Source organism: Streptomyces sp. NPDC007157 (assembly GCF_040634235.1).
Lineage (GTDB): Bacteria > Actinomycetota > Actinomycetes > Streptomycetales > Streptomycetaceae > Streptomyces.
This window is the reverse complement of record NZ_JBEYFE010000007.1, coordinates 331,832-388,234: the sequence shown is the minus strand read 5'-3', so window position 1 is coordinate 388,234 and position 56,403 is coordinate 331,832. Positions and strand designations below refer to the sequence as shown.

Sequence of the window (56,403 nt, the reverse complement as noted above, 5' to 3'; positions counted from 1 at the left end):
GCCTGGTGGACGGCGTACTCGAGCAGGCACCTCAACGCCCGCACGGACGGATCCGAGCCGAGCCACAGCACCGGCTCCCCTTGGCCGCCGTCTGCCGGGCCGGGACCGTCGGCGGGGGCCTCCTGGGCGGTGGCGGGGCGGGCCAGAGGAGCGGCCAGGGTGTGCAGGTGGGCCAGGACGGCCGTCTCCTGGTCGGCAGGGAGGGCGGTGTCGGTGCGCCACACGAGGGTGAGCAGGTCGAACAGTGCCTCGTCGGCGAAGTACACCGCGTCAGACCGCTCGCCGGCATCGTCGGTGCCGGGTGCCGGGCCGGTCTGGTCGAGGCGGCGGCGCAGGCCGAGCGCCGCGGTGACGGCGTCCGTGAGCGCACCGGCGGGGAGGGCGCCGGGGCGGTCGGCGAGGACGGCGGCCGCAGCGAGGTAGAACGCCCCGAGCTCCGGCAGCTGCAGGGCGGCCAGGATCGCGGGCACGTCGGCGGTCCAGACGGCCGGGTCGGCGGCGACGAGACGGTGCAGGACCATCGCGTACCCGCCGTCGCCGGCATCTTCCACTGCGGCCAGTGCGGCGGCGGCCGCCGCCGGACCCTGCTCGGCGGCCACCTCGGCCAGGTCCTCGGCATCCAGCACCGTGGTCGTCCTGACCGGCTCCAGGACGGGAGCGGTCCGCGGGTCCGGCGGGCCGTCAGGGCGAAGGCGATTCACCGCGTCCAGTAGCGGCTCCCAGCCGGCCAGCAGTTGTGCGGGCAGGACCGGCGACCAGTCCCACACCCGCAGCCAGGAGACGAGCGGCTCGACGGTCCAGTCGACCCGCTCAGCGCCGGCGGGCAGGACCTCGGCAAGCAGAGCGGCCGACGGCGGAGTGCCCAGCGCCGCACGGACGTCCGCCTCCAGCTGCGCGACGCGCTCGCGCGGGCAGGCATCGAACACCAGGGCGACGAGACGGGCCGGCTCCGGGGCGGGCTCGGCGGCCACCAGCCCAGGGACGAGACCGGCGGCCTGCTCCCACCACTCCCGCCCGGCCAAGTCGCCGTCGTGCGCCGGAGATCCGGCGGCCGGGCGGGCGGCGAGGTGAGCGGCGAGCAGCCGGTCATGGAGCCGGCCGTCGGCGGCCGCCACCCGGGAGAAACTGCGGGTACGCACCGGCAGCCTCACGCCAGCGTCCGCGTCCGCCGCAGCGAGGCCGAGCACGGTGCGCGCCAGCCTCGGCCCGCCGTACGCGGACGCATCCCCCGCGTGCACCTCATCGAGGTCGGCGCCGAAGACTAGCGGGCCGGAGGCCTCGGGCAACAGGGCAACGTCGCGGGCGAGCAGGCCGGCCAGCACGGCCCGGATCATGGTGATGTTCGGGTGCGCGTCGGCGTCGCGGCCGTCCGGGTAGGCGGTGCGGGCGAGTTCGCGCAGCAGCACCGCGACCTCGTGACCGGGCAGCCGGCCGGCCGTCTGATCGGCGATCACCTCCCGCGCCCTCTCCTCCTCGGCGACCGCGGCCGCGACCACCGCCTCGGCCGCCGACGCATGGCCGCCGCCGGCCAGGACTTCGGCGGCCTGGTTCTCGGCGGCCGCCACGCGCTCGGCGACCGCCCGCAGCGACCGGTGGCCGGCGTGCTCGTCGTCGACCGCCCCGGCCAGCAGCCTCTCCACCGCGAGGATCCACTCCCGGGTGCGCCCGGTGCGCGGAACGCTCCGGGCCCACCGCGCTGCCAGGCGCAGCGTCGCCCCCACCGCCGGACCCCCGCCGTCCCGTACCCCGGGATGGGTGAGGGCGGCGCGCAGCTGGCCGGCATCGACGACGCCGGGGTGGCGGACGGCCAGGTCCAGCAGCGCATCCAGGGCCAGCCGGCCGGCCGCGGCGACCTGCTGCGCGCGGGCCACCGCGGTGGCGTCGTCGCCGGCGGGTGCGGCCAGCCAGGCCCGGGCGGCGCCGGGGTCGGCATCGGCGACGTGGTCGAGGAACGGGGCGGCCGGCCACCGTCCGTCAGCCGCGGTGTCCGGCATCAGCAGGTGCGGCGCGTGCTCCTGCAGAACCGCGAGCCACGCCGGTGCCGGGCCGGAGCGGAAGAAGTAATCGGCGGCGCGCGGGTCCGCCCAGCGGGCGAGCTCGGCGGCCTCGGAAGAGCCCGGCTGGGCCAGGGCGGCGAGTTCGAGGACGCGGGCGGCGCGGTCCGGGAGCGGCACCAGCAGTTCCCGGGCCGCGGCAAGGACGTCGGTGTAGAGGGTGACGGCCTCCTCGGGGCAGGCCGCCCGGCCGTGCAGGATGCCCGACGCCGCGCCGTAGACCGTGCCCCACACATCCAGCGCCGTCTCCTGCGCCACACCGAGCGGGACGCCCAGCAGCCGCTCGACGATCCCGCGGGCCCGCGCCCGGTGGTAGCCACCCGGGCGCCCCAGCTCGCCGCGCAGCACCTCCGCCGCCGCCCACACCCGCTCCCACCCCACACCCGGCGAACCGGCCGCCGCCGTCCCGGAGCCGGCGGTGTCGCAGGCACCGACCGCGGCCGGCTGTCCGGTACGGGCCGGCGCGGCAGCCGGCTCACCGGGCGGGGCGTCCCCGGCGGCCCGCGGCCCGAGGGCGTCCACCGCGGCCAGCAGGTCCTTCGCCGCGGGCTTGAGGCCCGCCGTGACCGGGGCGCCGGGCAGGCCCAGCAGCGCGTCCGCCGCGGACCGCACACACGCCGCAGCCACCTCCGACGGCCGTACAAACCCCACCCCCGTCAGCGCCCGGTGCGCATCCTGCAGCAACCCCAACGCCCGCACGCCCGCCTCACCCTGGGCCACCAGAGCCCCGGCCAGCACCCTCGTCAACCACCGGCAGCACGCTCGCGCCCGCCGGCGCCCCCGCCTCATCGTTCACCGCAGCACCGTAGCCCGCCAGCCGCCGCCCTCGGCCGGCTATGGCCAATCCGCCAAAACCACCTGTCTGCCTGCCGTGTCTCTGGGCGGGACTTTCGCATGTCCGTCTGAATCCGTCAGGACAGCGACGCTCTCCGTACAGCCGATCACCAGCGCCTGAATTCGTGCGTGGAAGTGTGTGAATTTGTGAACTCCATAGGGCGGTGCTTCGCGTCCAAGCGCAGCGGACGTCGCCGGTGGCGGCCAACTCCGCCCAAGGGGTGGCCGGTTCGCGCGCGGCAGCGTGCCGGCCCGCGGTCCGGTTCCGTCAGGTGCGGGCGGCCTGGATTTCGCCGCCGTCGATCAGCGCCAGGCGCAGCTGCTCCGTCTCGGCCGGGCGCTCGGCCGCGGGCAGGGCCACGGCGCCCTCCAACAGGGCTTGCGCGTGCTGGCGGACCTCGGTGTCGTACCCGGGGCCGGGCGCGGTGGGGGTGAGCAGGTGCGCGGCCAGGAGCAGGGCGTCGGGACAGTGCGGGTGGCCGGCGGCGCGCTCGGCGACGTAGCTGGCGTCGATCAGGGCCGCGGTGTGCGCGGCGCTGCGCCACGCCAGGGGCAGCCACACCTCGTCCGCGACGGCGAGCTGGCGAGGTGGCCCGCGACGGCGAGCGCGCCGGACGGCAGTCCGACGTCGAGCGCCGCCGCCCACCACACACGGGCGACGTCCTCGGCAGCACGGCCGGCCGGGGCAGGGGCGGCATCGCCGGTCCGCGGGCGCCGCGGGCGTCGGCGCCGGACCTCCGGCGGGCCTAGAAGCGGCCCTCCTTGTCCAGGTTGATCAGCATGACGATCCACACGGCGGCGGCCCGCACCACGCCCAGCGCCTCGATCCGGGTCAGCTGCACGTCCTTCTGGCCGCCACCGTGGCGCACTCACGGCATCGCGGAGCCGTAGTTGTGCAGCTGATTGATCGCCTGGCACAGGGGGGGTGCGCTCGCCTTCGGGGAACAGCCGGCGAAGTCCGGAGTTGATGTCCTTCTGCCCGTAGGCGATCTTGACAACGCCCTCTAGGGTGTTGACGGCCAGCGCGACGGCCTGGCGGTCGTCCCCGGCCTTCTGGGCGGTCAGGGCCTTGGACCAGTTGCTCCGGGCGGCGTCGTACTTCCCGGTGAGCGGGGTCAGCGGGCGGACGGTGGCGTCCTGGACGTCCAGTTCCTCGGCCCCCTCGTCGTCCTCAAGGAAGGAGCCGTCAACCATCACGAGCGCGATTCCGGCCTCGTTGAGGATCTTGTTGACCCGCTCGTCGTAGGCCGACGATCCCCACACGCCGTTCGAGGTCAGGGCCTGCTCCAGCAGGTCGAACACCTTGGGGTCCGGCAGCCGCTGCAGCTGCTCGTTGATCCATTCGGGCAGGTCCCTCCCCCACAGGCCGGAGGGCACCGGGATGTCGAGCCAGGCGGCGAGGGTCGTAACTGCCTCCTCCTCCAGGGCGTGCACGACGTCCTGGAGCACCCGGCGCAGCCCGGGCTGGGCTACCTCACGTTCATGACTCATCGTCAGTCCTTCTGCTCGGCGTGGTGCTTCGGCCTTCATAGTTGCCGGGCCGACTGCCGGGTTCAGCCCGTTTTCGTACGAGTGAACCGCTCCGGACAACGCCGGGGCTGCGGGTGGCGTGCGTCCCCGGGCCCGGCGGGGCGGCCCGGGAGCGGCTGCCGTGCGGTCCTGGGGATCAGGCCGCCGGGTCAGGTGTCATGCGCTGCCCGTGCGCGTGGCTGAGCAGGTACAGCGCTGCCTGCAAGATGAGCGCGACGTGGTGCTTGGGCGGGGTGCCGGCCAGGCCGTGGAGGATGTCGTTGCGCAGGTTCATCCCGCGGTCGGGGTCGACCAGGAGAAGTTCCAGCGCTCTGCTCCAGTCCGCCGGATACCCGGCCTCCGGCATGCTCTGCAGGAGCTTGCCCAGCAAGTCGACTCCACCGGGGCTCGGCCCCCAGGCCACGGAGACGACAGGGACCCGGGAGCGCAGGAGTTCCCGGAGGATCTGCTCGACCTGTGGCAGCGCGACGCACGCCGCGGCGTCGAGTTCCTCCAGCCAGTAGTAGAGGAAGGCCCGGGCGAGGGTTCGCGCGCGGGGCTCGGGCAGCACTGTCTCGTGCACCAGAGCGGCGATCATCTCGAACTCGTCGGGACGGAAGCGCTCGTGGATGCGGTCGAGCTGAAACGCGGTCAGCATCCCGAACCACCCCAGGCCGCGGACCTGCATCGCCACGGCGAGGTCGTCGTCGGCCTCGACGGGCGGACGGACGAAGACCGGTCCGGCCACGTTGACGCGCGAACGCGGGATCTGCAACAGACCCTTGAACGGGCTGTCGGTCTCGGCCTCGATCTCGGCTTGCGCGCGCATCACGGGGTGGACGTCCGCCACGGTTGCCCACAGCGCGGTCAGCAGATCCGGGGCGGCATCGACCCGGGCCCGCTGCCCGGCGATCACCGCGCACGGGATCGTGCCCTCGGTGCGGATGGAAGTCCACTCCAGCTTGGTCTGCTGCAGGGCCATCTCGACACGTGCCCGCAGTTCGGGCAGGCCCCGCCTCCGCGCCTCGGTCGCCGCCCCCGTCAGGAAGTACAGGCGGCGGTGCCCGGCGTCGGCGGCCTCCGCGGCGTCCAGGAGGGTGTGGACCACGGCGGTGTCGATCTCCGTGTGGCGGCTCTGCGGCGCGTCTTTCCGCAGCACATCGAGGAGGCCGATCCGGGCGTCCACGTCGTCGGTGCAGAGGCTGGCCGCCTGCTCGGCAAGGTCCCCGACGTCGTACTCAAGGGCCTGCAGCGTCTGCAGGACGACCAGCAGGGGCCGCCCGTCGTCCTCGGCTCCGGCCAGGAGGAGCCCGGCGAGGGCGAGGGCGTCCGTGGTCGCGCGGTCGCGAAGGTCAGGTTGCTTGAACTTGAGGGCCAGCTCCCCAGCCATCTCCAGGCACCGGGCGGCCCGTGCCCACCCGTAGCTGTCCTGGGAAGCGGCCAGCAAAAGCTGCGCCCCGTCGAGGTAGCCAGAGGCCGCGCCACGGACGCGGACGGGCTTGCGGCCGCGGCCGGCGTCGAGCAGCAGATGATGAAGGTGGCCGCGAAGGAGCGGATCACCCACGCAGTCCGCGTACAGGCTCCAGATCTCCAACTGGGCCGGCGTGGTGGGCGGAATCGGCAGGACCTCCCCCGCCTCCTTCCGAGCCTTCAGCACCTTAGACGGCCGGCAGCGCAAGGCCGCGACCAGCGCATCCCGCTGCTCGACGGCCGTACTCGAACCGACGTCCATAGCCGCGAGGGAGATCGCGGCGGCTGCGTTGGAGACGGTGTTCTTCGCCGCCGCCATGAGCGCTGTCAGCACACTCGGCTCGATCTGCGGCACGGGACCCCACTTTCGTCACCAGCAGTATGGGAGCAGCCGGGGTCCGCGCGCACCGATTTTCGTGCGTCCCGGCGTCTTGGGCGTCACAGCACTGTCTGCTGGCGAGAGACAGCAGTGGTCCGCCTTCTCAAGCGGGCGAACCCACCGCCCGCTTCCCCCGCGAGGGCGCCGATAGTTGCAGGGCACGGTTAGTGGGCTCGCGTCAGTCAGTGGCTCCGCAACCGCTTCAAGAAGGCCTGGACGAGCGTGTCCAGCTCCGCATCCTTGGCTGTTTCCTCGACGAGGATGCGCTCGATATGCACGAAGCCGCTGTTCCGCCAGTGCCGATCTCTTGTGGTGTCGGCACCGAAGCGGCCACGGTGATGTGGTCCGTCCACCTCCATCAGGCCAGCCCGTCCCTCCCGCACAACGACAAAGTCGGGAGTCCAGGAGTTGCCTACCCCTACACGCCCAAGCGGCAGAGGGAAGATCGTGATCGTGTCATGGCCTTCGGCAGCGAGGCGGGACTGGGCACGTTTGAGGGCTTCAAAGACCCGCAGCTCTTCCCGTGAGTCAAATGTGAATCCCTCGCGCCGTAGTTCCGGCCTTGGGTCGCGCACCCGAGCGGCATGGTTCGTGACCGTGTCGGTTGACAGGCGTTCCTGCAAAACACTGCGCCAGTCCGGACCAAGCTCTGGGAGTGCGGGGGCTACACCCACCTTGCTCGCTTCGACGCCATGACGCTCGGCGGCTTCGAGCAGCACAGGACTAATCCGCTCCAGGACATCGTCGCTGAACCGCTCTATGAGCCAACCAGGAACGAGAAGCTCGGCCACTGTCCAGTCGTGAGCCCAGTTGCCCGGCGTCCACTGGATGCCCTCGACGTCCAGCAGCAGAGCGGCTGCTTGAACGTCACCCTTTTCTTGAAGGAAGAACGCAGTCTGACCAAGCACAGTGTCCTCAACGCTTGGCTTCCGGCGGTCCTCCGCCTCCTTCTTGCTGTCGATTTCTGGAGTCACCGTCTAAGGCTAAGGCGGGGGTCTGACAATGTTGATGGCCAGGCGGAAGGCAACACGGACAGACCGGCTAGTGCCGCATCAGGCAACGCTTGCCCCGTCGTGGGAGACTGCTCCGTCGACTGGGGGAGAGTGTGGCCGTGGAGACTGCCAACCGCGCGCTGACGGCGGACGTGATCGCGGCACTGAGGTACTGGCCCGGTGTCATATGGGGAGGTCAGAAGAATCCCCCGGACCCGGTGGACATGACCGTCCTGCCGCCCTTCTTCAACCAGACGCTGCAGGACCTTCCGTGGTGGAACCGCGACTGGAGAGTCGACCGCGTTCAGCCGGGACATCCCGTAGAGACCGGGGATCACCGCTGCGATCCCGCCGTGAGGTTCACCGAGGTGTCGATCCCGGGAACGGTCGCCTCCGACAACGGCGAGAGCCTGCCGTTCGTCGCGAAAGTCGGGTTCACGGGCGACCAACTCATGCGCTTCCAGGCCAAGATCGGTGACGTTGTTATCGGCCCGGCCGTTGCCCCTGCCGGGCGGTCGGAGCCCCATCCGTTCGGACGGATGCTCACCGGGTTCATGGACCAGCGCGGGATTCCGGTCAGGGACATGGCTAGGGCCGCCGGACTGTCGATGTCCACCATCCACATGCTCCGCCGCGGACACAATCCGAACTTGCTGCAGGCCCGCCTCATCGCCGGGATCCTGGACATGTCCGAAGCGGACGTCAGAGTCATCGCCGGACTCGACGACGGCAGTACGCAGTAGCTGACAGGTGGCGGCGCACAATGCGGAGTTGGCGCTGCGTCAGGCGACGTTCGCCCTGGTGACGACTTCGCGTAGGCGCTCGTCGGCGGCGTGCTTGTTCCGCCAGATGATGTAGCGGCGGATCATGCTGCCCTGGGCCTTGTGGCTGGGATGATCGGTGCCGTCGAGGGCGAAGTAGCGCAGGGCGGTGAACTGGGCCTCGATCCGGTTGAGCCAGGAGCTGTTGGTCGGGGTGCAGGCGATCTCCACGTTGTTCGCCGCGGCCCAGGTTGCGACTCGCTGGCACCGCTTCGTCGTCAGGTGCGGCGAGTAGTTGTCGCAGACGATCGCAATGCGCACATCAGCCGGGTGCAGCGAGCGCAGGTAGCGGCAGAACTCCAGGAACTTGGAGCGGTTCTTGGTCTTCTTGATGTGGCCGTAGAGCTGATCCTTGGCGAGGTCGTAGGCGGCGAACAGGTGCCGGACCCCGTGCGGTCGGGTGTAGGTCGCGCGCCGCCGGGGCCGGGGCTCACGGTCAGGGTCCTTGCCCTTGCCACCACGTTCGGCCCACTGCCGGCCGGGGGGCTGGAGGTTGAGCGGTCCGAACTCGTCCATGCAGAAAACGACTTCGGGCTCGCCCTCCTCGGGTATGACTTCGCCATCGGCGATCGCGTAGAGGTGTTCGACGCGGGCCTTCTTGGCCGCGTAGTCAGGGTCGCGGGAGGTCTTCCAGGTCTTCACGCGTTGAAACGAGACGCCCTCCTCGCGGAGCAGGACCCGAAGGCCCTCATGGCTGATGTCGTCGACCACCCCCTCGGCGACCAGGAAGTCGGCCAGCTTGGCCAGGCTCCAGGTCGAGAACGGCAGGCCGTGCTCGACCGGCTTGGACTTGGCGATCTTCTTGATCTCCCGGCGCTCGGGCAGCGTGAACGTCCTAGGCCGCCCGCCCTTGTACTTCGGGTAGAGCGAGTCGAAGCCGTCGGCGTTGAAGTTGTGGATCACGTCGCGGACCCGGTCTGCGCTGGTGAACGTGACCTCAGCGATCTTCGCCACGGGCATGCGCTGGGCGGACAGCAGCACCATCTGGGCTCGCCGCCAGGTCACCACCGACCCGGTGCCCCGTCGGACGATCCGTAGCAGCCGCCTGCCCTCGTCGTCATCGATCTCACGGACCTGCACGCGTTCAGCCACGTGATCATTCTGACGATCCAGCGCCGCCCGGCACAGCATCCGGGCGACACATCACGACGGGGCGAACGTTGCCTGATGCGGCACTAGAGAACGTCGCCGGTCACGGCGTGGGTTCCCGGCGGGCGCACCACAACGGCCCTCGTTCGTACAAGAGTTGGAACATACCCGAATTCCGGATCGGGACGCGTCGGTAGCACGAAGGCGGCCGCCGGGGGTGCCGTACGCCGCGGTCCTCTACGGCTACAGCGTGGGGAGCACGGTGGACCGGTCGGAGGACCACTTGGTCTTGCCGGTGCGCACCGCGACAACCAGGCTGGCGGGTGCTGGGGAAGGCCGAGCCCGCAAGGCTCTCAGCGGGTATAGCCGCGAGAGACGTACCGGGCTGTTCAGCAGCAATGAAAAACGGGACCGCTAAGCACCTTGGTGGCGGAAGAATCATCCTGTGACTCAGGAAGCAGGTCTTGACGCCGGTACCCGGGAACTTCTTCAGGCGGTCTACGCCCTGATGAAGCAGCGGGGTGACTGGCCCACCTTCACTGCGGTGGATCTGTGGGCCGACAGGGAGTTGGGCATTGAGGACGCCCAGGCCGCGCTCCTCTCCGTTCCTGAGGCCTATCTCTTCCGCCCCTGGCAGTCGCACGGCTTCTCCAGCAACGACGCGGTCCGGCTGACTCTTCGAGGGGTCGCCGCATGCGACGACGGCGCAGAAGACCTGCGGCTGCTGGCGCGGTTCGCGGCCTGGACGGTGGACCTCGAACGCAACGACACGAGCCCGGCCGAGACGCCGGTCGTCGCCGAAAGTCAGGCCTTCGCCACAGATGAGGGCCTGCATATCGACGAGCCGGACGGCCCGAACGAGCTAAGCATTACTGGCACACCCACAGCTTCGGACAGCTCCGTGCATGCCCCCTCTGCGGCATCCTCGGACGCCAGCGACAGGGACGTTCCAGCGGATGTAGAGGTGGCACGCGGGAAAGTGGCGCGTATCAGGGTCCTCGCGGATCTGCTCCCAGGGTTCTGGACAAGCAGCGGCTGGGTGACAGAGAAGCCCTGGCTGTGGCGGCTCACCCTGGATCGGCCGCGCTTGCGCCCCTACCGGCACGTACACGGGGTGGACGGACTCCTGCGGTACGCCGAGACCGTGGAGCGCGAGCGCGCCGCAGCGGCATCTGCGCTGATACACGGACTCACCGACACCCCCAGTGTCACGGCCTCAGCTGAGGCGCCCAGGGGAACCGAGGTGCGGCTGGCGCCATCCCAGGACCACAGCCTTGATGTGCTGCTCACCCTGTTGCGCGAGGAGATCGTGGACTCGTGCCAGGCGCCACTGCGCGCTGACCTGTACGACGAGGCGATCTTCGCCGCCTTCCGGCGGCTGGAAGACGAAGTCCAGCAAAGGTCGGGCAGCTCCGCGATCGGAGACGTACTGATCAAGGCCGCCTTCAAGGAGAAGACGAACCCGATCCGCATCTCCGACCGCGACGGCGACATGGACCGCATGCTCCAGCTGTTCGCCGGCGCCATCGGGCTCTTCAAGGGAGACCGCTCCCACAAAGACCGGCCCAGTCTGCCGTGCGTGTCGCGCCGGGAGTGCCTCCGTATTCTTGTCCACGCCAGTTCCCTGCTGGACCTCCTTGACCGTGACATCGAACGTGCTCCAACAGTCCGCGGATACCAGTACGGCCAAGGAGACCTCACGCTGTGGGTCGACCGAGCCGGATCCCAGGTCCGGGCCTGGCTGGACGAGACCGTGCCGCTGACCACACGCAGTTTCCGGCCCGGGACCCTGGTGGCCGACGTCTCCGCTGTCTCTCCCGGCGAGCACCGCGTCCATCTGGTCGATGGAACCCGCCACGGGCCGGCTCACACGGTGTGGCTGGTGCGCGACCCGCGGCGCTCGACATGGCGCCGTATCGTGGACGTGGACGTCCCCCTCTACGGGGACGCCCTCGGGCAACAGCTGCTCGAGGTCTCCGGGGTCCGGCTGGAAGTTCTGGAAGCCGGAGTTGCCAGTCAACGCGTCGTCCCGACCCGAGAGACCTACCAGGTGGGCCACTACGTCGAATGGCGCTCTTCACGCTCACGGGAGCAGGTCGGGCCTGCCTGGGCGCGCAACCACGTCAACGGCCCGCTCCGGCCTGTTTGGGATGGCTCATCTGTGTTCGATGGCCAGCCGAGCGCTCCTGTCCACGACGAACGTCTGATGCGGATCAGCATCGAGCCAGGAATTCTGCGCCTTCGCCGTGGGGACACCGTTCCGCTGCGCGTCCTGGGCCACTACACCGACGGCACCGCAACATGGACCGCGCTGATCAATGGCCCTCAGGTGGAGACCGCGGACGAGAAGATCGCGTTCTTCCAAAACAACGTGGTCCGCGCGAAGGATCCGGGCGTCACCGTACTGCGCTGCCAGCACAACGGGTGTTACGCGGAAGCCCGCGTCGACGTGGCCGCGCATCCCCGCTGGACTGCCACCGAACTGCTCACCGGTCTCCCGCCGGTCAGCGGTATTGCCTGGACCCCCCGGGGACTCGTCGTCAGCACGCGCGGCCGCAACATCTGGCGGCTCGACGCCAAGGACGGCGCGTTCCGGATGATCAGCGCGGTACCTCCGGTCTCCCCCAACGACCAGGGCACGGACACGGTCACCGCCCGGGCCGACGGAGAACTCGCAATCCGCGTCGTCGGTGACCGCCGCATCCTGGTGCTACGCCACGCCGACGGCTACCAAAGCAGTGAAGTCGTAGCCCCGGACGCTGAAGGCGTGCCCATGGCCGTCGCGTGGAATCATGACACCCTCCTCACGGCCATGGACGACGGAGCGGTGTACCGAGTGGAGATGGACGGAACCGCGCACGAGTTCACCCGCGTCCAGGGAACCCCCATCGCCATGGCCAGCAACGCCGATTCCCTCTGGATCCTCTGCGCCCCCTCCCCAGGCCCCGCGACCGGACAGGACTACAACAAACTGTGGAGCATCCCGCTCTCCGACCCGAACCCGGCCTCTGATCTCCTCCACGATCACACTCTCGCCGGCCTCAACGGCATCACCCTGGCCGGATCATCCATCCTGCTCGGCGACTTCAACGGAGGACGAATCCTCAGCCTGCACAACAACAAGATCCGCGAGGTGACCGCCGGCCTCACCAACCCTGGACAACTCGCCACCAGCGCCACCAACGACATCTACATCGCCGAGTTCGGAGCCGGAGCAATCCGCCGACTTCTGCCATAACCCCAGCCGCGGTACCCAGCAGAGAGTAATCGTCAATACCTGTGGATCTGTTGTGTTCGTCGTGTCTTGATCAGGTGTCTCGGAGAAGTCGTGCGGCGGTCTGGGCGGGGGTCTCGTCCAGCGTGTAGATCGTCCGTTTCGCGACCAGTTGGATGCCGTGGTCGTCGAGCCAGTAGGCGAGGAAGTCGTGCCCGTCGATGATCCAGGATCGGCCCTTGCTCACCGTGCAGCGTTGCCGTAGGACGTTCAGTGAGGTCCCACGGTTAGGAGAGGGCAGGAGCCTGATGACGTCGGGGCAGCAGCTCAGTGCAGTGCGGACCGTGGCCAGCTGTTGGTCATCGGTGTAGCTGGTATGGCCTGCGCCCAGCGCGATGACGGCTCCGGGGTTGTCGGCGACAGCACGGGCCACGGCGTGTGCTCGGGCTGGTTCCCACTCGGATTCGGCCGCAAGGCGTCCGACGGCGGCTATGCGCTCGCGGAGTGTGGCGATGCTCCATCCCACCTCCGCGTAGTACCCGTCTGCAACGGCGTCCAGATCGACGAACGGTCTCTGCGTCCTTGCCGCGATCTCTTGGCCGAGAGTGGATTTCCCGGTGCCGGCCGGGCCGATCAGAACCATCCACGGCGTCTCAGTGGGCGTCGGTCGGCTCACGCGGCATTCACCTCATCGTGTTCGACAAGGTGGCCGCGTTCGAAGCGGGCTCCGGCGCGGACGAGTGCGACGAGGTGGGGTGCGTTCACAGCCCGCCAGCGGGCCTCGGCGGACTCCACGAGCTTGAAGACCATCGCCAGGGCGGCGGTGCGGGAGCCGGCACCGCGGGTGACCTTGGTCCGCAGCCGGACGGTGGCGAACGTGGACTCGATCGGGTTGGTGGTGCGCAGGTGGATCCAGTGCTCGGCGGGGAAGTCGAAGAACGCCAGCAACTCGGCCTCGTCGTCGGTGATCTTCTTGACGGCCTTGGGGAACTTCGCGCCGTAGAGCTGGGCGAACGTCTTGATCGCTGCCTGCGCGTGCTGCTTGTCCTCGGCGTTGTAGATGTCCTGGATGGCCCTCTTCGCGCCCGGCTGCGCGGACTGCGGCATGGCATCGAGCACATTTGCGGTTTTGTGGACCCAGCATCTCTGCTCGCGGGTGGCGGGGAACACCTCGGCCAGCGCCTTCCAGAAGCCCAGGGCTCCGTCGCCGACCGCCAGGACGGGGGCGCGCATGCCGCGGCGGGCGCAGTCGCGCAACAGGTCGGCCCAGGACTCGCCCGATTCGCGGTAGCCGTCCTTGAGCGCGACGAGTTCCTTGGAACCGTCGGCACGCACGCCGATCAGGACGAGCACGCAGGCTTTGGCCTCCTCCAGGCGGACGTTGAGGTGGATGCCGTCGGCCCACACATACACGTAGTCGACCTCCGTGAGGTCGCGGTCCATGAACGAGGTGTGGTCGGCCTGCCACTGCTGGGTCAGCCGGGTGACCGTCGCCGGGGAGAGCCCGGCCGCGCTGCCGAGGAACTGCTCCAGCGCGGGCACGAAGTCGCCGGAGGACAGGCCGTGCAGGTAGAGCAGCGGCAGCACCTCGCTGATCTTCGGGGACTTGCGGCACCACGGCGGCAGGATCGCCGAGGAGAACCGCTTGCGCTCGCCCGTGGCCATGTCGACGCGCTTGTCGTTCACCCGCGGCGCCTTCACCTCGACGGCCCCGGCCGCCGTGGTCACCTTGCGCGGCTGGTGGTAGCCATTGCGCACGACCAGGCGGTGGCCCTTGTCGTCTCGCTGTTCGGTCAACTCAGCTATGTATGCGTTGACTTCGGCTTCCAGCGCGGCGGCCAGCATCCGCCGTGCGCCCTCGCGGACGATCTCGTCGATCAGAGAGGAGCCGTTGGCGGTGGTGCCGTCGGCGTTCACTACGCTGAGCACGGGCGGGCCTTCCCGACCCGCGCGGCAACGCGGGCCTACTCGATACCAGTCAATCGATCACTCGGGAAGGTACGCCCTTCGCGTGTGTCCTCCCGAGCCGATCCACAGGTGATGAGCATTGCTCGGAGTGGGCGGCGTCGCGACCGAGTAATTGTCAAGATGTTTGGATGAGCAGGCTTGGGCAGGGTGAGGTCCCGAGCTTGTCTCGTTAGTCGGCCGTGAAGTTGCTCGATTCCTCCCCGCGATACGGTATCCATCGGTATCCGGGCCGGAACACTTCGTAGTCGGCGCTCAGGTCAAGTTCCGCATGGAGCTTTTCGCTGAGTACGAGCCCGTGGATGCTGCCTTCGTTCAGTTCATCTGACCACTCGCACCTGAGCTCAGCAGGGTCCAGGAGTGATTCCGGATCCGAGCCGACTTTGGCGGCGACATATCCGTGGAACTGCGCGAGCAGTTCGTAGAGTTGGTGTCCCAGTTCGGTCAGGTCTGCTGCGGTGAGCTCGAATCTGGGGAGGCTGCCGTCCAGGCCACAATGCCAACTGACGGCCACGGGCAGGATCGAGAGCTCGATGTATGAGCCCACCTTCGCCAGCAGCGGCCGGTGGAGAGGGACGCGGTGGGCGCCCGCGCGAAGCACCCACGGCTTGGGGTCGATGCGGGCGGCAGCCTGTGCCGCCTCGGCGTCGTCGCCGAAGTTCACCACGAGCTCGAAACAGACCGCCACGGTTCTCCTGCCTCCCCAGCCCCACGGCCTCACGCGGCCCGTGTTTCGGTACGTTCGACGAGGATGCCATTCTCGAACCTGGCGCCCGCGCGAACCAGGGGCACCAGGTGGGATCCGGTGATCGCCCGCCAGCGGACCTGGGCGGACTCGACGAGCTTGAACACCATCGCGAGGGCCGCGGCCGGGCTTCCGGCGCCGCGGGTGACCTTGGTGCGGAGCTTGACCGTGGAGAAGGTCGACTCAATCGGGTTCGTGGTCCGCAGGTGGATCCAGTGCTCCAGGGCACCGTGCAACTGCTGGGCGGTTCCGCCTTCAACCCCTCCGACTGGGACCTCCAGGCCACCACTCCCCCGGCCACCCACCCGGTCACCGGCTGTTGAACTGTTCCCCACCTCCTACAACCACTTGTCGGCGAGTGCAGGAGAACTGAGCACTGCGCACCCAATCAAGATCATTCACGCAATCGCGGCCAGGATCCAGATTCAAATATCCCCATCACCTCTGCCCGGTATGGGGCCTCAGCGGAACTCAGGGCGGCTCTGGGACCGCTCTATGGGCGGGTGGTGACATGGCCTCGGATGAACGGAGCACGTCCAGGTCAACCCCTAGGCTGAGGGTGGATCTCCCTCCGGGGCGGTTTCGGTGACCGGTGCCCTTGCCACCCGCGTTCGCGCGGACTGGGCGCCGGCCTCTTTGCGTGACCGGATCGCGGGGGCCGCGCGCCCTGGCCCTGGCGATCGTGCCGACGTGCAGCATGTGCTGAGGCTTGGCTGCGGAGCGACTGCGGCCAGGGCTCGTTGTATCGGCATGTACTGGGAATGAGGACATCACCGTTGGTACGGGCCTTCCGGCTGCGCGAGCAGCGGGCTGGCACGCCCGATCTGGAGCGGCGGCGGTTGCTTGCCAAGCAAGTGGCCCACGTCCGGTACGGGGCATGTGGGCTGCCCTGGTTGGTGTGGAAGGGGCCGTAGGTGATCGACGGCGAGTGCATCGACCGGGGGGCTGGCGAAGGGGTCCGCTGCTCTCGTCACTGGTCTGCGTACCGCCGTGGTGGCGCTGACCGCGGCAAGTGGCGCCGAGATGGATCATGGTCCCCATGACCAGGGCGAGGCGACTCGGAGCACCCGAGGCAGGGCGCGGGGGGCATGTGGGCTGGTGGTGGTCCTCGCAGCCGTAGGAGTGAACGGCCGTTACCGGCCTTTCGCGTACGGCGTTCTCACATCATGAAGAAGATCATTTCTGTGGCTGCGCTCGCCGTTGCGGGCCTCGCCCTCGCCACCCCCGCCCACGCCCATGCCGATGGTCCGGACGGCTTCGTACCTCCCTTGCCCCTTCCGGGCGCTCAGCAGCTCGCTGTCGTTCCGGCGCTCGCCAACTACACCGGCAACTTCCTCACCAACTTGTCCGGCCTCGGCGGGAGCCAGACGGGTTTCTGAGCACCCCGCTGGCTGTTCGAGTGCCCGCCCCGGGCTCGAACCGGGGGAGCTCCGCGCATTGCGTACCCCGGTGACGGGCCAGGCGAAGGACGACGGTACGCGGCGGCCGGCGCTACGCCGAGGACAGGCGTACCGCCGGCCGCCAGAGGTGCCGGTCCGGGGCAGCCGGCACCTGCTCTGCGGTCGGTGGCGGTGGCCGCCGCCGCGGTGGTAGCCACACGAGACCTCGTCGACGAAGCGGCTGTGGTCGTTGCGCAGGGTCGCGGTGTCCCGGTCGTTGTTCCAGACGTAGGTGCGGCGGTCCTGGTAGACGTCGGCCCCGTGGTCGCGACCCTCACCGGTGTGGACCCGGACCGTGGCACGGCCGTCCAGACGGACGTGGCGGAAGGTGTAGGTGTGGCCGGCCTCGTCGGACAGCGTCCAGCCGTCCAGGTTCACCGCCCGGCGGGAGGTGAACCTGGTTCACCGCCCGGCGGGAGGTGTTGGTGACGTCCACCCATTCCTTGTTGAGTGACCAGTTGGCGCGGTCGTCGCGGCCCGGGGAGTCGTACTGCACGTCGCTGATCACCACCGCCCGGTCGTGCGGGCGGGCGGGCGGCGGGCTGACCGGCGGCCGCGGCAGGCAGCGCCAGCGCACCCACGGCAGCAGCGGCAACAGCGGCGGCGGTCAGACGACAAGCGGTCATAGAAACGGACACGGGGTCCCCCTTCTCGGAGCCACACCCCGGAACAGCGACGTGAAGCCCCAGGCTGGCGGGGTTTGTTGTGCGGGTCGGCGGCCCGGTCGGCCGCACACCCACACCCCGCCCGCCCCCGAACACGATGTGCGCGGAAAATGAAGCATGTGACGAATAGGGGATATTTCAGTGACTCTCACCTTCAATACCCATGTATGCGATGAACATGACGAATTAATGGATTGTCACCCGCCGGTTCCGCACCAGCGGCGGCGCGGCGCCCCCGCCCCCGCCCCGCCAGGCAGCGCCACCGGGAGCCGAAGGCCCGGCCCGCAAAAGTGCGTAACAGCCGCCGTAGTCCGAGCGGGTGAAGCCGTTGCCGGGCGTGGAGACGACCAGACGTGACTGTGACCCACGCCGTGAGAACCGGCACGGGCCCCAGTCGGGTGAAGCGGCGCGGGAAACGCCAGGCACATCACGGTCCGGACGCCCTCCGCACGCGGAGCGTATGCCGCTCCCGGTGGCCGGCTGGGTCAGGTGTGGACCGGCCCGCCGGTGTCCTGAGCCCGACATCGGCCTTCACGCTCCGGGCAGACCGCGCAGCAACCGGCAGACCGTGGTGCGGCGGCGGACCCGGGTGCGGCGGGCGGGGCCGGGCGCGGCGCAGACAGTGGTCGTCAGGACGAACCGTGGGCCTGAGGCGTCCCCGCCCGGAGGTCGGGGAACGGACGCAAGGGTCAGCCCGCCGGTCGACCGCCGCGGGTTCGCCAACGGTGCCCGGGCCCGGCGGCTTACAGGCCGCCGGACTTGACCGGGAACTTCTGGATCGTCGCGACGACAGTGTCGGGCTTGCCCGGGGCGACGAAATCGACCGGCTTCTGCAACTGGAACAGGTCACCCCGCAGGGAGGGTACTGGGTCAGCTGCGAGATGAGCGTGAACGTGTCCTTGGTGGACAGGACCTGCGTCTCACCGCCCGGCTGCTCGATGGCCATGGTGAAGGGGCTCAGGACCAGGGAGCACTCGTACTTGGGCGGGAACTGCTGCGTCAGCCTCAGCAGGCTGGCCGGATTGTCGTCGCTGTCACTCTGCTCGAGGGTGATGGTGCCGCCCTCGAGTACCGGGACCCCACAACCGAGGAGTGGTCGGAGTTCCAGGAGCACTTCGACAAGCGGAAGGTCGAGCTGGGCTCCTGCGGGCGCCCTTACGGAACGCCTTGCGCGCATGAGCACGCCTGCATCAGATGTCCCATGCTCTCGGTCAACCCGACGATGCTGCCCCGGCTGGACGAGTTGGAGGACGACCTGGTCGCCCGCCGCCAGCACGCACTCGCCCAGGGCCCTCAGGGCGAGGTCGAAGGCACCGAGCTGACCCTGACGTTCCTGCGCTCTAAGACCGTGTCCTACGTGGTGAGGCGTCGTTGAACTCGGCATGGGGCGGGGTACGTGGAGCTGGATTGTTCCGGACGGGCTGTGGGAGATCGCGAAGCCGCTGATCCCGGCGTCGAAGGTGCGGCCGCAGGGCGGCGGAACGCAGGACACGCCTGATGAGACGCTCTTCGCCGCCATCATCTACGTCCTGGTATCCGGGTGTGCCTGGCGTGCGTTGCCGCCGTGCTTCGGCATCTCGAAGTCGACCACCCACCGCCGGTTCTTGATCTGGTCCAGAGCCGGTGTCTGGGGCCGCCTCCACGAGGCCGTGCTGCACCGGCTCGACGACGCCGGCCTGGTCGACGTCACCCGGATCGTCCTCGACACCGCCCACGTGCGCGCTAAAAAAGGGGCGAACACACAGGTCCGAGCCCCGTGGACCGGGGCAAGCCGGGCTCCAAGATGCACGTCCTGTCGGACGCGAACGGCCTGCCCCTCCTCGTCTGCGTCTCCGCCGGCAACACCCACGACAGCGAAGGACTGAAGCCGCTGGTCGAGGGTCACCAAACGAGACACGACCCTCACCGCGGCAGGTACTTCAAGCCCCAGCGCCTACACGCGGACAAAGCCTATGACCGCGCTGATCTGCGTAAATGGCTGCGCGGTAAGCGCATCGGAGTGCGTATCGCCCGCAAGGGCATCGAGTCCAGCGAGCGATTAGGGCGACGCCGCTGGGTCATCGAGCGCACCATGTCGTGGCTGTCCGGCTATCGGCGGCTCAGCCCCCGCTACGAACGCAATCCCCACAACTACCTGGCCTTTCTCGGCCTCGCCGCCACCCTGTGCTGCTACAAGCGACTGATCCGCCTCACCACGTAGGACACGGTCTAAGAACCCCTATCGGAAAGCGGTTCGACCGAGGGCCCTGCTGCCAGCGATGGGTGGGGAGTTGCCATGACAGGATCCGGCTGTGACGTGTGACGTGTGTGGACACGAGATGCGGCAGGTGCCGGTAGCGGAACCGCGAATGGCGTGGGACCTGCCGGTGAAGGAGCGATGGTTCTGCTCCTGGTGCTACGCGTGGACCGAGCTGGGACACGATCCCCGTGAGGTTTCACGGCCGCAGTACCAGCCCATGTACGGGCGCTGGGAGCGGGCAGAATCACCAATTCTCCCTGAGGACGTGGCCCATGCCTACGACACGGCCTATGCCTACACAGATTCCGGCGCGACCCTGTGCGGCATAGAGCACGAGGGCCTCTCGGTCTCTCCGTACTGGTGGGTGCCGGATCGAAGCAACGCGTGTGGCGCCTGCAAGGAGACCGCGGCCGTCATTGACCAGCGCTGGCCGTTGGAAATGCGTCGAGGGAATCGTGTCAACCCCACGCCTCCCCCCGGTTCCTGCTGGCCCCCTTTCTAGGGTTGTCCACGCGATGACCTCAGCCGCCTCCAGCAGATCAATGCGCACGCGAGTCTGAGGAATGCTTCGTGGATGTCGTCGCGGACCTCCCAGCGAATGCGCAGGCGGCGGAACCAGTGCAGGTGGGCAAAGGCACGCTCCACAACCCACCGCTGGGCCCAAGCCAGAGCCGTGCTCGGTACCACGGCGGGCGATCAGCGGTTTCACACCGAGGTCCCAGACCAGGCGGCGATACTTGTCGTGGTCATAGCCACGGTCACCCAGAACGACGTTGGGTGCGGTTCCTCTGAAGGGAAGGGGTGAGCTGGTCGAGCGCTGAGCGGGGCTGCGTTCGGGGCCGTTCGTCTCTGCCGTGGTCGTGGAGGAGGGGAGGGGATGGGCTCGTTGTTCGAGGAGTTGGAAGCGCGCGAGGTAGCCGCCCGGGTTCGGGTGGAGGAGTTGGAAGCCGAACTCGCCGAGCTGTCCGGGAAGCTGGAGCTGGCCAGGGAGGGGCTTGAGCGGTTGCGGATCGCGCGGGAGACGGTTGCGGAAGTGCTTGCGGAGATGAGTCCGGAGAAGTCGGTGGCGGGGGTCGATGCCGGACTGGCGTCTGTGGATGAGCTGATGACGTCGGCGTATGCAGGGGCCGAGCGGCAGGTCATCGGGGTCCTGACGGTGCCGAACTGGCAGCCCGGGATAGGGCCGGAGATGTTGCCACGGGTGTATCGGGACATCGTGGAGGTTGTGTCGGACGCGCCGGGGCCGGTCCGCGCCAAGCAGGTCGTGCCGAGGATCGGGCTGCCGGCCGAGACCGGGAAGATCGAGGGCACCAGGGCGAAGCTGAAGCGGCTGGTGGAGCGGGGCTGGCTGGACGAGGACACCCCGGGCATGTTCACCCCGGCCCGCCGCCACAGGACCATTTCGCCCAACGCCCGTTAACAGCAGGGCTCTTCCGCGCCTACATTCGAAGGTGCGACCCAATCGATGCTGGACGGGAAGAGCCCTGGAGATGACACCGTACGACATGCATGCCACCGCTGACCCTTTTGCTGACTCCCTCAGCGCCTTCGAGACGCTGACTACCACCCTGTCGGGCAGCGATGCGGGCACGTGGACCCACACTGCACTGGAGAAATACCTCGACCTGGCGGGGCGGGAACTGCTTCGCCTGCTGCTGCAGGACCACCTCGATCTGCGCGCGATGCGGGAGGAGGAGCAGATCCGTTCCGGTGCCCGGCAGGTCGTGGTGGGGCCGGAAGGCCAGGTGCGGCCCTGGCGCGAAACCGGGCACCCGCGCTGGCTGGCCAACATGTTCGGAATGGTCCGGGTCACCCGGGTCGCCCACCGGGGCCAGGGTCTGAGCAACGTCCACCCCGCCGACGCTGTGCTGTCACTGCCGGCGGGCCGGCACTCGACGGGATTACGACAGCTCGCCGTGACCGAAGCCGTCCGTGGCTCGTTCGACCAGGCCCACGATGCAGTCGAGCGCCGCTGCGGGAACGTGCTCGGCAAGCGCAGACTCGAAGAGCTCGTGGTCGCCGCCGCAGTCGATGTCGAGGGCTTCTACCGGACCCGGATCCCGATCCCGTGCAGCCGCACGATGCCGCTGGTGATCCAGGCGGACGGCAAGGGCGTGGTCATGCGGCCTGAGTCCCTGCGGGAGGCCACCCGCCGGGCCGCCGCGAAAGCGGCGGGCGCTCATCGCGGCCGGCTTGCGCCAGGTGAGAAGCCGAACCGCAAGCGGATGGCGACGGTGGCCTGTGTCTTCGACACACGTCCCGCCCCCAGACGTCCGCACGACGTCATCCACCCGCCCGGCGGCCGAAGCGGCGAACGCCCAGCCCGCCCGGGACCGCGGGCCGAGAACAAATGGTGCACCGCCTCGCTGGTCCGCACGCCCGAACAGGTGATCTCCGACCCTTTCGACCAAGCCGAGGCCCGTGACCCGAAGCATCTTCGGCCGTGGGTCGTGCTGGTCGACGGCGCCCGCCACCAGCTCGACCTGATCAGTGCCGAGACCGGCCGACGCGGCGTCACGCTCCACGTCCTGCTGGACTTCGTGCACGTCGCCGAGTACGTCTGGGCCGCCGCCCACGCCTTCCACAAACCCGGCACCACCGAAGCCGAAGCATGGGCCGCCGACCGTCTTACCGCGATCCTCGCAGGTCAGGCTGCCCACACCGCCGCCGAAATGACCAGCCAAGCTGAGCGGGAACACTTGCCGGCTGCCCGGCGCGAGGCTGTCGACGCCTGTGACCGCTACCTGACCGGCCATCTCGATCAGCTCCGCTACGACACGGCGCTGGAAAAGGGCTGGCCGATCGCCACCAGCGCGGTCGAGGGCGCCTGCCGCCACCTGATCGCCGACCGCCTCGACATCACCGGCGCCCGCTGGGGCCTTCACGGAGCGGAAGCCGTACTGCGACTGCGTGCCGTCCTGTCCAACGGAGACTTCGACTCCTACTGGCGCTACCACGCCGCCCGCGAACACGAACGCCTCTACCCCGTACCCGGCCGGCGGAACTACGCACGCACCGCCTGATCTTGACGGTCGTTCGAAACGAGCTGCACCCCACCGTCGGCCCTACTTGGGGCGACGGTGGCCGAGAGCGCGCGCGAGTTCACCGACCGGCGCCAGTGTGTGTCCGCCATCGCCCGCGCACCACCACACGGCCGCACCGTCCCGCTCCGAGCCGTGGACGCCGAGGTCATGCCGGGGGCACACCGGCCAGACCTGCCAGGTCCATTCGAGCAAGCTCTCCTGGATCAGGATCGCCAGGCTGGTCAGTGCCACGGCCGGGTCGTCGCACATGTTCGGCAGGATGGGGCCGCCACAGTTGAGCCGTTCGCCGTCGGCAAGGCGGACACCGGCTCCCACCGGGAACCAGTCCTCCAGGATCTCGATCTCCGGTTCGCCCTCGATCCCACCCGTGGGCAGATCGCGGGCCACGATTCGCAGCGCGGCGCGCAACGTCTCCAAACGCTCGGGGACGAGGTCGAAGCCCGGCTCGAAACCCACGTCGTCCAGGACGCGCCGGGCCAGAGCGGTCATCTCCGCCGGCGACACCTCGGCCGGGTTCCGCTCGACGACCTCCACGATGGCGTCGGTGTAATGGAACCAATCGAGCAGTTCGCAGGCGAGAGCGACGACGTCCCGTGGGGCGAGGTTGCCCTCGCGCAGGCCGAGGTAGACCCTTCGCTTCAACTGTTCAGTAGCCGCTTCGTACTCAGCCATGGCGTTGCTCACCGGCCCAGTATCCCGACGCGGCGCGGTTCCCCACCGCATGGTTTTTCGGCATGACGCCTGACGCACTCACCAGCGGAACTATGACCTCACCACTTGATCGCGGCCGTCACTCGAAAGGGACCGCACCCAACGACGTTTGGGCGGCGCCGGGGCCGGCCGCGCTTGCCGCGCACAGGCGGGACGGCCTGGAGTAGCGGGATCAGCTGGGTGACGTCGTTGCGGTTGCCGCCGGTCAGGGTGGCCGCGAGCGGGATGCCAGTGGCGTCGGTGATCAGATGATGCTTGCTGCCCATCCTGCCCCGGTCGACAGGGCTTCGTCCCGTCTTGGATCCCCCTTTAACGCTCGGATGTGGGAGCCATCGACCGCCGCGCGGGCGAAATCCAGGACGTTCGCGCTGCGGAGTTCGGCCAGGAGGTCCTCGTGCAGCCGGGACCAAACACCCGCCTCGGTCCATTCGGCCAGGCGGCGCCAGCAGGTCATGCCGGAGCCGAAACCGAGTTCCTGCGGAAGGTGTATCTGCTGGTCGCCGGGCTGGCGGACAGCCATGCACGCTCAACTCACTGCTCGCGCGGTGGAGCGGTCTTGTGACAGAGCTGGAAGAGGGCTATGCGTGGTGCGCGCCAGAACTCGACAACGACATCTGGTGTCGGACTGCGCTGGCGCGTGTCTGGCCCCTGTTGCCGTCACGCGTCCAGTTCATCCAGCAATCAGTGCTGCATGAACTCGACGAGCGATTCCACGCGGCCACGATCCAGTGGCCCGGCCGGAGCGATGAGGAGGGCCATTGGTGGAAGTGGCGCATCCCTCGACTGCTTGAGACTGAAGCTGGAGATCGCCGCGAGCGGGGTTGGCCCTCAGGTTGGGACATGATGCCGTTCCCCAAACCGGATTGCGTGCAAGTGATCGTCTGAGGATCGAACCGAGCCCTCATCTCCTCCCCGCTGAGTAGGTGCAGAGAAGTTCACGAGCTCGGGAGACGGCGCCGCGGCTCAGCGAATCGAACGGATGTGATGAGTGACCGCGCGTGGCCGCCTCGGCTGCTCTGAGGAGTGACGTGCGGCAAAGCCGCCGCTGGAGCATACCCGTCAGCACTTAGAGTGATCACACAAGTTCAATGGGTGATCTAGCTGCCTGGAGTGTCCATGCTTCACCGCCCGCTCGTCCGTCACCTGCTCGCCGCGTTGGCCCTCGCCGGAGCCTGTCTCGCCGCGCCCGTCCAGTCCGCCGCAGCCTCAGTTCCCTGTGCCGTGCCGCAGACGGTCTCCGCCAGGAGCACCGCGGCCGACGTCAATGTCGTCAGCCCGCGTGAGGCAGCAAGGGCCGAGGCGTCCTTCCAGTCGACTGCCGGGCGACAGGCCGGCACTCCCACAGTCCCCCGGACGGCAGCAGCTCCGGCAGCCGTGAGGGTGTGGGCGCACATTGTTGCCGCCGACTCGACCCCCGGCGGAGGTAACGTCCCGGACAGCGTGCTCGCCCATCAGGTCCAGGTACTCAACGACGGGTTCGCCAGAACTGGGTTCTCCTTCACGCTGGCTGGCGTGGACCGAACCGTGAACCCCGACTGGCACAGGCCAACCTCGGTCGGCAGCCCGCAGGAACGCGCGATGAAGCGGGCCCTGCACCTTGGCGGCGCGAGCGACCTCAACATCTACATCCTCGACACCTCGGCCGAAGGCACGACCGGTTGGGCCACCTTCCCATGGGGCTACGCCACCAACCCGGGCAACGACGGCATCGTCGTGTCCTACAAGGTTCTCCCCGGGGGACAGGCCCCCCACGACCTCGGCCGCGAGGCCACCCGCGAAGTCGGGCACTGGCTGGGCCTCTACAACGTCTTCCAGGGCGGGTGCACAAGCCCTGGCGACTACGTCGACGACACGCCGGCCGCCGCATTTGCCGCCTTGGGTTGCCCCGAGGGCCGCGACACCTGCTCCGCGCCCGGCATCGACCCGATCCACAACTTCATGAACTACACCGACGACGCCTGCCGCAACAACTTCACGTCCGGTCAGGCGAACCGGATGATGGAGGTGTCTGCCCACTACCGCGGCATGTGATCTCATCCATCGAATCCGGCGTCGGGGCGCTTGGTCTGGCGGCGGAGCGTCTTCGACTCGTGCCGGGAACCTCCCTGCGGTACCTCAACTTCTCCCGGCCGGGCAGTTGCAGGAGGCCCGAATCTACCGACCGAAGGGCCGCCCGTTTCGGGCGGCCCTTCCTCGTTCCCGGATGTCCTGTGCGGACCCTGCCGTGCGTCACGCGCCGGGCAGGCTGCGCAGCAACTCGCGGACCGCGCGGCGGATCGCGAGACGGCGGGCGAGACCGGGCGCGACGTACGCGGCGACGATCAGGACCGCCACCACGGTGAACGCGGTCAGCGGGCCGACCCAGCAGGACGCGAGCAGGGCGGTGCCGGTCAGCAGCAGGGCGGCGAGGGCGAGCGCCACGCCCTGGTCCCGGTCCTGGTGCGGCTGGCGTGTCTTCGTGGTCATGCGCGGCGCAGGCATCCGGCCGGAACCTGCCCTCCGGCCACGATCCGCCGAGTCATCGACGAGGAAACAGGCAAGATGGTCCGCCTGGACCGAGCCGAGGAGATGGCGTGCTGGGACTGGGCTGTCATCGAGGTCCTCCGGCACAGCGGCATCCGGATCGAAGAGCTGACTGAGCTCAGCCACCTGCGCATCCGCCAGTATCAACGGCCCAATGGGGAGACCATCGCGCTCCTGGTGGTCGCCCCCTCCAAGACCGAGCGCGAGCGCGTCGTCCCCATGTCGCCCGAGCTCTTCCACGCCATCGCACAAGTCGTCCGCCGGCAGACGAAACACGGCCGACCGATTTCCCTGCTGAGCCGCTACGACCCCCAGGAAAGAACCTGGTCAGAACCCATGCCCTTCCTGTTCCAACGCCAAATCGGCACGGTCCGCAGCGTTTTGGCCCCCAACACGGTCGTCAGGATGCTCGGGCGGCGCTGCGAAGAGATCGCGCAGACGAACAAGGCATTCGAGGACGCCACGTTCACCCCGCATGACTTCCGCAGACTGTGCGCCACAGAAGTCGTCAACGGCGGTCTCCCGGTCCACATCGGTGCCGCCCTGCTCGGGCATCTGAATCTTCAAACCACACAGGGCTACATCGCCGTCTTCGCGGAGGACATCGTCGGCCACTACCAGAGTTTCCTCGATCACCGGAGGTCGCAGCGTCCCGAAGACGAGTACACAGACATCTCCCCCAAGGAGTGGGAGGAGTTCGAAGAGCACTTCGACAAGAGGAAGGTCGAGCTCGGCAACTGCGCTCGCCCCTACGGCACACCGTGTCAGCACGAGCACGCGTGCATCCCTGCCCAATGCTCCAGGTCAACCCGAAGATGCTTCCCCGTCTCGACGAACTGGAGAAAGACCTATTCATGCGGCCGAAGCGCGCGGAGGAGGAACGGTGGCTGGGGGAGATTGAGGGCATCGACCTGACCTTGACGTTCCTGCGGACCAAGCAAGCCGACGCCATCCGCTCACGAGGACGAACCACTGTTGACCTTGAGTTTCCGCGCCCTCGCGGCTGAGAGGCTGTCCTCATGATGGACAAAAGAGGTGGGCTTGAAGGCCAGGCGGTTCGCCCAGGCAAGTACGCACTTGTCGAACGGGAGAGGCGGTTCCTGCTGGCCGAGCCACCAGCACCGTCGGCGGTGACCGTCAGCCGCGTGATCAGCGACCGGTATGTGACAGGAACGCGGTTGCGGCTGCGTCGGGCCGACTTCTCGGATGGCCGCTGTGAGCTCAAGCTCACCCAGAAAGTCCCGATCTCTCAGCCCGGCGCCATCCAGGGCCTGATCACGAATACGTACTTGTCGCCAGCCGAGTACGACGTGATCGCCTCGTTGCCGGCCGCCGTGCTGTCGAAGACCCGTTTCAGCGTCCCGCCCTTGGGCGTCGACGTCTTCGACGGCCACTTGCAGGGCCTGGTACTCGCAGAAGCCGAGTTCACTGCAGATGACGAGGCACAGTCCTTTGTTCCCCCGGCCGAGTGCGTCGCAGAGGTCACCGACGACACCCGTTTCACGGGAGGCCGCCTCGTCAAGGCATCCCGCCACGTGCTGCTCGGGTGGCTAGCCGAATACGGACTCCACCCGGAAGCCTCCTAGGCCGTGTATCGAAAGTAGATCTTGGGCTGTGGATGATCACGGTTCATGGGTCGGGGAGATCTCACAGACGAGCAGTGGGCGGTGCTGGAGCCGTTGTTGCCGACGGGTGCCACGGTGGGGCGACCGCCGGTCTGGGCTCGGCGGCAGTTGATCAACGGCATACGGTTCCGTGTCCGGACCGGCGTTCCGTGGCGGGACGTTCCCGCCGAGTACGGACCGTGGAGCCGGGTCTACGACCTCTTCCGCCGGTGGCAGCGAAACGGCACCTGGCAGCGGATCATCACCCGGCTCCAGTCCCTGGCCGACGCGAAGGGGGCGATCACATGGAACCTGAGCGTCGACTCCACGGTCTGCCGCGCGCATCAGCATGCGGCTGGAGCTCGCAAGCATGGCGACCTGCAGAAGGAACCGCCGGGCGGCATTTTCGCCGAGCCCGGTGACCATGGGCTGGGGAGGTCGCGCGGCGGGTTCACCACCAAGCTCCACCTTGCAGTGGAGCAGGGTCAGAAGCCCATGTCGATCGTGGTGACCGCTGGGCAGCGCGGGGACTCGCCGCAGTTCGAAGCTGTTCTGGAGAGGGTCCGCGTGCCGCGTGTCGGACCGGGTCGGCCGCGGGTCCGCCCCGATCGCGTGCGGGCGGACCGCGCCTACGCCTCCAGGAAGAACCGCTCCTACCTGCGTCGCCGCGGGATCCGCTGCACCATCCCCGACAAGGCCGACCAGGCGCGCAACCGGTGGAAGCTCGGCTCCCGCGGCGGTCGACCGCCGAAGTTCGACAAGGCTGACTACCGTGAGCGTCATGCGGTCGAGTGCGGAATCAACCGCCTCAAGAGGCACCGTGCTGTCGCCACGCGGTACGACAAGCTCGCTGTTCGCTACGAGGCGACCGTGCTGATCGCAGCTCTCAACGAGTGGCTCTGAGCGGGGTGGCGTTCCCCCCTCGGTCACCAGTCCCGGCCGGCGGTCAGCTCCTCCGCATCCGCGTCCGTGAACTCGTATGCCGATGCGACGAAGCAGAACTCATCGCAGATCCACTCGCGCGCGACCGTCTCGATCCCGCTCCCGGCCGCCATGAACTCCTTGTCCAGCAGGTTGAACTCTTCGGTGGCAGCCTGGGTGAGTGCATACAGGGCCTCCAGATCCGACGGTCGTTCGGCCTCGATGCGCTCGCACAGACTCAGCAGAACGGCCCTGCCCCGTTCGACTATGCGATCAGGGAAGTACGAGTCGTCGAACATCTCCCGCAGGAATGCGTGTCCCAATACCTGCTGGTTTGTGATCGGCACGGCACTTTCCTCTCCACGACGAGCTGACACACCGATCATGCACAGCACCGCTGACATCGACGCCACCCCTTGGCGCCAGACTCCGTGCGACCAGGACTTTCACAACAGGCCCTAGCAGCACGCCCGCCATGCCACCCCGAAATCCCCTCGCCACCCATTCAGGTGAAGTGCAGAGAAGCCAGCGCAAAACGCACCGGTACTGGAGGGGCGGGAGCCCGCTATGCCAGTGATGCATGGCACCGGTGATGGAGCAGTGGGGCACGGCGGTCCGGTACATCAGCACGCGCCCCTGAGAACCGCCCGCTACGCGCTGCGGCGCGGCTTGCGGGCGGCCGTCTTCTTCACAGCCGGCCTCTTCCTCACGGCCGACTTCTTCGCCGTCGCGGCCTTCTTCGCGGCCGGCTTCTTCGCGGGTGTCTTGGCCGTGGTCTTCTTCGTGGGCATCTCATGGACCTGCGCGTCGGCACCGGCATCCTCGCCACGCGAGGACTTCGCCTTGTCCACGGACTCCGGCAAGGCGGCCATCAAGTCGAGCACCTTGCCCGCCGGTTTCTCCGGCTCCGGCACCTCTGGCAGCTCCCTCCCGCTTCGCCCCAAGCACCTTCTCCAGCGCCTCCGTGTAATGGTCCACGAAGTCGGGGCCCTCCAGCCTGCTCACCCTTGCCGAGCGAGGGGCAGGTTCTCAGACCACGGAGCGCCTCCGGGATCCGTGTGCTCGATCTCGTGCTCCTCGAAGAGTTGGCAGCGCCCGCGGCCGTCCGGCAAACTCCGTCCGACGTCCATGGGGATTCACTGGGCCGTTCTGGAGCGCACGGTGCGGCTGGTCCAGGGAACGCTGGCCACGGTTGTCTTCATCCTGTGTGCGTCCAGGCCTGCTGCGGGTCAGATCTCGTTGTTCCACATGCGGAAGACGGTGCAGCGGCCGTTCTTGTCGAGCGTCACGGTCCAGAGGTTGGCGAAGGTGCCGAGTTCCTTGTAGCGGCCGGTGCCTTGGATGGCTGCGGTGTCGCCGTTGAGGGTGAGGATGGACCAGTCGAAGTGCCAGCCTCCTTCCTGCCAGGGTGCGCGGCTCTGCCAGCCTTCGACGATGGCGTCGCGGCCGATCCAGTCGGTCTCGTAGGGCCACTCGTGGTATTCGGCCTGCGGGGTGAACAGTGCGGCGATGTCCTTCTTACTGTTGCTGGCCCAGGCCCGCAGATACCCTTCGACCCAGGTGCGTACCTGGTCCTCGGTCACCATGACAGCTCTGCCTTTCTGTGCCGGGAGGCGTGCGGTCAGCCTTGGGCGGTCGGGCGGACGACGAGTTCGTTGACATCGACCTCGGCGGGCTGGGAGATGGCGTAGTGGATCGCTTCGCCGATCGCCGCGGCGGGGATGGCGATGGCCATCTGGCCCGTGACCGCGTTCTTGGTGTCCTGGTCACTGATGGTGTCGGTCAGTTCGCTGCGGGTCAGGCCGGGGCTGATCACGGTGACCCGCAGGTTGCGGCTCTCCTGGCGCAGGCCCTCCGACAGGGCGCGGACCGCGTGCTTGGTGGCGCTGTATACGGCGGCGGTCGGGTCGACCCGAAGTCCGGACACTGAGGCGATGTTCACGATGTGACCGGCGCCCTGGGCGGTCATGGCCGGCAGAACGGCTGCGATGCCGTGCAGGACTCCGCGCAGGTTGACGTCGATCATGCGGTCCCACTCGTCAGTCTGCAGCGCGTCCAGGCGGGACAGTGGCATCACCCCGGCGTTGTTGACCAGGACGTCGACCCGGCCGTACCGGTCATGTGCGGCCTGGACGAAGGACCGCATGCTGAGCGGGTCGGTCACGTCCAGGGTGTGCGGCAGGGCGCTGCCGCCGTCGGCCTCGATCTCCTTGGCGAGGACAGCCAGCCGCTCGACGCGGCGGGCGCCGAGGACCACGTGATGGCCGGCTGCTGCCAGTCGTCGGGCGGCGGCCTCGCCGATGCCGCTGCTGGCCCCGGTGATCAGGACGGTCTTCGGGGCGGCCGTGGTGGGCGGGTACGTCATGCTCGTTCCTTCGTCAGGTCGGCGGCCCTCTACGGCGGGGCGTCCGGTTCCGTCAGCATGGGCCGGATCTTGCGCAGGCGGCAGGAGGGCTCTTCCTGGGTGCCGGACTCCTAGGAACCGTCGACGTACGATCCAGGTATGAGCGGCAACGAACTGGGCGAATTCCTGCTGGCGCGCCGTTCCCGGGTCAGTCCGCAGGATGTGGGGCTTCCCTGCTCCACGGGTCGGCGCGTCAGCGGGCTGCGGCGCGAGGAGGTCGCCGTGCTGGCCGGGGTCAGCGCCGACTACTACGCCCGTCTGGAGCAGGGCCGCGAACGGCACCCCTCCGGTCAGGTCATCGACGCCCTCGCCCGGGCCCTGGGCCTGGACTCCGACGCCTGCTGGCACGCCTACCGCCTGGCCGGCCTGGTGCCGAAGAACGAAGCCCCCGACGTCGACGGCGAGCAGGTGGCCCCCCGGCTACAGCGGCTGATGGACGCGTTCCCGGCAGCGGTCGCCTATGTCGTCAACCGCCGCCTGGATGTTCTCGCGTCGAACGCGCCGGCCACCGCGCTGCTGTCCCCGCTGGCGGATCCGCGTCACATGGTCCGCTCCCTCTTCTGCGACGCTGCCGCACGCACCCTCTTCGTGGAGTGGGACACCATGGCGCGCGACACGGTCGCCGCGCTTCGGCTCGCCTACGGCCACGAGCGCCACGATTCCCGGATCACAGAACTGATCGACGAACTGCGCACGGAGAGCGAAGAGTTCGGGGAACTGTGGGAGCAGCAGGAAGTCGGTCGGCTGGGAAGCAGGTTCAAGACCTTCCACCACCCCGTGGCGGGCCGCATCACGCTCTCGTATCAGACGTTCGAGGTGCAGGACGCGCGAGGGCAGAGCCTGCTCGTCGGCACTGCCGAGCCTGGCAGTGCCGACGCCGACCGCCTGGCGCTCCTCTGTACCTCACACCCCATGGAGGGCCGGCAGGCGCCGACCCTTCGCCCGTAACGGAAACCAGCGTTTGCGTTTAGGGTGGGGGCGTGCCCCGTTTGAGCGAGGAGCGCCGCGAAGAACGTCGGCGCCACATCCTGACCAGTGCCTGGAGTTGCTTCTCCCGCAACGGTTTCCATGCCACGTCGATGGACGACGTCATCGCCGCGACCGGCATGTCCTCCAGTGCCGTCTACCGCTACTTCCGCAGCAAGGACGACCTCATCGACGCCGCCGCGGACGAGGCACTCACGCTGGTGCGCGACCTGTTCGGGCGGCTCCTGGAACTCCGTCCCACCCCTTCACCCGCCGAGGTGCTGGAGGCCATGACCGCTGAGGCCCGCGACCGGGGCGCAGGCCAGCCGTATGACCTGACCCGTATCGCGATCCAGGCATGGGGCGAGGCCCTGCGCAGCCCGGAACTCGAAGGGCGCACCCGGACCTTCTACCTGTCCGTGCGCGACAGCCTCGCGGAACTGGCTCGTCGCTGGCAGCACGAGGGACGTGTGCCGCCCACCGCGGCCCCAGAACAGATCGCGAGCGCACTGATGACGCTCATGCCCGGGCTCCTGGTCGGCCGCCACCTGGTGGCGCCGGTCGACGCAGAGCAGTTGATCGGCGGGCTCTCGTCCCTCGCCTCGGCCTTCGACAGCGCGCCCTCCTTGTGACGCGCGCCGCCCGTCCTCCGCAAGGTCCACTGCCTCCTTGCGTCCATCGGGGACGGCACCGAGCGTTTCGAGGTGAGCGGCGCCCCTCCACGGGACGAGCACGCCAAGGTGCGGGCTGGACGACGAGCCGGGCCAAGAAACACCCGGACCATCCCGAGGCGGTGCCGCAGAAGGTGGCGGCCTCCACCGCATGGACGACGACGAAGTCGCCGCAGAGGTTGCCTCGGACGTGCTGCACCGTCCGGAGGTCGCGTCCAGGGTGGTCGCAGACCTGGTCGGTGGTCGCAGACCTGGTCGGCGCCTGGTAACCGGGGGGCGGGTTGTACTTCCGCGGCTGGCTTGGCCGAGCCATCGAGACAACACCGCTCGGCGATGAGCGCGAGGGACGGTCTTGCAGCGAGGTCGTGAGGACGCTGGCGGGCTATGCGCGTCGGATGACCAGCACGGCCACGTCGTCGACGTGGTCCACCGCGGCCGCGCTCTCGAGGACACGGTCGGCGATCTCCTCGGCGTTCAGTCCGTCGCGGAGGGCCGCACCGGCCAGCGCGCCGGCTCGCTCCAGTCCGGCATCCAACGTGAGGCCCGGTCCCTCGACCACGCCGTCGGTGACCATCACCAGCGCGTTGCCCTCGTCCAGGGTGAAGATCTCCTCGCGATACTCGATGCCGGGCAAGACCCCCAGGACCGGCCCGCCCGCCAGCTCGTGGATGCCGTGGCCGCCGTCCTTGCTCGCGCACAACAACGGCACATGGCCGGCGCTGGCACCGGTGACCCGCCCCTCGCCCGGGTCGATATGCAGCATGGTGCAGCTGGAGAACCGTGCCGCGCCCATGGTGACGAGCAGCTCGTTGGTGTTGGTCAGAACGGTCGCGGGATCCGGTTCCCGGGCGGCGATCGCCCGCATGGAGGCGCGCACCTGCCCCATGGCAGCGACGGCGTCCACGTCGTGCCCCTGGGCATCGCCAATCTCCAGAGCCACAGTGCCGTCGGGCATCACGAAGGCGTCGTACCAGTCTCCGCCTATGTCCAGCCCGTCCCGACTCGGCCGATAGCGGGCAGCGACCTCCAGGCCCGCGAGGTGCTCGGGCAGCGTCGGAAGCATAGTCTTCTGCAGTGCCGTGGCCAGCTCGACCCGTGCCTGCTGCCACCTGATGCGCCTCAGTGCCTGGCCCGCCAGATCGGCCAGAGTGCCCATGAGGGTCCGCTCCTCCAGGGACGGCCGGTACCCGCTGGCGTAGGTCACCAGCCACGCCCCGAGCGGCTGGTTGCCGGCCTCGCTGAGGGGGGTGATCGAGGCGGCATAGTCGGAGCCGAGTCGGCCGAGCCGCGGAAATTCGGCCCCGTGTGGCCAGCGACGGAGGTAGTCCTCCCGGTTGAGGATGAACTGCGGCTTGCCGGTGCGGATCGCCTCGGGCAGGGCGCTCGGATGGTCCAGCGGCAGGCCGCTGATGACCTCGACCTCCCACATGGCTATCCCGGCATCGGTGGAGACGCGCAGGCGGCCTTCGTCGACGATCGCGAGCAGGGCGCCGCCAGCGCCGAAGGTCGCGGCGAGCCGGGTCAGGGCGACTTGCTGCAGCTCCTGCTCCGTGGCTGCGGTGATCAAGGCAGAGGAGAAGTCGGCGATGTCCTTGGCCCGCTGCCGCTCGGCGGTCAGTGCGGCCTGTGCCTTCTCCTTGCGCTTCTCCCGCTTGGTGTCGTCGCGGAGTATTCCGAAGACTCGCTCGGGGCCGCCGTATCCCAACTGGATCCGACGGGTCTGGGCGGCCAGTTGGTGCCAGCCCTCGTGCTGAGGGAGGTACCGCACCCTCACCCAGGGCGACTGCTGGGTGGTGGCCGAGCGCAAGAGCTGCCGCAGGGCCTCCCGGTCGTCAGCATGCACTGCCGAGATCACTGTGGAAAGCGACACCGTGGGGTCGGGAAAGAGCGCGGCCAGGGCGGGCGCGCCGCCGAGCCACTCCAGCTGGTGCTCATCGGATGAATACATCCACAGGCCGAGATGGGCGGCCGAGGTGGCCAGCCGAAACGGGATCAGCAGGCTGGCCAGGTCGTTTCGCGCGTCCAGCGCGTGCACCCAGATCAGTGGCTCGTCACTGGCGGGATCCTTCACTTCCTGCGCCTCGATCAAGGAGGCAATGGGTGCTCCGCCTCGCCCGGGGAAGTCCAGCACCCGCATCGCGACCGCCTTCGTCCTAGCGGCGTGAGCCACGAGGCTCTCGGCCGACATCCGCTGGCTTGCGGGCCACAGATCACCGAACCCATGTCCCAGGCACTGCTCCGCAGACCTGCCCAGCGCCGTGGCCATCGCAGAGTTGAGGCAGCGGATGGCACCGTCCAGCATCAGAAGAGCCGCCGGGTCAGCCCCTCGAAGGAGTTCGTCCGAGGCATCCATCTGCGACTCCCTGACACGCCAAAACGGAATGTTCAGTAAATTTTCCCGTATTTCCGCCAGATGCGCCGATAAAGGGAGGATCTGTCCGCCTGCGTCGCATGGCGACGGCAGGGAACCCGCAAACAGACACCCGCCGCCTCCTGCGCCGCCCCTCTCGCCGACATCTGGGTCAGGTCAGGGTGCACAAGGTGAGGGGTTCCGGATGTGGTGGCGCGGCCCATCAGGTCCGCGGCGTTGGTGCGGAAGGTGTTCATGTGGGGCGTTGCGTGGTGGGCGTCGAGGGCCTGCCGACCGGTCCACTGCTCGTAGACGACGAACGTGTCGGGTGTCTGTTCTGCGCGGTGCACCCGGTAGTCCAGACAGCCGTCCTCGCGGCGCGTGGCAGCGGCCAGCTCCAGGAGCATGCGCTCCAGCTCGCGGCCCACGCCAGGCCGGGCCGTGGCTGTCGTGACGATGCGCAGCACCGACTTCGCAACATGGGCGCCGCTGGGTTCCGGCGCAGGGCCGGTGCTGAGCCAGGGCGAGTCGAATTCGACGCATACAGCATTCAGGCCGTGGGGCGTGGTGGTGTAGAGGCGCAGGCGTTGTCCGTCGGGGTCGGGTATGACCAGGGGCCAGCCCGCCAGGGCGACGACGGGCGGCGAGTGGGGAATGCCGAGGGTGTCGAGGCGGGTGATCCACTGGCCCAGGGCAGCCTGGTCGTCGACGGCCAGAGTGAGGAAGTCGTAGCCCTCCAGGGCGGTGGCGGTCGCTGGGTCCAGGCGCAGTTCGAGGCGGGTGCCCAGGCCGGGGACTTCGAGAACTCCCCCGGCTTCGTGGGGCGCCACCGCAAGGCGGTTCACTGTCTACCAGGACCAGCTCGCCAAAAAGACGCCGGCGCCGTGAGGACGCCAAGCGCCGCCAGAACCTCAAGGCCGTGTCCTGACCCGGCCACGCCGCTTGACACGACGGCACTGCACCCACGGTACGGCGCCGTTCCTGACGGCACGCGGACAGCTGCTGAACGAGGGGACGGCACGCGGACTGGGCCCTCCCCGCAAAGCGTTGTCGCCCGGCTCCCTGCAGTGCGCCGGGCTCCGGTCAGTCCCACCAGCCGTCGCCGGCCTGCCAGCGCTGCACCCACGCCAGGAAGCCAAGCGCTTTCGGCATGGGATACGGGTACGCGCCGACATCCGTCACGAGCCAGACCTTGCCCCGTTCGGGACCGGTCACGACGAGGACCCAGCAGGAGAGTCCATCGTCGGTACCGAGCACGACAGAACCGTGGTTGTAGACGGCGGCGACGCGTTCATGGTGGTCTTCGGCGAGGGGCTCGCCTTCCCAGGCCCAGGTGTCCTGGAGCGGGAACGGGGCGGCCGGATTCCGGTCCCCCTGGCCGGGCCAGTTCGGGGGGAGCCAGCCGAGGGGCAGGAGGCCGCCGTCTTCCGGTGGCCCGAGCGATGACCCGTTGGCGATCTCGGCGACCAGGCTCCGGTACGGCTCCGGGAGAACGACGCTGTTCTCGGATTCCCACACCGAGACGGCATCGTCCCCGAGTGCCGGTTCGCGCCACTCCGGCTCGAATGCGGCGCGCAGGAACTCCAGGGTGGCCTCGTCAGGGCGCTGATCGGGTGATGTGGTTGTCACGGCAGCATGCTCGCAGAAGAGGCTGACAGAGCCGCTGCGAGGGTGCCAGGCTCGAACGTCTGGGCGGGGAAGTCGACGCAGCCATTGGGGAATTGCGTGAAGTTCCACGCTCAACCGGGCAGGCGGGCAGGTTCATTCCGTCAGGGCTGTCGCCGGGCGGTCTGTCCCCGTGCAACGAAACCTCATGTTCTCTCGCGTGTCCGGGGCTTTGTACCGTGGGACGCCCCCGAGTACCGTCCCGGCGCCCTCTGCCGGTGTCCGGACCCACCGAGGATGAGATCCGCTGCCGCCCAGTGATCCACACCCCGCAACGCATGACCGGGTGGCCGTCCACCGCCAGGCGCACGGCCACCCGCCCGCCCAGTCACCCCGGCAGTCAAGACCAGGAAGGACCACCATCGTGGCCGTCACGCTTCGTCCGCATCAAGTCGACGCAGTCGACGCGGTGCTGCGCCCTCTCCCCGAACAGTCCGGCAAGGGCGTCCCGCCCGAGGGGCTGCGCACACAGGTCATCGCCGCGACCGGGTCGGGCCCTGATCGGGGTGGCGGCAGCGGAGCGTCTGTCTGCGCGGCGGGTGCTGGTCCTGGTGCCGACCCTGGATCTGCTCCTGCAGACGGCCGTCGCGTGGCGGGCGGGCGGCCGCCGGGGCACGATGATCGGTGTGTGCTCGCTGCGGGGTACGGACAGCCAAGGCGTGCCGTGCACGACGGACCCGGACGAACTGATCGCCTGGACCGCCGGCCCCGAGACGACGGTGTTCGCGACGTACGCGTCGGTCGGCATGGGGACGCTTCAGCGGGCGCATGCCGCCGGGCCGAGGGTGTGGGACTTCATGATCGTTGACGAGGCCCGCCGGGTCAGTGGTGACGGTCTCAAGCCGTGGGCGGCCGTGCACGACCAGGCCCGGGTACCGGCCGTGCGGCGGCTGTACATGACCACCACGGCCCGCGTGTGGGCGGCCGGTGGGTAGCGGCCGCGGCTGGTCGCCTCGATGGATGAGGACTCCCCGGTGTTCGGGCCGGTGGCGTACAAGCTGAAGCTGTCCGAGGCGATCCGGACGAGGCTGGTGACGCCATATCAGGTGCTGTGCCCGGACATCCGCGACCCCCCGCTGTAGGCCACGCTCACCACCGAGGCGACCGACTCCGACAGGGTGCGCGGGGGCCGGCTCGCGGCCGTCCAGACCGGGCTCATGCGCGCGGCCGGTGAGGAGCGGTTCCGGCGGGTGCTGTCCTTCCACAGCAGGGTCGGCGAGGCCGAAGCATGGCGGCCGCCGTGCCGGTCACGGCAGGGCGGCTCGCCGAGGACGACCCCGAGACGTTCCCGCCGGCGGACCAGTTGTGGTCGGCGTGGCTGTACGGCGCGCACGCCCCCGCCCACCGCCGGGGCGTGCTCGAAGAGTTCGCCTCCGAGCAGGCCGCGCTCACCGAGCAGCTCGCCGTCTGCCCCGACCAGCCCATCACCGTCGCTGGCCGCTTTGTGCGGCACTCGTCCGCTGACGCTGCCGTCAATTACTGCCGTCAGAACCCCACCCATGCAGCCCCGCCGGATAACCCGGCGAGGCTGCGTTCTGCGTACCAGAGTAGATTCCTTCATTGCGGACAGAAGGATGTCGGAGACCTAATTCCGCAATCGCAATCTGCGGCTCACCCGTGGAGTCCTGTCACGGAGTCCCTAGAATGCCTCACACCGCTTCGTGAAGATGAAGTCACTCTCGGTCCGATGGACGCGCGGAGAGTCGGAGCTCACCGTTTGGCATGAAATCCAGGATTATGGCGTCAAGGCAGGTTCCAATGGGAGGGAATTGATCCGCCGTCACATGTTCAGCACCATCGGCGAGCATGATGAAGTCAATGAATGCGGGGCGGGCGGGCTCTGTAGTGATAATTGAAACCTCGACCCCAAAGCGCCCCCTGTGGCCTGTCACAACGCAACGGACTGACTCGAATTGACGAAGCCCCAGGTCCTGCCAGAGCTGGTTCCGCAGTGAGATTGTCCTTCCTTCCTTTCCCTTCCGGTGGGCGCCTTGTTCATTATCGAGCCGGAGGGGCTTCTGGGGACATCGAAGTCAATTCCTCGCCTCCAGGGGACCCAGCCGACGTCAATAATATGTGCATTGAAGTCATCGATGTCGGGCACATCGACAACCCATTGCATGCCGCCGCCCTTGTCGTGGGCATTCCGATATACGGACGGATGGAAATTGTTTAGGAATTGGTCGTCCATCGTGAATACATGGTACCCATCCTCGTAGACGCCCTTGCCAGCGTACTGTCGAGCCACGGAAGCGGTGTCACTCAGGTAAGCATATTCGGTATCCGGGCGATTTGCGGCATTTAGGCGTTCTCATAGGAGAGGGAAACCCTGCTCAGGGGGACGGCCACGCTTCCCGGGGCCTAACGAGTTGGTGCGTGATAGCGGGTGAGGCGTGCTCGTCCTGCTCACGGCCGTTCTCAGGTCGTGGCGGTGCGGTCGGAGACGAGGTTGGCGATGGCGCGGTAGGCGTCGGGGAGGCGGTCGCGGCGGTGGGTCCAGCGCGTCAGTTGTTTCCAGCGTTTGTGGTCGGCGAGGGCGTGTTCGACGGTGATGCGGTCGAAGGAGTGCCCGTGGCGGTCGCGTTCCCACTGCTGGACTCTGCCGGGCAGTGCTCCGGGCCGTGGTTTTCTTGGCGGTGTGATCGCTTGCCCGCGGTGGTCGCGGCTCAGGCCGAGGTAGCCGTCGTCCAGGAGGACCTCGACGTCGGGGAAGTGCTGGAAGCAGACGTCGATGCCTTCGTTGCGGGCGGCCGTGGCATCGTGCATACGACCAGGCCGCAGGGTGTCGGTCCATAAGGTGCGGCCGCGCCAGTCAGCGATGACGGTGGCCTTCATGGTGTTCTGTTTCTTCTTTCCGGAAACGAATGCGCGCCGTCCGCCGCGGCCGGCCGGTGGTCGGCGGACCTGGATCTCGGTGGCGTCCAGCCGCAGCTCGATGCCTTCGGCCTGGGCGTAGGCGAACACGTCGGCCAGAGTCCGTAATCGCAGGCCGGGGCGGTCGGGGACCGCGCACCCCCGCTCGGCCAGGAGCGTACGTATCTCGGCGATCGCACGGGTGATGGTGGAGCGGTCGACGCCGAGCAGCAGCCCCAGTACCGAGTGCGGCAGGTCGTGCCGCAGATGGATCAGCGTGGTCACCAGCCGGTCGACGAAGACCAGCTGGTGGTGGGCACCGGCTCCTGCGGCCCGCTTCCTGGCCCCACCTCGTGCAGCATGGCGACGACCCTCGACCCCGGCTTGCCACGGGACCGCCAACTCCTCGACCAGGAGCGCGAGATGCCGCCGAGAGATCCCCGTGAACAGCGGATGCGTCAACACCGCCCGATTGACCATGATCGCCACAGACGGATCATGCCACCGGCCAGGCACGACGCCTCACCCGCTATCACGCACCAACTCGTAAAGGGTCATCTCATTTGGCCGAGTAGGCTGTCGGTCGTGGTGGGGATCGTTGAACGGCTGGTGCCGGACGAGTTATGGGGCCTGTTCCAGCGGGTGGTGCCCGAGGCGCCAACTCGACCACAAGGTGGTGGTCGGCGTCGCCACGGTGACCGCGAGGTGCTGGCCGCGATCGTGTTCGTGGCCACGTCGGGCTGCACATGGCAGCAGCTCCCCACCGCTTCCTTCGGGCCCTCGGGTGCGACGGCTCACCGCCGTTTCACCGAGTGGACCCATGCCAGGGTGTGGGCCAAGCTGCACCGCTTGGTCCTCGACGAGCTCGGCTCACGCGGCGAGCTTGACTGGTCCCGCTGCGCGATCGATTCGGTGAACATGCGGGCCTTGAAAAGGGGGATCTGACTGGTCCGAATCCTGTTGACCGGGGCAAATACGGCTCGAAGATCCACCTGATCACCGACCGGAACGGTATGCCCCTGTCTGTCGGTATCTCCGGAGCCAATGTCCACGACAGTCAGGCCCTGGTCCCGCTCGTTCAGGGCATCCCACCCGTCCGCTCCCGCCGCGGGCCTCGGCGACGCAGACCGGCAAAACTCCACGCCGACAAGGGCTACGATTACGCCCACCTGCGGCGATGGTTATCGGCACGTGGCATCCGACACCGGATTGCTCGCAAGGGAACGGACAGTTCCCAACGACTGGGCCGCCATCGTTGGGTCGTAGAACGGACCATCTCGTGGCTGGCCGGCTGCCGCCGCCTGCACCGGCGCTACGAACGTAAGCCCGAACACTTCCTCGCCTTCACAAGCATCGCCTGCACCCTCATCTGCCTGCGTCGCCTCACTCGCTGATGTGCCGCTGCAACAGCTTGACTGCCAGGTCATGGTCGTATTGAAGGGCGAGGTCCATGGGTGTTTGCCCGTCCGGGTCTGGGAGTAGCGGGTCGGCACCGAAGGCCAGGAGCACTGCGGTGGTATGCACGGTCAGCGGGCTGCCGCTTTGCAGGGCGCCATCGCCTTCCATGTCGATGGCGTGTGTCAGGAGCGTCATGTTGTCGCATACCTCATCGGGGTCAACTCCCTTGGCCAGCAGCTGAGCCAAGGTCTGTGCGTCCTCGCTCTCCACCGCTTGATGGGCCGGTGTCCAGGTGTTCTCCATGGCGGCATTCAACCGTTGCCGCACCAGCCCGGCCAGCGCCTTTCTCAACCTCTGAACGCCAAATGAGATGAGTTGTTAGCCGGTGACCTCGTTCGCGCCGTACCTGGCGGCCACGCCGTTATCGCACTGTCCGCTGCGACCGGGGAACCCATGCCCGGACACCTCGGCCGACTCACCGCCCCGCCCATCCGCGGATCCGTCCCAGGACCCAGCGCGGTTCGAACGAATGTGCCAGGACGGCCGGCATCCTGCGGGTTGGGTGGCCTGAAAGTGCCACCCGGAACAGGACACCGCCATGACCACGCCTCCGCGACCGATCTCGGAACCCGACCCGTCCGCGCTGGTCTGCCCCGGCGACCGGGTCGGATCGTGCGCCGGATGCCAGCGCAGGACCCACCGGTACGGCAGCGGCGGCTCCCCGCTGTGTCAGTGGTGTATGGCGACGGTGGAGCCGGGATGGGGTCCGGCCGTGCGGTACATCCGCACCCGCGCCTGACCGCCGCCCGCGGCTACGCACTGCGTCGGGGCTTGCGGGCGGCGGTCTTCTTCGCCGTCGCCTTTTTCGCCGTCGTGGTCTTCTTCGCGACCGTCTTCTTCGCGGCCGGCTTCTTCGCGGGTGTCTTGGCCGTGGTCTTCTTCGTGGGCATCTCATGGACCTGCGCGTCGGCACCGGCATCCTCGCCACGCGAGGACTTCGCCTTGTCCACGGACTCCGGCAAGGCGGCCATCAAGTCGAGCACCTTGCCCGCCGGTTTCTCCGGCTCCGGCACCTCTGGCAGCTCCCGGTCCTCCCGCTTCGCCTCAAGCACCTTCTCCAGCGCCTCCGTGCAGTGATCCACGAAGTCGGGGCCCTCCAGGCGGTCGGTGGTCATCCGCTCGATCAGCTCCACCGCCTCGTCAACCTCCGCATCCGACACATCCGCCGCCGGCGGGTACAGCTCGGAGGGGTCGCGGACCTCGTCGGGCCAGCGCATCGCGTGCAGCACGATCACGTCATCCCGCACGCGCAGCAGCCCCAGCCGCTCGCGGCCGCTCCACGCGAACTTCGTCACCGCGCGACCCGCGCAGACCGCTGCAACGCCTGACGCAGCAGCTCGTACCGCTTCGCGGCCACCGGGCCGTCGGGCTGGAGGTAGTAGCCCGCGCCGATCCGGAGGGCGTCGATGGACTCCCACGGCACGAACCCGTGGATCTCCAGCGCCTTCGCCGTCGGCAGGGGCAGGTTGCGCAGGTCCTCGTCGGTGATCGGGACGACCTGGGTCTTGGTCAGCTCGTAGCCCTTGGCGATCTCATCCTGGCGGACCTCGCGGTCCTCGACCTCGCAAAACTTGCGCACCCGCACCCGGGCCATGTCGTCCAGGTGGTACTGGTGGAAGCGCACCGAGTGGTCCTCGGTCGCGCTGGCCACGTGGACCGGCACTGTGACCAGGCCGAAGCTGATCGCACCGGACCAGATACTGCGGGGCATGGCAGACCTCCATCGCGGGCCCCGAGCCTTCTCAGCTGTAGGGTCTCAAAATTCGCTGCACAGTCTCAGGGCAGGCTGCACTCCTGTCCGCTGCCATCGAACCCAGACGACGCTGATCTTTGCCGGCCACCGAGTCGTCGCAGATCAGTCGGCCGTGTCAGTGCTCGGTCTCATACTGACGCCCATGCAGATATCGGCGTACACACTCAAGCGGGCCTGGCACCAGGTGGCCGCGGGCTCTGACGTGCTCGACGACGCGATGCTCCCGCCCACCGGCACCTCACCTGACCAGTACGAGCAGCATGTGGGCGAGCCGCACGGGCATCTCTTCCTGGTCCTGGACGACAACGGCACAGTGCACGGCCACATCGGTCCCTACCGGAAGGTCTTCGCCACTCAGGACCTGGATCAGGTGCTGTACTTCGCCGCCGAGGACGCGGTCCGCAAGCTCGCCGAGCACATCGCGGCCCGGTCCCCCGGCCGCGGCCCGCTGGCCAATCTCGTCTCCGGGCAAGCCGAGCTACTGGACCGGATCAACCCCACCTGGGGCAGCACATTCCGCAACGGCGGCATGGACGGTATGCAGCCCTCTGCTGCGTGCGGACGCGACCCGCTGGAACGCCTCGCCTGGATCGCCGACAGCTGGCGCGAGCAGGACCCCTACACCCACCTCGCCTTCTTCCGCGGCAGGAGTATCAGCGCCGAACAGATCGCCCTGCTCCACGGAGCAGACCCCGCGCAGATCGCCGCCGGGACCCGTCTTGCGGATCTGCGCAGCATGGATGGCGGGACCTTCGACTTCTGGGACATCGTCTGGGAGACCTGCTGCTTCGGGCAGGCCGGCGACTGGGCGTTCCTGATGTACCACGAGACCCCCGGCTTCGGGCCCGAGCTTGAGGCTCTCGCCCGGCTCGGCGTCACCGAGACGGTGCACCTGAGCGCCACCTCCGCGAAGGCCATCTACACCTTCGACTACATGCGCGACGGCCGCCGTATCGACGACGACTGGGGCGTCCTGGAGCTGATCTGGTACGACCGCGGCCGCGCCCCCTACTTCCGAGGCGGTCAGCTCGACTTCCTCAACCAGGCCATACGCCGCGCCGAACTGGACCACCCCGAACTCACCAGCGAGTTCGAGCTGTACTTCCACGCCCTGGAGGACGCTTTCGGCCTCCAACTGCCCCGGCACGACATTCAGGAGGGAACGGTCCGGGCCGCGCAGTGGGCACGCCGCAACAGTTGACAGTTCTGTCCTGAGAGCTTGCCGAGGGCCCTGGCAGCTCATGGCAGCCCGCCTACCCGCGTGCATGGCCCCGCCTCGACGGCCGCGCAGACGTGAATCGAATCTGTTTCCAGCTTGACCGCGGGCTGTCGACCAGCACTCCTGCCGTCCTTGCAAGCGTGCCGAGGATGTGCCACGTCTCGTGAGACTGAACCAGTGGCCATCGACGTGAGACAGCTTGAAACTAGCTGGTCAGGATCCCTGCCTACGCCAAGGGCGGCGATACCTTACATCAGCCTAAAGTGCGGCGTTCACACCTTCAGGCGTAGCTGACCGTGAGACATGCTCGACCAACTCGTGCGGGACATCGAGCGTGGAAGGGGACGGAACCAACGAAGTCCCCCGGCCGTCGGCGTGTTGACTGAGATCTCCACACCAATGACGAGGGCGGCTTGCTCGTTGGGGAAGTGTCCGCGGGCCTTGACCGCTCGCCGGTTGCGGGCGTTGACCGACTCGGTCGCGTTGGTGGTGACAGAGTTTCATGGTCGTGGGGTACTTTGTGGGGCCACGTGGACGGGCCGGTCGGCGACCGCGCCGACGTGGCTGGCGTCGATGAAGACCACCGGACAGACGGGGTCGAGCGGGCGACTGCCATCCGGCCATGCCCTCAAGGACCTCATCGTCGAGACGGTCCGTGCTCTCGCTTTGCCAGAACCGACTCCAGCAGCCTGGCGGGCACTCCGATGACATCGGGTGGCGCTGCCTGTTGTCTCTTCGGGGGTCCTCGTCGAGTTTCGCGGGAACTGTCAGTGGCCGCGGTCATCGAGGGTTCGGGCTGCTCGCGCGGAGTTCGAATGTAATCCGTGTCACCGCAGACAGGATCACGGACATGTAGACGACGGGAAACGGGAAGTGCGACGGCTGAATCCAAAGGCAAGCTGCAGCCGCTGCAACGCAAACAGCAGAGGCGACGGTCAGCCTCCTGTCGTGTCGGAACAGGAACCAGGGGAGCGCGATCAGACACATCGTGCCAAGAAGTTTCAATCCTGCCGAGGGGGAACCAATCAGCCAGAAAATGGCTATTTCCGCATATCTCAGAGAGGAGAAGGAGCTGATGGCCGTGGCGCATATCAGGGCGGCCGCGAGTCCGTCCCTGAACGACCTTTGCCGTATGCCGAACGCAATTCCACATACAGCGCTCGAAGCTGCGGCTGCCGCGTACAAGTAGGTCTGCACCGGTTGATCCTTTCACTTGGCCAGGCGGGTGGTCCCCCGTACCGGTTGTCCGGGGGACCACCCGCCGCACCGCGCTACCGGCTGTAGTTCGGGTCAGGACTCTTGGCAGGTGCGTTGCAGAAGTGGGCAGTTGACGGATCTGTGCCCGCGTCGTCGATCGCTCCTATTCCATGGATTACCTCCATGGCCACTGGCCATGTCGCACGGAGCATACGGGTGCTTCGACTGATCGGGATCGGCGGGGGGCGCGGGAATGCCGGGCCCGCTGAAGTGGTAGAAGTCGCCGGTCGCCACAGGTGCGCTGGATCCGGTGTATGCGCCGTCCAGATCGATGGCCTTCCCATTGCGATACAGATACTGGTTCGGCATGAAGCTGAAGCGCAGGACGGGAGCACCGCTCACCTTCTTGATGGTGCCGTCGGTGCAGGTTTTGAAATCAAGCTCCTGCCAGATCGGCGGGGCAGAGCCGAAGATGGATCCCGTGAGGCCCGGCTTGAAGAACGTGTTCCGGATCTCTTAGGCCATCAGTCGCCGCATACCCCTCCCCCGCTGCCCAACCGTGATCACGCGAACAACCCAGTCGCCGGCCTTCCGTGGTTGCGGCAGGATCAGGCAGATCGGCACAGCGCAGGGGGAGACGAATGATCACCGCCACTCAGGGAGCGGAGGTCACCTCGCCGTGCGTGACCTGTGGTGGTGCACTTGTCCGCGACGTCGGTCAGTTCATCGACAGGGGACAGCTGCGCTGGAGCACCGAAGGTCAGTGCCCAGCTTGCCCCAACGCGTGGTGCGAGACGGGCGCAGGGCCAACTCCCCAAGAGATCAGGCAGGCACTGCTGGCCGAGCACGGGGCCGTTCGGCTTCGCCTGGCGACCGAGGAGACCAGTCTGGTCCCCGTCTTGCGGGCCCTGCGCGAGGTGAGCCACCTGCCACTGGGCGAGGCCCGGCTGATGGCCGCCGAGCTGAGTGGAGTCGGCCTGGTCGGCACGTTCGTGGAAATGACGTACCTGGCGGGCGAACTTCGCCAGCGGTCCGTCGCCACCACCCTCATTCCCACGTCCCCCTGACTACCGCGAAGCTGCTCGGACGGTGGACAAACAGCATGAGGAATCGCTGGTGTGACTAGAGCGTGTCTCTTTGATGGGTTGGTCAGTTGATCGGATGTGTCTGTCCGATTAGTGATCACTACGGTCCAACCGATGTCGTCGACGGCATCCGCTGCGGCGAGGACGGCGGCGAAGATCTTCTCCCACGTGCCTTCGACGACCCACCTGATCAGCCGCTTATGGGCCGTCTGGAACGAGCCGAGCTCCTCGGGGAGGTCCCGCCAGGGCGAGTTGGTGCGGTACTTCCACGCGAGGGCCTCAAGCGTGCCGCGGTGATCGGCCCCGCGCCGTCCCCGGACCGGATCGGCCGGCATGAGCGGCTCGATCCGGGGGGTTTCCCCATTTTTCAGGCATAGGCGGTGGTGTTCGGGGATCCTGTCGAGGTACCTCTGAAAACCACTGTAAGGAGACCCCCAGTGCGCCGCCCGATCCGGAAAGCCTTCGCCGCCGTCATCGCCGCAGCCGGCCTCGCCCTCCCCCTCCTCACCCCCACACCCGCCTCCGCTGCCACCGCCACCAGCCGCTTCGCGAACTACCGCTACGGTGACTGCCTGCGCGAGACCTCGGAAACCGGCCTCAAGGGCGACCGCTGCACCACCGGACGCGGCAGCCTCCTGTGGCAGTGGAACGGCCGCCTCAACACCAGCACCACTCTTAAGAACAACTTCTGGGGCCGCTGCCTCGACAGCAATGACCGGGGCGACGTCTACCCCCTGCGCTGTAACGGCGGCTCATACCAGAAGTGGCGCACCGTCCAGCCCGCCGCCCGCAGCGCCATCTTGCTCCAAAGCGTCGGCACGGGCCGCTGCCTCTACCAGCAGGACAACGGCTACTACCGCACTGCCCGCTGCGACCGAGGCGCCCAGAACCAGCGCTTCACCATCGGCTGAACGGATCTCTCGACCGCTTCAAGATGCCGCCGGGCGAGCAGCTCTTCTTTTACGCGAGGCCAGGAGGCGGTCCGTTGGCCGCGGTGGTGATGACCTTGAACGGGGTGTCCTTCCCGTCGCAGATCACATGGTGTTTACTGCCCGTCTTTGCGCGGTCGCCCGGTGACGGGCCGGTCGCCTCGCCCCCCTTTTTTTCGCGCGGATGTGGGAGGCATCCACGCACGCCTGGGTCCAGTCCAGGGCGTCGGCCGCGTGCAACTCGGCGATCAGGATGCCGTGCAGCGTCTCGAAGACGCCGGCCTCATGCCACCGACCTCAGGTTCTGTCTCTTTAGACATCGTTTCCTTTGGTGGTTGGGGTCGTTGTGTTGGTGTGACGAGTCTTGCTGAGCGCCTGGTGCCGGATGAGCTGTGGGAGTTGTTCCGGCGGGTGGTGCCGGAGACGGTGGTCGTACGTGCACAAGGTGGTGGCCGGCGGCGGGCCGGGGACCGCGAATGTCTGGCTGCGATCGTGTTCGTGGCCACGTCAGGCTGTTCGTGGCGGCAGTTGCCACCGGTTTTCGGGCCTGCCTGGCCCACGGTCTACCGGCGTTTCTCCCGCTGGAGCCAGGCCCGGGTCTGGGCCCGTCTGCACCGCGTCATTCTCGACGACCTCGGAGCCCAGGGCGACGTGGACTGGTCACGCTTCGCCGTCGACTCCGTCAGCGTCCGAGCCCTCAAAGGGGGCTGCTGACCGGACCGAATCCGACCGACCGGGGCAAGGGCGGATCGAAAATCCATCTGGTCGTGGACCGTGGTGGCCTCCCCGTCGCCGTCGGCATCTCGGCTGCCAACACCCACGACAGCCTCGCGCTGCAGCCGCTGGGCGCCTCGATCCCACCCGTGCGCAGTCGGCGCGGTCCCCGGCGCCGGCGGCCTGCGAAACTCCACGCCGACAAGGGCTACGACTACGACCACCTGCGGCGATGGCTCCGCGAGCGAGGCATCACACCCCGCATCGCCCGCCGCGGCATCGACACCTCGCAGAGACTGGGCCGACATCGCTGGGTGGTCGAGCGGACCATGTCCTGGCTCGCAGGCTGCCGCCGCCTGTACCGCCGCTACGAACGCAAGCCCGAACACTTCCTCGCGTTCACCGCCATCGTCACCAACCTCATCAACTACCCACGACTCACCAAGTGAAACGGCGTCTTACGAGTTGGTGCGTGATAGCGGGTGAGGCGTGTTTGGTCTGGTCGTGGCCTGTTTTCAGGCGGTGACGGTGCGGTCGGAGACGAGGCTGGCGATGGCGCGGTAGGTGTCGGGGAGGTGGTCGCGGCGGTGGGTCCAGCGCGTCAGTTGCTCCCAGCGTTTGTGGTCGGCGAGGGCGTGTTCGACGGTGATGCGGTCGAAGGAGTGCCCGTGGCGGTCGCGTTCCCACTGCTGGACTCTGCCGGCAGTGCTCCCGGACGCGGTTTTCTTGGCGGTGTGATCGCTTGCCCGCGGTGGTCGCGGCTCAGGCCCAGGTAGCCGTCGTCCAGGAGGACCTCGACGTCGGGGAAGTGCTGGAAGCAGACGGCGATGCCCTCGTTGCGGGCGGCCGTGGCAAGGGCTTCGCCGGCCGCCTGGTCGACTGGGCCGCCCAGACCCTCGGCCGCGAGCTGGAGATCGTTCGCAAGGATCCCGACCAGCGCGGCTTCCATGCCCAACCCAAGCGTTGGGCGGTGGACCGCACCTTCTCGTGGCTCACCGCTCACCGGCGCCTCGCCAGGGACTACGAGACCAGCCTCGCCCACTCGGAGACGATGATCCGCTGGACAATGATCGGCATCATGGTCCGCCGGCTCACCCACGGCTGTCCTACCGCGCGGCCTGGCGCCAAGCCGTTGATCCAGGTGAGGTCGTACGCCGGTACTGTTCGGGCGTGACCAGTGATAGTGCTGCCCCAAGGGGGACCTGGAACGGCGCCTTGGTGCGCTCGCGTGTTGCCGCAATGGCCCTGGAAGACCCCGAGCGTTGCCGCTTCGGCGCTTCTCACCACGGGTACCGGCTTCACGCGCCCCTGGCGGAGGAGTCGATCCGACACTTCGAGCAGCTGCACAGCATCACTCTTCCTGCTACCTACCGAAGCTTCCTGAGCACAGTCGCGGACGGTGGAGCGGGGCCGGACTACGGGCTCGTGGGCCTGGCAGAAGAAGCAGACGAGGATGAGGCCCTGCACGACCTTCGGGCAGAGAGTCTGCACGTGGGCTTCCTGGCGAGAGCGTTCGCGCATACCACCGAATGGCCGGGGCCGGGCCGGGAAGGCAACGCTGACTACTCCGTCGCGGGGACACTAGTCATCGGCGAGTCTGGCTGCGGCACCTTCTCCCGCCTGGTCATCACGGGGAGCAATGCCGGACAAGTGTGGCTCGACGACCGTGCATGGGGTGGTCTCACCCCAGGACCAGACTTTCGCGAGTGGTACACCGCATGGCTGGCATCCCAGTAGATGTCAGTCGCGGTCTGAGAGTGGACGCCTCGACTCTGCGCCGCTGGCGCACCGCCCGGCCACCCCAGGGGCCGCCATTCGTCACGGTCTCGGAACGCGTCGTCATGTACAGCACCCTTGACGTCGAGGAGTGGCTGCGCCACCGACGTACCGTCCCGACCAAGGGACTCAATGGCCGATAAGACCAACGTTCCTGTCGGTGTCCGGCTCTCGACCGATATCGAGTACCGCCCTGACCGCCCCACTCCGTATCGGGCACGCGTCCGGTGGACCGATCCGACCAGCAAGCGCCGCCAGTCACTGTCCGAGGGAAAGGACAGCGAAGAAGAGGCCCAGGAATGGCTCCAGGCCATCATCGAGCCCGCAGAAGCCGGCCTGAGTCCGTCGCTGGCCACCATGAAGCTCGCCGAATACGGCGAAGCGAACATGGACCTCGCCCTGCGCGGCCTGGAGTTGAAAACGCTGGACCCCTACCTGTCGGGGTGGCGGATGCGCGTTGTCCCCGCCCTGGGCCACCTCGCGGTGCGGATGATCACCAATGGTGTCGTCGACCGCACCGTGCAGAACTGGATCGCCGACGAGCACAGCCGCTCCACGGTAAAGAACACCATCGCCGTCCTGGTCCGCGTCATGGAACAGGCAGTCCGCGACGGCATCATCAAGGTCAACCCCGCCCGGGTGACCGGCTGGCCGAAGCTCTACAAGCAGGCCGAGGACGAACTCCACGACCCACCGGTGCTGGCCCGGCCGACTGGGAGACCCTCCTCGCACTGGCCGACGCGCTCGTCGCCGCCTCCAACGCCCAGTACCGCGGCTGGGGAGACGTGGTCAACTTCGCCGCGTGCACCGCCGCACGGATCGGCGAGGTCTCAGGCTGCCGCCTCGGGGACATCGACACCAACCACTGGATCTGGACCGTGCGGCGCCAGACCACACCCGCGCCCGGCGGGCTCATCGACAAGGGCACCAAGGGCAAGCGGGCCCGCAAGGTTCCCATCGTCGAGGAGATCCGTCCCCTCGTTGCTCAGCGCGTCCTGTCCGCCGGCCCCAATCCCGACGCCCGCCTGTTCACCGGCACGCGCGGCGGACGCATCTCCACCGCCGTCCTGCGCGACACACACTGGGACGACGTGGTCACCAAGCTCGGCTACGAGCACCTGCGCCGCCACGACCTCCGGCACACCGGACTGACCTGGTTCGCCGATGCAAGCGTGCAGGTACACGTCCCCCGCAGGACCGCCGGCCACGGATCCCTGACCACCACTCAGCGCTCCCTGCACCCGGACCTACACAAGATCACGGCCGCCGGGGCGGCGCTCTCCGCACACCTCAGCGTGCTGCGCGCACCCCGCTCGCTGCCGAGCCCGATCGTCATGACCCGCTGAACCCGGTCAAGAGCGCCGGTCCCCAGCTGATCCCCAAGAATGATCAAGGGCCGGTTTCGGATGCTCCCGAAACCGGCCCTGACCTGCGACTATTACCAGTCGGGACGACAGGATTTGAACCTGCGACCCCTTGACCCCCAGGAGTGAGCGTCGGAGGTATTTTCTGGATATAGCAGACTTAATCAGGACGCAGGATGTGCGCAGAGGGCTCCCTCGTGCACTATCGCGCACACCGCGCGGTCCCCAACTCGTCCCCGCTGGCGGTCATAGCTCTGCCGCCAGACGCTCCGTGAAACGTGCCGACAACAAGACCAGGATCCACCGGCTGGAGAGCCGCGGACACTGCCGCACAGGTACCGTTGCCCCCGAGGGCGACATCTTCGCTCTGGGGCACACTCGTCGGCTACGACTCCGCAAGCGGCCTGCCCTTCGGGACGGGAACGCCCCACATGGTCGCCCACCGCGTCATGTCAGAAATGCCCGCCCTGGACAGCCTCCCCGACAAGCCGCGCAAGCTTTTGGCGAAGGCCCTCCATGTCCGGTTGACGGTGCCGTGGGGCGGGGCGAGTTCGCCGCCGGGTGGTCGATTGAGACCAAGGATCCGCCGCCCACCCCGGCACCCTAGGGAAACCCAGCAGCCGGGGCGAAGGGCCCGCGATCAGGCGGCGCGTGCGGCGCGGCCGGCCACCCACGTGGCGGCGGCATCCGCGACGCGACGCCCCAGCGCCTCGGCGGTGGCGATGTCGCTGGCCGTCACCCCCTCGGTCCCCTGATCCGCGTTGGACTGAGCGGCGGCACCCAGGAAGAAGCCCAGCCTGTTGAGATCGTTCTCGCTCCCCTTGGACGAGTTCCAGCCCCCCGGCAGGCCGAGCGCGATCCAGTGCATACCGTGCTGCGACGCCAGCGTCGCGAAGTACTGGAGGGTCGACTGCTTGTCGCCCGCCTTGGAAGCCGAGTTGGTGAATCCGGCCGCCAGCTTGTCCTTCCAAGCCTGTCCGAACCAACGCTCGGAGCTGGCCTCCGCGAAGCCATGGAAAGCGGTGGCAGCGGTTCCCATGTAGGTGGGGGAACCGAAGATGATCGCATCCGAGGCGTCCAGCTGCCTCCACTGGGCGTCGGTGATCTCACCGACGGCGATCAGGTTCACGACGGCGCCGGCCTCCTTGGCGCCACGCTGGACAGCCTCGGCGATGACGGCGGTGTGGCCGTAGCCGGAGTGATAGGCGATGGACACGATGGGCGAAGTCACAAGTACCTCCTACGCTTGAAAACGAAAGCTTCGAGATTCAACTTATTGGCGCCCTCCCAGGTGAACCAGGTAGGAGACTGACAGATCATGGTTAAAATCCGACACATGGGGTGACGGCTACTGTGGTTAGGCTGGCATCGGCCAGGTTCCCTGCGTGACGGTGGCTACTGGTGACGGTGAGAAAACGACAGGGCACATCACGCGAGATCGCGGACATCGGCTTCGCTCCCGCCGTCGGCACACCTGCCGGCATCGAAATCATCTCTCTGGCCGACCTGCGGGAGCGGGCCGCCGTCCACATGGGCGAAGGACGGCTGCAGGCACCGCAGCGACCCACGTTCCACCACCTGATCACCCTCTCCAGCGGCTCGTTGTGGCACACGGTGGACTTCACCGGCTACGCCCTCGAACCGGGCTCCTGGCTCAGGATCCGGCCTGGTCAGGTGCAGCAGTGGGGTGATCTGAACGACGCCGAGGGCACCCTGGTCCTCTTCGAGGGCGACTTCCTGGACCCGGCCACCGTGGCCGCAGCGCGGATCGACGATCTCTACGCCCCCACGCTCCAGGTTCCCGGTCCCGAGGAAAGTCACGCGCTGGAGATGGCCGTGGACCATCTGGCACTGGAGTTCCAGACGTTGCGTGGCATCTCCCTGGAAGCGCACGTGGCGGTGTTGCGCCACCTGCTGGCAGTCCTCGTGCTGCGCCTTTCGCAGCGCACCGCGCCCGTCGGCGGCCCGGCACCGGACCTAGGAGAGACATTCCTCCGCTTCCGTGACGCGGTCGAACGCGACTTCACCCGCACCCGCCGCCTGGAGGACTACGCCCGAGCTCTGGGCTACTCACCCCGCACCCTCTCCAGGGCCGCGCTGACCGGAGCCGGGGTGGGCGCGAAGGAGTTCATCGACCAGCGGGTCGTCCTGGAAGCCAAGCGCCTCCTGGCGCACGGCAATCAATCAGCCGCCCGTGTCGCGGCGCAACTGGGCTTCACCAGCGCCACCAACTTCAGCAAGTTCTTCCACCAGCGCACCGGCCAGACTCCGATCGCCTTCCGCGCGACCGTCCGCGGCCGCTCCTCGGAGGATGGCGGAAGCGAAGCGCCCGACGCCAGGCGACCTGGGCGGTGAGCGTCGCTCCCGGGAGCGGGGCCAAGAGACAAAGGCCCACAGAGCCCGCCCACCGACAGGCCCGTGTGCATCGGCACCAGGGTGACGTCGAGGATCGCCGCTCAGAAGACGGCTTCGGCGATGAACGACGCAGCGTCCGGCCAGTCGGGGGGGGCGGACTCAACCGCGGCGTGGTCGATCGGCCGCCGGTCCCCGCACGAGGCGGGCCAGGCGGGCCATTTCCGACTACGAAACCAGCGAGCAGGGGCGACGCACACCGTCGGCGGCCGGGGAAGACGCCGGCATCGGCCGGGCCGACGCCGTCAAAACTATGCTCAGAAGCTTGTCGTCACCGGATGCGCAGACGACCCCCCATGGTCAAAATCCGACTGCGGGGCGATTCCCTCAGGGGAGAAGAGCAAGATTTCGCGTGAAGTCCTGCATGTCAGGCAGATGCCATGCAAAACGCCCGGCCGAACTTCTCCGGCCGGGCGTTCCGCGGTGACGACTCGGCAGCCCCACGCCTGCCGTGTCACCGTGCGGCTAGCGCAGCGTGGTGTTGCCTTCGCCGCCGACGACGACAGGGGCACCCTTCACCGGCGTGGCCTCGCCGGGAAGCCAGCCATCCGGCTTCGCGCCGGGCACCTCGACGACGGACGGCTCGTCGTCCGTGACGGGGCCGCCCTCGACGACCGGGAGGTCTCGCAGCTTCTTGGCGGTGCCCGGCTTGATGTGGTGCGGGTGCGGGTTGCCGGGCGCTTCGGAGACCGTGCTGCCGTCATGCTTGGTGGTACTGCCGCCGGTCGAGGCCGCAGCGGCAACCCCACCCGAGGCGAGCAGTGCGGCCAGTACGCCGGCCATCACGGCACCCTGACGACGCGAGATGCCGTTCCTGCGCACCTTCATGTGATCAACTCCTTCGCAGGCGGAGGGAGACAGGGGTACCGACGTCCGGCCCCCGTTCCCTCGGGATCGAGAACGAGGCAACTCTCGCCCGGGCCTGCTGAAGATCCGCTGAACGTTCTGAAGATCTCCTTCAACACCTGATGTCTCAGGCCCGATGCCTGGCGTCGAAGTCGACGGAGTGGGCGGTCAGCTCGCCCAGTAGCTCGATCAGCGTGCGGGTCGCGTCCTCGCTGAGGAGTGAACGTGCAGCGTTGTCCCGGATCGCGTCTCGGCATCGCCACCCAGCACTATTCGAGTCAGCCCCGCTGCATACTCGCCTCTCCGGCCGTGATCGTGTTGTGCGCGCCACAAGCGCAACAGATGGAGCGGGGAACCACGGTGAAAGCCACCGAGGCCGGCGAGGCCACCCATGGGCCGTCCGCCCAGGTCAGCACGCGAACCGCCCCCAAATGCTCGCAGCTCTCAAGCTGAGAGCGCGAGTTCGATTCTCGTCACCCGCTCCATGGAGAAGGCCCAGGTCAGAGACCCGGGCTTTTTTGCTGTCCATGATGATCAGTTGTCGCGTGCCAGATTCGTGCCAGAAGGTTTGTCGGGTGCTCTGCGCGCGGCAGCGGCCCGCGCCTTACGGACCGTGGCGTCCAACCCGGTGGCGACCTCCTCCTGCCGCTCGTCGTCGGAGTGCTGATAGATCAGCGCCGCTTTCTCGGAGGACTGCCCGGCCCGGACCATGGTGTCCTTGAGCGTGGCGCCGGAGCGCGTGGACAGCGTGTGTCCCGTTGCCGTAGATCGTAGAACCGGAAGCCCTCGGACATGGCGACGACGGGCCCGCCGCTGGACGAGAGGCATCCTGCGCGGATCGCCCCTGGCGGACGACGCGGCACTGATCGTGAGCGAGCTGAGCACGAACGCGCTCCTGCACACAAGCAGCGGCGGGGAACGCGGGAGCTTCCACCTGGCCCTGGCGGTGGCACCGCAGGTGATCGCGCTGTCGGTCACGGACGACGGAGGAGGGGGCGGCGGTCCAAAGGTCGAGCACCAGGACCAGGATGCCGAGCACGGCCGGGGGCTAGGCATGGTCAGCGCCCTCGCGCACAGGGTCGTCGTGCAGGGCGCCGGCGGAGGCTACACCGTCACCGCGGAACTCTTCGTGAACGCCAGGGGCTGGACCTCAGGCATGCTCGCCTGCATGAGTGCCTACAGCAGCGACCAGGACCTGAACGTCACCGATGCCACCGGGAACGGCGTCGAGTTGGACGTGGCAACCAACCTGCTGAACGGCACCGTACGGCTTTCAGTGCTCTGGACCCATGAGATCTACCTACGCCCGGATGACGCCGAACGCGTCGCCCACGCCCTGCTACGAGCTGCCGAACACGGCCGACGCATCGCCGAACATCGAAGCTCAGGACCGGACAGCAGTACCGCTGCCAGCCAGTGAGTTGCAACTTTCTCTACTGGTTCAAGCCCCGGCTGCGCTCCGCTCCGCCGGGCGCGCTCCCGGCTCCGCGCCGGGCGCCGCTCCGGCCTCCGGCCCGCTCCGCCCGCGCTGCGCCGACGCGCGCCCACGAGGCCAGAGCCGAGCCGGGTCATGCGTCGATCACCGTAGAGAGCCGCTACGGTCACAGGCAGCCTCCGGCGGGGGCGCTCAGGCTCCGAGATGGCGGGGGCGCCGTTCGCGAGTGCCGGCGGACAGTGGCGTGCGTGGGGTGCTCCCATCCCGCCTGCCATCGACCCAGGCAGTTGACAGGATGGGAGCTGAGGTGAGTGGTGGGCTGGAGAAGTCATCTGGCTGGGCGTTGGTTCGGCTGTCGCCACGAAGAACCCCGCCTGCGATCATTCGGGCATGACCTACGATCTTGCCGTTTGGGAGGGAGAGCCCCCGCTCGACGACAGCCAAGCGGGCTCCGTCTACGACGAGCTGTATGAGCGCTACTTGGAGTCGGAGGACGTTGCCGTACCACCGACTGCGCGTATCAAGAGGTACGTAGAGGCACTCATCGAGCGCTATCCCGAAGATGATCACGACGGCTACAAGAGTCCCTGGGCGTCCCCACCATTGATCTCAGAGGCGTCCGGACCCATGGTGTACCTGCTGATGTCCTACAGCCAGGCCGAGGAAGTCTCGGAATTCGCTGCCCAACTGGCCCGGGGGCACAAATTGGTCTGTTTTGATCCGCAGGGGGAGGACCTGCGGCCTTGAAATTCGCTGGCGGAAGCGCGACCGCAACCCGGGGCGGGTCGGCGCGGTACAGCAGCGAAGTACAGCAACCGCCGCGGCCGACGACGGCCGTCGGTACCCTCCACCCCCCGTTCGGCAGCCTGTATGGCCATTGATGACCGATCTCTGTAGAGCTACGGATCAGAAGGCGGCCCGGGGACCACCCACGAACATTATTCAGCAGCTTAGATGGATGAGAGGGGGATTCGCAGGACGCGGTGCAACTGGGCGGAGCTCTCCACGTCGAAGCCCAGACGCGCGTCGTGCAAGGATCCGCTGTGCCGGCTGATCAGGTCCAGGTCGCGGAGCTGACGGTGCAACTC

General features: G+C 68.1%; 49 protein-coding genes and 12 pseudogenes (2 of these 61 only partly in view). 26 read left to right on the top strand and 35 right to left on the bottom strand.

Going from position 1 to position 56,403, the window contains the following annotated elements:
- The 5 genes from ABZ642_RS16470 to ABZ642_RS16450 form a co-directional block, all read right to left on the bottom strand.
- Positions 1-2,666 carry the 5' portion of a hypothetical protein gene (locus ABZ642_RS16470; RefSeq protein WP_360483419.1) on the bottom strand. 880 nt of this gene lie to the left of the window's left edge, so only the first 2,666 of its 3,546 coding nucleotides appear in the window; the start codon lies at positions 2,664-2,666; the stop codon falls past the left edge of the window.
- Between the two features lie 490 nt (positions 2,667-3,156).
- The gene (locus ABZ642_RS16465) at positions 3,157-3,450 is read right to left on the bottom strand and encodes a hypothetical protein (protein ID WP_360483416.1); all 294 of its coding nucleotides are present in this window, start codon (positions 3,448-3,450) and stop codon (positions 3,157-3,159) included.
- Positions 3,402-4,379, bottom strand: a complete 978-nt coding sequence (locus ABZ642_RS16460; RefSeq protein ID WP_360483414.1) for a hypothetical protein — start codon at positions 4,377-4,379, stop codon at positions 3,402-3,404. Before ABZ642_RS16460 ends, ABZ642_RS16465 begins: the two co-directional genes overlap by 49 nt.
- 175 nt (positions 4,380-4,554) lie before the next feature.
- A complete protein-coding gene (locus tag ABZ642_RS16455; protein ID WP_360483411.1) occupies positions 4,555-6,222 on the bottom strand; it encodes a hypothetical protein in 1,668 nt (555 codons plus the stop codon).
- A 206-nt stretch (positions 6,223-6,428) separates the two neighbouring features.
- The gene (locus ABZ642_RS16450; RefSeq protein WP_360483408.1) at positions 6,429-7,220 is read right to left on the bottom strand and encodes a hypothetical protein; all 792 of its coding nucleotides are present in this window, start codon (positions 7,218-7,220) and stop codon (positions 6,429-6,431) included.
- A 242-nt stretch (positions 7,221-7,462) separates the two neighbouring features.
- Between ABZ642_RS16450 and ABZ642_RS16445 the strand changes: the two genes are divergently transcribed.
- Positions 7,463-7,981, top strand: a complete 519-nt coding sequence (locus tag ABZ642_RS16445; protein WP_360483502.1) for a helix-turn-helix transcriptional regulator — start codon at positions 7,463-7,465, stop codon at positions 7,979-7,981.
- Between the two features lie 39 nt (positions 7,982-8,020).
- Here ABZ642_RS16445 and ABZ642_RS16440 read toward each other — a convergent pair whose 3' ends face one another.
- Entirely contained in the window at positions 8,021-9,151 is a 1,131-nt protein-coding gene (locus ABZ642_RS16440) for an IS630 family transposase (protein WP_360483405.1), read from the bottom strand.
- A gap of 442 nt (positions 9,152-9,593) precedes the next feature.
- On the opposite strand from ABZ642_RS16440, the gene ABZ642_RS16435 reads away from it, so the two are divergent.
- The gene (locus tag ABZ642_RS16435) at positions 9,594-12,386 is read left to right on the top strand and encodes a TIGR02391 family protein (protein ID WP_360483402.1); all 2,793 of its coding nucleotides are present in this window, start codon (positions 9,594-9,596) and stop codon (positions 12,384-12,386) included.
- Between the two features lie 70 nt (positions 12,387-12,456).
- Here ABZ642_RS16435 and ABZ642_RS16430 read toward each other — a convergent pair whose 3' ends face one another.
- The 4 genes and pseudogenes from ABZ642_RS16430 to ABZ642_RS16415 form a co-directional block, all read right to left on the bottom strand.
- Positions 12,457-13,038 (bottom strand): shikimate kinase, encoded by a 582-nt coding sequence (locus ABZ642_RS16430; RefSeq protein WP_360483399.1) that lies wholly within the window; start codon positions 13,036-13,038, stop codon positions 12,457-12,459.
- Entirely contained in the window at positions 13,035-14,291 is a 1,257-nt protein-coding gene (locus tag ABZ642_RS16425; protein ID WP_360483396.1) for an IS256 family transposase, read from the bottom strand. The genes ABZ642_RS16430 and ABZ642_RS16425 overlap by 4 nt, the downstream gene beginning before the upstream one ends.
- 208 nt (positions 14,292-14,499) lie before the next feature.
- Positions 14,500-15,015: a hypothetical protein gene (locus ABZ642_RS16420; RefSeq protein ID WP_360483393.1), complete on the bottom strand. Its 516-nt coding sequence runs from the start codon at positions 15,013-15,015 to the stop codon at positions 14,500-14,502.
- A gap of 29 nt (positions 15,016-15,044) precedes the next feature.
- Positions 15,045-15,293: pseudogene (locus ABZ642_RS16415) on the bottom strand (IS256 family transposase); the annotation flags it as partial.
- A 945-nt stretch (positions 15,294-16,238) separates the two neighbouring features.
- Between ABZ642_RS16415 and ABZ642_RS16410 the strand changes: the two are divergent.
- Positions 16,239-16,451 (top strand): hypothetical protein, encoded by a 213-nt coding sequence (locus tag ABZ642_RS16410; protein ID WP_360483513.1) that lies wholly within the window; start codon positions 16,239-16,241, stop codon positions 16,449-16,451.
- Between the two features lie 186 nt (positions 16,452-16,637).
- Here ABZ642_RS16410 and ABZ642_RS16405 read toward each other — a convergent pair.
- Positions 16,638-17,137: pseudogene (locus ABZ642_RS16405) on the bottom strand (lamin tail domain-containing protein); the annotation flags it as partial.
- A gap of 1,240 nt (positions 17,138-18,377) precedes the next feature.
- Here ABZ642_RS16405 and ABZ642_RS16400 point away from each other — a divergent pair.
- Both ABZ642_RS16400 and ABZ642_RS16395 read left to right on the top strand, forming a co-directional pair.
- The gene (locus ABZ642_RS16400; RefSeq protein WP_360483390.1) at positions 18,378-18,551 is read left to right on the top strand and encodes a hypothetical protein; all 174 of its coding nucleotides are present in this window, start codon (positions 18,378-18,380) and stop codon (positions 18,549-18,551) included.
- A 7-nt stretch (positions 18,552-18,558) separates the two neighbouring features.
- Positions 18,559-19,376 (top strand): IS5 family transposase gene (locus ABZ642_RS16395; RefSeq protein ID WP_360483387.1). Its coding sequence is split into 2 segments (ribosomal slippage): positions 18,559-18,907 and positions 18,907-19,376, totalling 819 coding nucleotides; the frame shifts between segments, so codons are not numbered across the junction.
- Positions 19,377-19,913: 537 nt separating this feature from the next.
- Here ABZ642_RS16395 and ABZ642_RS16390 read toward each other — a convergent pair.
- Positions 19,914-20,193: pseudogene (locus ABZ642_RS16390) on the bottom strand (transposase); the annotation flags it as partial.
- 99 nt (positions 20,194-20,292) lie between these two features.
- On the opposite strand from ABZ642_RS16390, the gene ABZ642_RS16385 reads away from it, so the two are divergent.
- Positions 20,293-20,835 carry a hypothetical protein gene (locus tag ABZ642_RS16385; RefSeq protein ID WP_360483384.1) on the top strand — a complete coding sequence of 181 codons (543 nt, stop codon included), beginning with the start codon at positions 20,293-20,295 and terminating at the stop codon, positions 20,833-20,835.
- A 70-nt stretch (positions 20,836-20,905) separates the two neighbouring features.
- Entirely contained in the window at positions 20,906-22,438 is a 1,533-nt protein-coding gene (locus ABZ642_RS16380; RefSeq protein WP_360483381.1) for an ISKra4 family transposase, read from the top strand.
- A 42-nt stretch (positions 22,439-22,480) separates the two neighbouring features.
- On the opposite strand, the gene ABZ642_RS16375 is transcribed toward ABZ642_RS16380, so the two are convergent.
- Together ABZ642_RS16375 and ABZ642_RS16370 are read right to left on the bottom strand one after the other, a co-directional pair.
- Positions 22,481-23,131, bottom strand: coding sequence for a hypothetical protein (locus ABZ642_RS16375; RefSeq protein ID WP_360483378.1), 651 nt, complete (start codon positions 23,129-23,131; stop codon positions 22,481-22,483).
- A 149-nt stretch (positions 23,132-23,280) separates the two neighbouring features.
- Positions 23,281-23,654 (bottom strand): annotated as a pseudogene (locus tag ABZ642_RS16370) (transposase); the annotation flags it as partial.
- A gap of 74 nt (positions 23,655-23,728) precedes the next feature.
- Between ABZ642_RS16370 and ABZ642_RS16365 the strand changes: the two are divergent.
- Positions 23,729-24,055, top strand: coding sequence for a hypothetical protein (locus ABZ642_RS16365; protein ID WP_360483375.1), 327 nt, complete (start codon positions 23,729-23,731; stop codon positions 24,053-24,055).
- Positions 24,056-24,610: 555 nt separating this feature from the next.
- A complete protein-coding gene (locus tag ABZ642_RS16360) occupies positions 24,611-25,201 on the top strand; it encodes a zinc metalloprotease (protein ID WP_360483372.1) in 591 nt (196 codons plus the stop codon).
- 198 nt (positions 25,202-25,399) lie between these two features.
- Here ABZ642_RS16360 and ABZ642_RS16355 read toward each other — a convergent pair whose 3' ends face one another.
- Positions 25,400-25,636, bottom strand: coding sequence for a hypothetical protein (locus ABZ642_RS16355; protein WP_360483369.1), 237 nt, complete (start codon positions 25,634-25,636; stop codon positions 25,400-25,402).
- Positions 25,637-25,711: 75 nt separating this feature from the next.
- Between ABZ642_RS16355 and ABZ642_RS16350 the strand changes: the two genes are divergently transcribed.
- From ABZ642_RS16350 to ABZ642_RS16340, 3 genes are all read left to right on the top strand, one after another.
- Positions 25,712-26,608, top strand: a complete 897-nt coding sequence (locus ABZ642_RS16350) for a site-specific integrase (RefSeq protein WP_360483366.1) — start codon at positions 25,712-25,714, stop codon at positions 26,606-26,608.
- Positions 26,609-26,712: 104 nt separating this feature from the next.
- The gene (locus ABZ642_RS16345; protein ID WP_360483364.1) at positions 26,713-27,279 is read left to right on the top strand and encodes a hypothetical protein; all 567 of its coding nucleotides are present in this window, start codon (positions 26,713-26,715) and stop codon (positions 27,277-27,279) included.
- A gap of 45 nt (positions 27,280-27,324) precedes the next feature.
- The gene (locus tag ABZ642_RS16340; RefSeq protein WP_360483361.1) at positions 27,325-28,200 is read left to right on the top strand and encodes an IS5 family transposase; all 876 of its coding nucleotides are present in this window, start codon (positions 27,325-27,327) and stop codon (positions 28,198-28,200) included.
- Between the two features lie 23 nt (positions 28,201-28,223).
- Here ABZ642_RS16340 and ABZ642_RS16335 read toward each other — a convergent pair whose 3' ends face one another.
- The 4 genes from ABZ642_RS16335 to ABZ642_RS16320 all read right to left on the bottom strand — a co-directional run bounded on the left by ABZ642_RS16335 (position 28,224) and on the right by ABZ642_RS16320 (position 30,583).
- Positions 28,224-28,565, bottom strand: coding sequence for a DUF5713 family protein (locus tag ABZ642_RS16335; RefSeq protein ID WP_360483500.1), 342 nt, complete (start codon positions 28,563-28,565; stop codon positions 28,224-28,226).
- A 303-nt stretch (positions 28,566-28,868) separates the two neighbouring features.
- On the bottom strand, positions 28,869-29,132 hold the full coding sequence (locus tag ABZ642_RS16330) for a hypothetical protein (RefSeq protein WP_360483358.1): 264 nt from the start codon (positions 29,130-29,132) through the stop codon (positions 28,869-28,871).
- A gap of 315 nt (positions 29,133-29,447) precedes the next feature.
- Positions 29,448-29,804, bottom strand: coding sequence for a nuclear transport factor 2 family protein (locus tag ABZ642_RS16325; RefSeq protein ID WP_360483355.1), 357 nt, complete (start codon positions 29,802-29,804; stop codon positions 29,448-29,450).
- Between the two features lie 35 nt (positions 29,805-29,839).
- Positions 29,840-30,583 (bottom strand): SDR family oxidoreductase, encoded by a 744-nt coding sequence (locus ABZ642_RS16320; RefSeq protein ID WP_360483352.1) that lies wholly within the window; start codon positions 30,581-30,583, stop codon positions 29,840-29,842.
- Positions 30,584-30,721: 138 nt separating this feature from the next.
- Between ABZ642_RS16320 and ABZ642_RS16315 the strand changes: the two genes are divergently transcribed.
- Entirely contained in the window at positions 30,722-31,570 is an 849-nt protein-coding gene (locus tag ABZ642_RS16315) for a helix-turn-helix transcriptional regulator (protein WP_360483349.1), read from the top strand.
- A gap of 32 nt (positions 31,571-31,602) precedes the next feature.
- Complete coding sequence (locus tag ABZ642_RS16310; RefSeq protein ID WP_360483346.1) at positions 31,603-32,220, top strand: TetR/AcrR family transcriptional regulator; 618 nt, start codon at positions 31,603-31,605, stop codon at positions 32,218-32,220.
- Positions 32,221-32,641: 421 nt separating this feature from the next.
- On the opposite strand, the gene ABZ642_RS16305 is transcribed toward ABZ642_RS16310, so the two are convergent.
- From ABZ642_RS16305 to ABZ642_RS16295, 3 genes are all read right to left on the bottom strand, one after another.
- Complete coding sequence (locus ABZ642_RS16305; protein ID WP_360483343.1) at positions 32,642-34,612, bottom strand: SpoIIE family protein phosphatase; 1,971 nt, start codon at positions 34,610-34,612, stop codon at positions 32,642-32,644.
- Positions 34,613-34,644: 32 nt separating this feature from the next.
- Complete coding sequence (locus ABZ642_RS16300) at positions 34,645-35,439, bottom strand: putative quinol monooxygenase (protein WP_360483341.1); 795 nt, start codon at positions 35,437-35,439, stop codon at positions 34,645-34,647.
- Positions 35,440-35,692: 253 nt separating this feature from the next.
- The gene (locus tag ABZ642_RS16295; protein WP_360483338.1) at positions 35,693-36,238 is read right to left on the bottom strand and encodes an SMI1/KNR4 family protein; all 546 of its coding nucleotides are present in this window, start codon (positions 36,236-36,238) and stop codon (positions 35,693-35,695) included.
- Positions 36,239-36,780: 542 nt separating this feature from the next.
- Between ABZ642_RS16295 and ABZ642_RS16290 the strand changes: the two genes are divergently transcribed.
- On the top strand, positions 36,781-37,209 hold the full coding sequence (locus tag ABZ642_RS16290) for a hypothetical protein (protein WP_360483335.1): 429 nt from the start codon (positions 36,781-36,783) through the stop codon (positions 37,207-37,209).
- A 107-nt stretch (positions 37,210-37,316) separates the two neighbouring features.
- On the opposite strand, the gene ABZ642_RS16285 is transcribed toward ABZ642_RS16290, so the two are convergent.
- Together ABZ642_RS16285 and ABZ642_RS16280 are read right to left on the bottom strand one after the other, a co-directional pair.
- Positions 37,317-37,727: a hypothetical protein gene (locus ABZ642_RS16285; RefSeq protein WP_360483332.1), complete on the bottom strand. Its 411-nt coding sequence runs from the start codon at positions 37,725-37,727 to the stop codon at positions 37,317-37,319.
- A gap of 965 nt (positions 37,728-38,692) precedes the next feature.
- Complete coding sequence (locus ABZ642_RS16280) at positions 38,693-39,607, bottom strand: transposase family protein (protein WP_360483497.1); 915 nt, start codon at positions 39,605-39,607, stop codon at positions 38,693-38,695.
- A 114-nt stretch (positions 39,608-39,721) separates the two neighbouring features.
- Here ABZ642_RS16280 and ABZ642_RS16275 point away from each other — a divergent pair.
- Positions 39,722-40,521, top strand: a protein-coding gene (locus ABZ642_RS16275; RefSeq protein WP_360483494.1) for an IS5 family transposase whose coding sequence is annotated in 2 segments (ribosomal slippage) — positions 39,722-40,061 and positions 40,061-40,521 — 801 coding nt in all. Because the reading frame shifts where the segments join, the coding sequence is not laid out codon by codon here.
- Here ABZ642_RS16275 and ABZ642_RS16270 read toward each other — a convergent pair.
- A complete protein-coding gene (locus ABZ642_RS16270; protein WP_360483491.1) occupies positions 40,511-40,828 on the bottom strand; it encodes an ankyrin repeat domain-containing protein in 318 nt (105 codons plus the stop codon). The two genes, ABZ642_RS16275 and ABZ642_RS16270, sit on opposite strands and share 11 nt — an antisense overlap.
- A 509-nt stretch (positions 40,829-41,337) precedes the next feature.
- A pseudogene (locus tag ABZ642_RS16265) lies at positions 41,338-42,296 on the bottom strand (Ku protein).
- Between the two features lie 184 nt (positions 42,297-42,480).
- Here ABZ642_RS16265 and ABZ642_RS16260 point away from each other — a divergent pair.
- On the top strand, positions 42,481-43,539 hold the full coding sequence (locus tag ABZ642_RS16260) for a hypothetical protein (protein ID WP_360483330.1): 1,059 nt from the start codon (positions 42,481-42,483) through the stop codon (positions 43,537-43,539).
- A 422-nt stretch (positions 43,540-43,961) separates the two neighbouring features.
- On the opposite strand, the pseudogene ABZ642_RS16255 reads toward ABZ642_RS16260, so the two are convergent.
- A pseudogene (locus ABZ642_RS16255) lies at positions 43,962-44,048 on the bottom strand (transposase); the annotation flags it as partial.
- 1,347 nt (positions 44,049-45,395) lie between these two features.
- Here ABZ642_RS16255 and ABZ642_RS16250 point away from each other — a divergent pair.
- Positions 45,396-45,821: a hypothetical protein gene (locus ABZ642_RS16250; protein ID WP_360483327.1), complete on the top strand. Its 426-nt coding sequence runs from the start codon at positions 45,396-45,398 to the stop codon at positions 45,819-45,821.
- A 182-nt stretch (positions 45,822-46,003) separates the two neighbouring features.
- On the opposite strand, the pseudogene ABZ642_RS16245 reads toward ABZ642_RS16250, so the two are convergent.
- A pseudogene (locus tag ABZ642_RS16245) lies at positions 46,004-46,186 on the bottom strand (transposase); the annotation flags it as partial.
- Positions 46,187-46,276: 90 nt separating this feature from the next.
- Between ABZ642_RS16245 and ABZ642_RS16240 the strand changes: the two are divergent.
- Positions 46,277-46,750: a hypothetical protein gene (locus ABZ642_RS16240; protein ID WP_360483324.1), complete on the top strand. Its 474-nt coding sequence runs from the start codon at positions 46,277-46,279 to the stop codon at positions 46,748-46,750.
- A gap of 115 nt (positions 46,751-46,865) precedes the next feature.
- Here ABZ642_RS16240 and ABZ642_RS16235 read toward each other — a convergent pair.
- A pseudogene (locus ABZ642_RS16235) lies at positions 46,866-47,059 on the bottom strand (IS5/IS1182 family transposase); the annotation flags it as partial.
- A gap of 63 nt (positions 47,060-47,122) precedes the next feature.
- On the opposite strand from ABZ642_RS16235, the gene ABZ642_RS16230 reads away from it, so the two are divergent.
- A protein-coding gene (locus ABZ642_RS16230; RefSeq protein WP_360483488.1) for an IS5 family transposase occupies positions 47,123-47,931 on the top strand; the annotation gives its coding sequence in 2 pieces (ribosomal slippage) (positions 47,123-47,477 and positions 47,477-47,931; 810 coding nt in all).
- Positions 47,932-47,997: 66 nt separating this feature from the next.
- Here the strand turns inward: ABZ642_RS16230 and ABZ642_RS16225 are convergent.
- A pseudogene (locus tag ABZ642_RS16225) lies at positions 47,998-48,335 on the bottom strand (IS5/IS1182 family transposase); the annotation flags it as partial.
- Between the two features lie 3 nt (positions 48,336-48,338).
- Between ABZ642_RS16225 and ABZ642_RS16220 the strand changes: the two are divergent.
- Together ABZ642_RS16220 and ABZ642_RS16215 are read left to right on the top strand one after the other, a co-directional pair.
- Positions 48,339-48,572, top strand: a pseudogene (locus tag ABZ642_RS16220) (transposase); the annotation flags it as partial.
- Positions 48,573-48,721: 149 nt separating this feature from the next.
- Positions 48,722-49,219: an SMI1/KNR4 family protein gene (locus tag ABZ642_RS16215; RefSeq protein ID WP_360483321.1), complete on the top strand. Its 498-nt coding sequence runs from the start codon at positions 48,722-48,724 to the stop codon at positions 49,217-49,219.
- A 297-nt stretch (positions 49,220-49,516) separates the two neighbouring features.
- Here ABZ642_RS16215 and ABZ642_RS16210 read toward each other — a convergent pair whose 3' ends face one another.
- Complete coding sequence (locus ABZ642_RS16210) at positions 49,517-49,945, bottom strand: hypothetical protein (protein WP_360483318.1); 429 nt, start codon at positions 49,943-49,945, stop codon at positions 49,517-49,519.
- Positions 49,946-50,043: 98 nt separating this feature from the next.
- On the opposite strand from ABZ642_RS16210, the gene ABZ642_RS16205 reads away from it, so the two are divergent.
- Positions 50,044-50,604, top strand: a complete 561-nt coding sequence (locus ABZ642_RS16205) for a tyrosine-type recombinase/integrase (protein WP_360483315.1) — start codon at positions 50,044-50,046, stop codon at positions 50,602-50,604.
- Positions 50,605-51,262: 658 nt separating this feature from the next.
- Here ABZ642_RS16205 and ABZ642_RS16200 read toward each other — a convergent pair.
- Entirely contained in the window at positions 51,263-51,853 is a 591-nt protein-coding gene (locus tag ABZ642_RS16200) for a flavodoxin family protein (RefSeq protein WP_089107565.1), read from the bottom strand.
- Positions 51,854-52,023: 170 nt separating this feature from the next.
- On the opposite strand from ABZ642_RS16200, the gene ABZ642_RS16195 reads away from it, so the two are divergent.
- The gene (locus ABZ642_RS16195; RefSeq protein ID WP_360483311.1) at positions 52,024-52,977 is read left to right on the top strand and encodes an AraC family transcriptional regulator; all 954 of its coding nucleotides are present in this window, start codon (positions 52,024-52,026) and stop codon (positions 52,975-52,977) included.
- A gap of 522 nt (positions 52,978-53,499) precedes the next feature.
- On the opposite strand, the gene ABZ642_RS16190 is transcribed toward ABZ642_RS16195, so the two are convergent.
- Both ABZ642_RS16190 and ABZ642_RS16185 read right to left on the bottom strand, forming a co-directional pair.
- Complete coding sequence (locus tag ABZ642_RS16190; protein ID WP_360483308.1) at positions 53,500-53,862, bottom strand: hypothetical protein; 363 nt, start codon at positions 53,860-53,862, stop codon at positions 53,500-53,502.
- 552 nt (positions 53,863-54,414) lie between these two features.
- Positions 54,415-54,683: pseudogene (locus tag ABZ642_RS16185) on the bottom strand (site-specific integrase); the annotation flags it as partial.
- Positions 54,684-54,706: 23 nt separating this feature from the next.
- Between ABZ642_RS16185 and ABZ642_RS16180 the strand changes: the two are divergent.
- Positions 54,707-55,021: pseudogene (locus tag ABZ642_RS16180) on the top strand (ATP-binding protein); the annotation flags it as partial.
- 684 nt (positions 55,022-55,705) lie between these two features.
- The gene (locus ABZ642_RS16175) at positions 55,706-56,062 is read left to right on the top strand and encodes a hypothetical protein (protein ID WP_360483305.1); all 357 of its coding nucleotides are present in this window, start codon (positions 55,706-55,708) and stop codon (positions 56,060-56,062) included.
- A 203-nt stretch (positions 56,063-56,265) separates the two neighbouring features.
- Here the strand turns inward: ABZ642_RS16175 and ABZ642_RS16170 are convergent, their stop codons facing one another.
- Positions 56,266-56,403, bottom strand: the end of a protein-coding gene (locus tag ABZ642_RS16170; RefSeq protein WP_360483303.1) for a hypothetical protein. Its footprint extends 456 nt past the window's final position; only the last 138 of its 594 coding nucleotides appear in the window; its start codon lies beyond the right edge, outside the window — the gene reads right to left on this strand; the stop codon is at positions 56,266-56,268.

What these genes read in the sequence shown, in the direction of transcription:
- ABZ642_RS16410 (WP_360483513.1), top strand. Translation starts at nt 16,239, where the DNA reads ATGAAGAAGATCATTTCTGTGGCTGCGCTCGCCGTTGCGGGCCTCGCC.
- ABZ642_RS16305 (WP_360483343.1), bottom strand. Translation starts at nt 34,612, where the DNA reads ATGGATGCCTCGGACGAACTCCTTCGAGGGGCTGACCCGGCGGCTCTT.
- ABZ642_RS16320 (WP_360483352.1), bottom strand. Translation starts at nt 30,583, where the DNA reads ATGACGTACCCGCCCACCACGGCCGCCCCGAAGACCGTCCTGATCACC.
- ABZ642_RS16315 (WP_360483349.1), top strand. Translation starts at nt 30,722, where the DNA reads ATGAGCGGCAACGAACTGGGCGAATTCCTGCTGGCGCGCCGTTCCCGG.
- ABZ642_RS16445 (WP_360483502.1), top strand. Translation starts at nt 7,463, where the DNA reads ATGACCGTCCTGCCGCCCTTCTTCAACCAGACGCTGCAGGACCTTCCG.
- ABZ642_RS16325 (WP_360483355.1), bottom strand. Translation starts at nt 29,804, where the DNA reads ATGGTGACCGAGGACCAGGTACGCACCTGGGTCGAAGGGTATCTGCGG.
- ABZ642_RS16380 (WP_360483381.1), top strand. Translation starts at nt 20,906, where the DNA reads ATGACACCGTACGACATGCATGCCACCGCTGACCCTTTTGCTGACTCC.
- ABZ642_RS16400 (WP_360483390.1), top strand. Translation starts at nt 18,378, where the DNA reads ATGCTCTCGGTCAACCCGACGATGCTGCCCCGGCTGGACGAGTTGGAG.
- ABZ642_RS16215 (WP_360483321.1), top strand. Translation starts at nt 48,722, where the DNA reads ATGGCCCTGGAAGACCCCGAGCGTTGCCGCTTCGGCGCTTCTCACCAC.
- ABZ642_RS16345 (WP_360483364.1), top strand. Translation starts at nt 26,713, where the DNA reads ATGATGGACAAAAGAGGTGGGCTTGAAGGCCAGGCGGTTCGCCCAGGC.
- ABZ642_RS16355 (WP_360483369.1), bottom strand. Translation starts at nt 25,636, where the DNA reads ATGACCACGAAGACACGCCAGCCGCACCAGGACCGGGACCAGGGCGTG.
- ABZ642_RS16250 (WP_360483327.1), top strand. Translation starts at nt 45,396, where the DNA reads ATGATCACCGCCACTCAGGGAGCGGAGGTCACCTCGCCGTGCGTGACC.
- ABZ642_RS16175 (WP_360483305.1), top strand. Translation starts at nt 55,706, where the DNA reads ATGACCTACGATCTTGCCGTTTGGGAGGGAGAGCCCCCGCTCGACGAC.
- ABZ642_RS16260 (WP_360483330.1), top strand. Translation starts at nt 42,481, where the DNA reads ATGCAGATATCGGCGTACACACTCAAGCGGGCCTGGCACCAGGTGGCC.
- ABZ642_RS16375 (WP_360483378.1), bottom strand. Translation starts at nt 23,131, where the DNA reads ATGGCTGAGTACGAAGCGGCTACTGAACAGTTGAAGCGAAGGGTCTAC.
- ABZ642_RS16280 (WP_360483497.1), bottom strand. Translation starts at nt 39,607, where the DNA reads ATGGTCAATCGGGCGGTGTTGACGCATCCGCTGTTCACGGGGATCTCT.
- ABZ642_RS16385 (WP_360483384.1), top strand. Translation starts at nt 20,293, where the DNA reads ATGGGCTCGTTGTTCGAGGAGTTGGAAGCGCGCGAGGTAGCCGCCCGG.
- ABZ642_RS16190 (WP_360483308.1), bottom strand. Translation starts at nt 53,862, where the DNA reads ATGAAGGTGCGCAGGAACGGCATCTCGCGTCGTCAGGGTGCCGTGATG.
- ABZ642_RS16460 (WP_360483414.1), bottom strand. Translation starts at nt 4,379, where the DNA reads ATGAGTCATGAACGTGAGGTAGCCCAGCCCGGGCTGCGCCGGGTGCTC.
- ABZ642_RS16270 (WP_360483491.1), bottom strand. Translation starts at nt 40,828, where the DNA reads ATGGAGAACACCTGGACACCGGCCCATCAAGCGGTGGAGAGCGAGGAC.
- ABZ642_RS16350 (WP_360483366.1), top strand. Translation starts at nt 25,712, where the DNA reads ATGGTCCGCCTGGACCGAGCCGAGGAGATGGCGTGCTGGGACTGGGCT.
- ABZ642_RS16340 (WP_360483361.1), top strand. Translation starts at nt 27,325, where the DNA reads ATGGGTCGGGGAGATCTCACAGACGAGCAGTGGGCGGTGCTGGAGCCG.